General features: G+C 41.1%; 55 protein-coding genes and 1 other RNA gene (2 of these 56 only partly in view). 30 read left to right on the top strand and 26 right to left on the bottom strand.

The features are described from left to right. From gpsB to ACXAHI_RS03545, 3 genes are all read left to right on the top strand, one after another. Positions 1 to 48: the end of a cell division regulator GpsB gene (gpsB, locus tag ACXAHI_RS03555; RefSeq protein WP_270182372.1), read on the top strand. The gene continues 276 nt to the left of window position 1, outside the view; the window shows 48 of its 324 coding nt (coding positions 277-324); its start codon lies beyond the left edge, outside the window; the stop codon is at positions 46 to 48. A gap of 151 nt (positions 49 to 199) precedes the next feature. After that, positions 200 to 592, top strand: an RNA gene (gene rnpB, locus ACXAHI_RS03550) — RNase P RNA component class B. A 130-nt stretch (positions 593 to 722) separates the two neighbouring features. After that, positions 723 to 1,862 (top strand): THUMP domain-containing class I SAM-dependent RNA methyltransferase, encoded by a 1,140-nt coding sequence (locus ACXAHI_RS03545; protein ID WP_270182257.1) that lies wholly within the window; start codon positions 723 to 725, stop codon positions 1,860 to 1,862. Between the two features lie 34 nt (positions 1,863 to 1,896). On the opposite strand, the gene ACXAHI_RS03540 is transcribed toward ACXAHI_RS03545, so the two are convergent. After that, positions 1,897 to 2,136 carry a hypothetical protein gene (locus ACXAHI_RS03540; protein ID WP_224882825.1) on the bottom strand — a complete coding sequence of 80 codons (240 nt, stop codon included), beginning with the start codon at positions 2,134 to 2,136 and terminating at the stop codon, positions 1,897 to 1,899. A gap of 116 nt (positions 2,137 to 2,252) precedes the next feature. Between ACXAHI_RS03540 and ACXAHI_RS03535 the strand changes: the two genes are divergently transcribed. Both ACXAHI_RS03535 and ACXAHI_RS03530 read left to right on the top strand, forming a co-directional pair. Beyond that, on the top strand, positions 2,253 to 2,537 hold the full coding sequence (locus ACXAHI_RS03535) for a hypothetical protein (protein WP_270182256.1): 285 nt from the start codon (positions 2,253 to 2,255) through the stop codon (positions 2,535 to 2,537). A gap of 67 nt (positions 2,538 to 2,604) precedes the next feature. Beyond that, entirely contained in the window at positions 2,605 to 2,874 is a 270-nt protein-coding gene (locus tag ACXAHI_RS03530; RefSeq protein WP_270182255.1) for a hypothetical protein, read from the top strand. Between the two features lie 259 nt (positions 2,875 to 3,133). On the opposite strand, the gene yppF is transcribed toward ACXAHI_RS03530, so the two are convergent. Continuing rightward, positions 3,134 to 3,340 (bottom strand): YppF family protein, encoded by a 207-nt coding sequence (yppF, locus tag ACXAHI_RS03525; RefSeq protein WP_270182254.1) that lies wholly within the window; start codon positions 3,338 to 3,340, stop codon positions 3,134 to 3,136. A gap of 172 nt (positions 3,341 to 3,512) precedes the next feature. On the opposite strand from yppF, the gene ACXAHI_RS03520 reads away from it, so the two are divergent. Together ACXAHI_RS03520 and ACXAHI_RS03515 are read left to right on the top strand one after the other, a co-directional pair. Further along, entirely contained in the window at positions 3,513 to 5,030 is a 1,518-nt protein-coding gene (locus tag ACXAHI_RS03520) for a carboxypeptidase M32 (RefSeq protein WP_474845989.1), read from the top strand. Positions 5,031 to 5,230: 200 nt separating this feature from the next. Further along, the gene (locus ACXAHI_RS03515) at positions 5,231 to 6,220 is read left to right on the top strand and encodes a Gfo/Idh/MocA family protein (protein ID WP_270182252.1); all 990 of its coding nucleotides are present in this window, start codon (positions 5,231 to 5,233) and stop codon (positions 6,218 to 6,220) included. 84 nt (positions 6,221 to 6,304) lie between these two features. Here ACXAHI_RS03515 and ACXAHI_RS03510 read toward each other — a convergent pair whose 3' ends face one another. Next, positions 6,305 to 6,751 (bottom strand): hypothetical protein, encoded by a 447-nt coding sequence (locus ACXAHI_RS03510; protein ID WP_474845988.1) that lies wholly within the window; start codon positions 6,749 to 6,751, stop codon positions 6,305 to 6,307. A 160-nt stretch (positions 6,752 to 6,911) separates the two neighbouring features. Between ACXAHI_RS03510 and ACXAHI_RS03505 the strand changes: the two genes are divergently transcribed. The 4 genes from ACXAHI_RS03505 to ACXAHI_RS03490 all read left to right on the top strand — a co-directional run bounded on the left by ACXAHI_RS03505 (position 6,912) and on the right by ACXAHI_RS03490 (position 10,078). Beyond that, complete coding sequence (locus ACXAHI_RS03505; protein WP_474831494.1) at positions 6,912 to 7,688, top strand: enoyl-CoA hydratase; 777 nt, start codon at positions 6,912 to 6,914, stop codon at positions 7,686 to 7,688. 18 nt (positions 7,689 to 7,706) lie between these two features. Then, positions 7,707 to 8,111 carry an acyl-CoA thioesterase gene (locus ACXAHI_RS03500; RefSeq protein WP_270182249.1) on the top strand — a complete coding sequence of 135 codons (405 nt, stop codon included), beginning with the start codon at positions 7,707 to 7,709 and terminating at the stop codon, positions 8,109 to 8,111. 118 nt (positions 8,112 to 8,229) lie between these two features. Continuing rightward, positions 8,230 to 9,123: a hypothetical protein gene (locus ACXAHI_RS03495; RefSeq protein ID WP_474845986.1), complete on the top strand. Its 894-nt coding sequence runs from the start codon at positions 8,230 to 8,232 to the stop codon at positions 9,121 to 9,123. Between the two features lie 16 nt (positions 9,124 to 9,139). After that, on the top strand, positions 9,140 to 10,078 hold the full coding sequence (locus ACXAHI_RS03490) for an NADP-dependent oxidoreductase (RefSeq protein ID WP_474845984.1): 939 nt from the start codon (positions 9,140 to 9,142) through the stop codon (positions 10,076 to 10,078). A gap of 136 nt (positions 10,079 to 10,214) precedes the next feature. On the opposite strand, the gene ACXAHI_RS03485 is transcribed toward ACXAHI_RS03490, so the two are convergent. Then, positions 10,215 to 11,585 carry a YjiH family protein gene (locus ACXAHI_RS03485; protein ID WP_474845982.1) on the bottom strand — a complete coding sequence of 457 codons (1,371 nt, stop codon included), beginning with the start codon at positions 11,583 to 11,585 and terminating at the stop codon, positions 10,215 to 10,217. Positions 11,586 to 12,326: 741 nt separating this feature from the next. Between ACXAHI_RS03485 and ACXAHI_RS03480 the strand changes: the two genes are divergently transcribed. Both ACXAHI_RS03480 and ACXAHI_RS03475 read left to right on the top strand, forming a co-directional pair. Further along, positions 12,327 to 12,737, top strand: a complete 411-nt coding sequence (locus ACXAHI_RS03480; RefSeq protein ID WP_474845980.1) for a hypothetical protein — start codon at positions 12,327 to 12,329, stop codon at positions 12,735 to 12,737. Next, positions 12,730 to 13,749: a GNAT family N-acetyltransferase gene (locus ACXAHI_RS03475; RefSeq protein WP_474845978.1), complete on the top strand. Its 1,020-nt coding sequence runs from the start codon at positions 12,730 to 12,732 to the stop codon at positions 13,747 to 13,749. The genes ACXAHI_RS03480 and ACXAHI_RS03475 overlap by 8 nt, the downstream gene beginning before the upstream one ends. 46 nt (positions 13,750 to 13,795) lie before the next feature. Here ACXAHI_RS03475 and cspD read toward each other — a convergent pair whose 3' ends face one another. Both cspD and ACXAHI_RS03465 read right to left on the bottom strand, forming a co-directional pair. After that, positions 13,796 to 13,996 carry a cold-shock protein CspD gene (cspD, locus tag ACXAHI_RS03470; RefSeq protein WP_270182243.1) on the bottom strand — a complete coding sequence of 67 codons (201 nt, stop codon included), beginning with the start codon at positions 13,994 to 13,996 and terminating at the stop codon, positions 13,796 to 13,798. 213 nt (positions 13,997 to 14,209) lie between these two features. After that, entirely contained in the window at positions 14,210 to 15,421 is a 1,212-nt protein-coding gene (locus ACXAHI_RS03465) for an MFS transporter (protein WP_474845976.1), read from the bottom strand. 243 nt (positions 15,422 to 15,664) lie between these two features. Between ACXAHI_RS03465 and ACXAHI_RS03460 the strand changes: the two genes are divergently transcribed. From ACXAHI_RS03460 to ACXAHI_RS03450, 3 genes are all read left to right on the top strand, one after another. Beyond that, positions 15,665 to 16,009 carry a carboxymuconolactone decarboxylase family protein gene (locus ACXAHI_RS03460; protein ID WP_474845974.1) on the top strand — a complete coding sequence of 115 codons (345 nt, stop codon included), beginning with the start codon at positions 15,665 to 15,667 and terminating at the stop codon, positions 16,007 to 16,009. A 42-nt stretch (positions 16,010 to 16,051) separates the two neighbouring features. After that, positions 16,052 to 16,927 (top strand): alpha/beta fold hydrolase, encoded by an 876-nt coding sequence (locus ACXAHI_RS03455; RefSeq protein WP_474845972.1) that lies wholly within the window; start codon positions 16,052 to 16,054, stop codon positions 16,925 to 16,927. A 68-nt stretch (positions 16,928 to 16,995) separates the two neighbouring features. After that, positions 16,996 to 17,409 (top strand): CoA-binding protein, encoded by a 414-nt coding sequence (locus tag ACXAHI_RS03450; RefSeq protein ID WP_474845970.1) that lies wholly within the window; start codon positions 16,996 to 16,998, stop codon positions 17,407 to 17,409. Positions 17,410 to 17,435: 26 nt separating this feature from the next. On the opposite strand, the gene ACXAHI_RS03445 is transcribed toward ACXAHI_RS03450, so the two are convergent. Next, positions 17,436 to 18,083: an SIMPL domain-containing protein gene (locus ACXAHI_RS03445; protein ID WP_270182238.1), complete on the bottom strand. Its 648-nt coding sequence runs from the start codon at positions 18,081 to 18,083 to the stop codon at positions 17,436 to 17,438. 86 nt (positions 18,084 to 18,169) lie between these two features. On the opposite strand from ACXAHI_RS03445, the gene ACXAHI_RS03440 reads away from it, so the two are divergent. The 6 genes from ACXAHI_RS03440 to ACXAHI_RS03415 all read left to right on the top strand — a co-directional run bounded on the left by ACXAHI_RS03440 (position 18,170) and on the right by ACXAHI_RS03415 (position 25,279). After that, positions 18,170 to 19,408, top strand: coding sequence for an aminopeptidase (locus tag ACXAHI_RS03440; protein WP_474845968.1), 1,239 nt, complete (start codon positions 18,170 to 18,172; stop codon positions 19,406 to 19,408). Between the two features lie 91 nt (positions 19,409 to 19,499). Next, a complete protein-coding gene (locus ACXAHI_RS03435) occupies positions 19,500 to 21,797 on the top strand; it encodes an ATP-dependent DNA helicase (RefSeq protein WP_474845966.1) in 2,298 nt (765 codons plus the stop codon). A 132-nt stretch (positions 21,798 to 21,929) separates the two neighbouring features. Further along, positions 21,930 to 22,919, top strand: a complete 990-nt coding sequence (locus ACXAHI_RS03430) for a sodium:calcium antiporter (protein ID WP_270182235.1) — start codon at positions 21,930 to 21,932, stop codon at positions 22,917 to 22,919. A gap of 163 nt (positions 22,920 to 23,082) precedes the next feature. Further along, positions 23,083 to 24,258 (top strand): MFS transporter, encoded by a 1,176-nt coding sequence (locus ACXAHI_RS03425; RefSeq protein ID WP_270182234.1) that lies wholly within the window; start codon positions 23,083 to 23,085, stop codon positions 24,256 to 24,258. A 227-nt stretch (positions 24,259 to 24,485) separates the two neighbouring features. Then, positions 24,486 to 24,830: a MerR family transcriptional regulator gene (locus tag ACXAHI_RS03420; RefSeq protein ID WP_474845964.1), complete on the top strand. Its 345-nt coding sequence runs from the start codon at positions 24,486 to 24,488 to the stop codon at positions 24,828 to 24,830. Next, the gene (locus ACXAHI_RS03415; protein WP_474845962.1) at positions 24,827 to 25,279 is read left to right on the top strand and encodes an SRPBCC family protein; all 453 of its coding nucleotides are present in this window, start codon (positions 24,827 to 24,829) and stop codon (positions 25,277 to 25,279) included. Before ACXAHI_RS03420 ends, ACXAHI_RS03415 begins: the two co-directional genes overlap by 4 nt. Before the next feature lie 53 nt (positions 25,280 to 25,332). Here the strand turns inward: ACXAHI_RS03415 and ACXAHI_RS03410 are convergent, their stop codons facing one another. After that, positions 25,333 to 25,911: a biotin transporter BioY gene (locus ACXAHI_RS03410; RefSeq protein WP_474834539.1), complete on the bottom strand. Its 579-nt coding sequence runs from the start codon at positions 25,909 to 25,911 to the stop codon at positions 25,333 to 25,335. A 275-nt stretch (positions 25,912 to 26,186) separates the two neighbouring features. Between ACXAHI_RS03410 and ACXAHI_RS03405 the strand changes: the two genes are divergently transcribed. The 5 genes from ACXAHI_RS03405 (at position 26,187) to ACXAHI_RS03385 (ending at position 32,568) form a co-directional block, all read left to right on the top strand. Further along, on the top strand, positions 26,187 to 26,540 hold the full coding sequence (locus tag ACXAHI_RS03405) for a hypothetical protein (protein WP_270182231.1): 354 nt from the start codon (positions 26,187 to 26,189) through the stop codon (positions 26,538 to 26,540). A 222-nt stretch (positions 26,541 to 26,762) separates the two neighbouring features. Further along, positions 26,763 to 28,736, top strand: a complete 1,974-nt coding sequence (parE, locus tag ACXAHI_RS03400) for a DNA topoisomerase IV subunit B (protein ID WP_270182230.1) — start codon at positions 26,763 to 26,765, stop codon at positions 28,734 to 28,736. Between the two features lie 2 nt (positions 28,737 to 28,738). Next, positions 28,739 to 31,165, top strand: a complete 2,427-nt coding sequence (parC, locus tag ACXAHI_RS03395; RefSeq protein WP_270182229.1) for a DNA topoisomerase IV subunit A — start codon at positions 28,739 to 28,741, stop codon at positions 31,163 to 31,165. A 146-nt stretch (positions 31,166 to 31,311) separates the two neighbouring features. Further along, positions 31,312 to 31,809, top strand: a complete 498-nt coding sequence (locus tag ACXAHI_RS03390; protein WP_474845960.1) for a metal-dependent hydrolase — start codon at positions 31,312 to 31,314, stop codon at positions 31,807 to 31,809. A gap of 99 nt (positions 31,810 to 31,908) precedes the next feature. After that, positions 31,909 to 32,568, top strand: a complete 660-nt coding sequence (locus ACXAHI_RS03385; protein WP_474811678.1) for a TVP38/TMEM64 family protein — start codon at positions 31,909 to 31,911, stop codon at positions 32,566 to 32,568. A 35-nt stretch (positions 32,569 to 32,603) separates the two neighbouring features. Here ACXAHI_RS03385 and ACXAHI_RS03380 read toward each other — a convergent pair whose 3' ends face one another. Continuing rightward, positions 32,604 to 33,182 (bottom strand): hypothetical protein, encoded by a 579-nt coding sequence (locus ACXAHI_RS03380; protein ID WP_474845958.1) that lies wholly within the window; start codon positions 33,180 to 33,182, stop codon positions 32,604 to 32,606. 162 nt (positions 33,183 to 33,344) lie between these two features. Between ACXAHI_RS03380 and ACXAHI_RS03375 the strand changes: the two genes are divergently transcribed. Next, the gene (locus tag ACXAHI_RS03375) at positions 33,345 to 34,514 is read left to right on the top strand and encodes a MalY/PatB family protein (RefSeq protein WP_474845956.1); all 1,170 of its coding nucleotides are present in this window, start codon (positions 33,345 to 33,347) and stop codon (positions 34,512 to 34,514) included. A 189-nt stretch (positions 34,515 to 34,703) separates the two neighbouring features. Beyond that, the gene (locus ACXAHI_RS03370; RefSeq protein ID WP_270182224.1) at positions 34,704 to 35,195 is read left to right on the top strand and encodes a hypothetical protein; all 492 of its coding nucleotides are present in this window, start codon (positions 34,704 to 34,706) and stop codon (positions 35,193 to 35,195) included. 327 nt (positions 35,196 to 35,522) lie between these two features. Here ACXAHI_RS03370 and ACXAHI_RS03365 read toward each other — a convergent pair whose 3' ends face one another. The 16 genes from ACXAHI_RS03365 to ACXAHI_RS03290 all read right to left on the bottom strand — a co-directional run bounded on the left by ACXAHI_RS03365 (position 35,523) and on the right by ACXAHI_RS03290 (position 54,998). Then, positions 35,523 to 37,280, bottom strand: a complete 1,758-nt coding sequence (locus tag ACXAHI_RS03365) for an extracellular catalytic domain type 1 short-chain-length polyhydroxyalkanoate depolymerase (protein WP_474845954.1) — start codon at positions 37,278 to 37,280, stop codon at positions 35,523 to 35,525. A gap of 353 nt (positions 37,281 to 37,633) precedes the next feature. Next, positions 37,634 to 38,425 (bottom strand): enoyl-CoA hydratase/isomerase family protein, encoded by a 792-nt coding sequence (locus tag ACXAHI_RS03360; RefSeq protein WP_474845952.1) that lies wholly within the window; start codon positions 38,423 to 38,425, stop codon positions 37,634 to 37,636. Between the two features lie 105 nt (positions 38,426 to 38,530). Beyond that, positions 38,531 to 40,264: an acyl-CoA dehydrogenase family protein gene (locus tag ACXAHI_RS03355; protein ID WP_474845950.1), complete on the bottom strand. Its 1,734-nt coding sequence runs from the start codon at positions 40,262 to 40,264 to the stop codon at positions 38,531 to 38,533. 28 nt (positions 40,265 to 40,292) lie between these two features. Continuing rightward, positions 40,293 to 41,357, bottom strand: coding sequence for a phosphotransferase family protein (locus tag ACXAHI_RS03350; RefSeq protein WP_474845948.1), 1,065 nt, complete (start codon positions 41,355 to 41,357; stop codon positions 40,293 to 40,295). A 25-nt stretch (positions 41,358 to 41,382) separates the two neighbouring features. After that, positions 41,383 to 42,267, bottom strand: a complete 885-nt coding sequence (locus ACXAHI_RS03345) for a 3-hydroxyacyl-CoA dehydrogenase family protein (RefSeq protein ID WP_474845946.1) — start codon at positions 42,265 to 42,267, stop codon at positions 41,383 to 41,385. 29 nt (positions 42,268 to 42,296) lie between these two features. Beyond that, positions 42,297 to 42,866, bottom strand: a complete 570-nt coding sequence (locus ACXAHI_RS03340; protein ID WP_474845944.1) for a TetR/AcrR family transcriptional regulator — start codon at positions 42,864 to 42,866, stop codon at positions 42,297 to 42,299. A gap of 91 nt (positions 42,867 to 42,957) precedes the next feature. Then, positions 42,958 to 43,731 carry an SDR family oxidoreductase gene (locus tag ACXAHI_RS03335; protein ID WP_474845943.1) on the bottom strand — a complete coding sequence of 258 codons (774 nt, stop codon included), beginning with the start codon at positions 43,729 to 43,731 and terminating at the stop codon, positions 42,958 to 42,960. 17 nt (positions 43,732 to 43,748) lie between these two features. Further along, entirely contained in the window at positions 43,749 to 44,957 is a 1,209-nt protein-coding gene (locus tag ACXAHI_RS03330; protein WP_474845941.1) for an acyl-CoA dehydrogenase family protein, read from the bottom strand. Between the two features lie 142 nt (positions 44,958 to 45,099). Continuing rightward, positions 45,100 to 46,074 (bottom strand): alpha/beta hydrolase, encoded by a 975-nt coding sequence (locus tag ACXAHI_RS03325; protein WP_474845939.1) that lies wholly within the window; start codon positions 46,072 to 46,074, stop codon positions 45,100 to 45,102. After that, positions 46,061 to 46,708, bottom strand: a complete 648-nt coding sequence (locus ACXAHI_RS03320; protein WP_474845937.1) for a GNAT family N-acetyltransferase — start codon at positions 46,706 to 46,708, stop codon at positions 46,061 to 46,063. The genes ACXAHI_RS03325 and ACXAHI_RS03320 overlap by 14 nt, the downstream gene beginning before the upstream one ends. 40 nt (positions 46,709 to 46,748) lie before the next feature. After that, the gene (locus ACXAHI_RS03315; protein ID WP_474845935.1) at positions 46,749 to 48,557 is read right to left on the bottom strand and encodes an IucA/IucC family protein; all 1,809 of its coding nucleotides are present in this window, start codon (positions 48,555 to 48,557) and stop codon (positions 46,749 to 46,751) included. A gap of 15 nt (positions 48,558 to 48,572) precedes the next feature. Continuing rightward, positions 48,573 to 49,886: a lysine N(6)-hydroxylase/L-ornithine N(5)-oxygenase family protein gene (locus ACXAHI_RS03310; protein ID WP_474845934.1), complete on the bottom strand. Its 1,314-nt coding sequence runs from the start codon at positions 49,884 to 49,886 to the stop codon at positions 48,573 to 48,575. After that, the gene (locus ACXAHI_RS03305; RefSeq protein ID WP_474845932.1) at positions 49,879 to 50,424 is read right to left on the bottom strand and encodes a GNAT family N-acetyltransferase; all 546 of its coding nucleotides are present in this window, start codon (positions 50,422 to 50,424) and stop codon (positions 49,879 to 49,881) included. The genes ACXAHI_RS03310 and ACXAHI_RS03305 overlap by 8 nt, the downstream gene beginning before the upstream one ends. Beyond that, positions 50,414 to 52,165 (bottom strand): IucA/IucC family protein, encoded by a 1,752-nt coding sequence (locus ACXAHI_RS03300; RefSeq protein WP_474845930.1) that lies wholly within the window; start codon positions 52,163 to 52,165, stop codon positions 50,414 to 50,416. Before ACXAHI_RS03300 ends, ACXAHI_RS03305 begins: the two co-directional genes overlap by 11 nt. Then, the gene (locus ACXAHI_RS03295) at positions 52,162 to 53,649 is read right to left on the bottom strand and encodes a pyridoxal phosphate-dependent decarboxylase family protein (RefSeq protein WP_474845929.1); all 1,488 of its coding nucleotides are present in this window, start codon (positions 53,647 to 53,649) and stop codon (positions 52,162 to 52,164) included. Before ACXAHI_RS03295 ends, ACXAHI_RS03300 begins: the two co-directional genes overlap by 4 nt. Continuing rightward, positions 53,646 to 54,998, bottom strand: a complete 1,353-nt coding sequence (locus tag ACXAHI_RS03290; protein WP_474845927.1) for a diaminobutyrate--2-oxoglutarate transaminase — start codon at positions 54,996 to 54,998, stop codon at positions 53,646 to 53,648. Before ACXAHI_RS03290 ends, ACXAHI_RS03295 begins: the two co-directional genes overlap by 4 nt. 383 nt (positions 54,999 to 55,381) lie before the next feature. Between ACXAHI_RS03290 and ACXAHI_RS03285 the strand changes: the two genes are divergently transcribed. Further along, positions 55,382 to 57,550, top strand: a complete 2,169-nt coding sequence (locus tag ACXAHI_RS03285; protein ID WP_474845925.1) for a GDYXXLXY domain-containing protein — start codon at positions 55,382 to 55,384, stop codon at positions 57,548 to 57,550. 28 nt (positions 57,551 to 57,578) lie between these two features. Here the strand turns inward: ACXAHI_RS03285 and ACXAHI_RS03280 are convergent, their stop codons facing one another. Next, positions 57,579 to 57,671 carry the final stretch of a Ger(x)C family spore germination protein gene (locus ACXAHI_RS03280; RefSeq protein ID WP_474845923.1) on the bottom strand. The gene runs 1,011 nt beyond the window's last position, so only the last 93 of its 1,104 coding nucleotides appear in the window; the start codon falls outside the window, past its right edge; its stop codon occupies positions 57,579 to 57,581.

Raw genomic sequence — 57,671 nt, 5'->3', positions numbered from 1 at the left:
TTATCTAACTTGGAGAAGCACGTATTTGGAAGCAAACTATACGAATAAACCGCCAAAACAGGTGGTTTTTTTCTGAGAAGTAGATAAATTTCAATTACCGTACTTTACGTAATACATTAGTACAAAACAAGATAGTAAGGTATTCTTGCAAAATCCATCGAATTAAGCTATAATGAAGTTTGTTGTCCTAATAAAGATAACGTTCGGGTAATCGCTGCATAGGAGTCTTATCTCTTATGTAGAGGAAAGTCCATGCTCGCACGATCTGAGATGATCGTAGTGTTCGTGCCTGATGAAACAATAAGTCAGGGTAGTCCATTCGGGCTAACGGCGGGGAAAAGGCCTAAGTCTTTCGAGATACGGCCTGAATACTCTGAAAGTGCCACAGTGACGAAGTCTTAATGGAAACATTAAGAGTGGAACGAGGTAAACCCCACGAGCGAGAAACCCAAATTATGGTAGGGGAGCTTTCTTGAAGGAATTTAACGGATAGAAAGCCAGACGGAGGACGCGTCTGGAGATAGATGATTACCACCTGAGTGCGAGGGGAGACCCGTTTGCAGTACAATGGAACAGAACATGGCTTACAGAACGTTATCTACTTTGAAAAGCCCCGCAAAGGGCTTTTTTGCATGTTTAGAGGAATTCCTGTATGATTAAGTCGAAAAAATGTACGGGGTACATCTTAGAAAGATGCAGTCATACGATCGGAGTTGAATAGAATGGCAAAATATGAACTGATTGCAACGGCTACAATGGGTCTTGAATCTCTTGTAGGTCGAGAAGTAAAAGATTTAGGTTTTGAAAACGTACGTGTCGATAATGGAAAAGTTACATATGAAAGCGATGAGCTCGGTATTTGCAGATCAAACTATTGGCTAAGAACAGCCGATCGCGTCAAGTTGAAGGTCGGGGAATTTAAAGTAACAACCTTTGATGAATTATTTGAGGCAACAAAAGCTTTACCATGGGGCGATCTCTTGCCAGAAAATGCGGAGTTCCCTGTTTCGGGTAAATCGGTTAAATCAACGTTATATAGTGTGCCGGATTGTCAGGCTATCGTAAAAAAAGCGATCGTAGAGAGTATGAAAGAGAAATACAACGTTTCATGGTTTGATGAAGACGGTCCGCTCTTTAAGATAGAGGTTGCTATTCATAAAGATACTGCAACCCTTACAATCGATACGAGTGGTAAAGGTTTACATCGAAGGGGATACCGTTATCATCACAGTGCAGCTCCTTTGAAAGAGACGATGGCAGCAGCGATGATCATGCTCACAAACTGGAATGCTGACAAGCCCTTCATGGATCCTTTCTGTGGATCAGGTACGCTTCCAATCGAAGCGGCGATGATTGGGCAGAATATCGCCCCAGGATTTAACAGAGAGTTTGCTTCAGAAGATTGGGCATGGATTGGGAAAAAGCGATGGGAAGAAGCGATGATTGAAACAGAGGACCTTGCTAAATATGATCAGCCGCTTCATATCTTTGGAAGTGACCTTGATCCGAAGATGGTCGAACTCTCAAAGAACAATGCATTAGAAGCTGGTTTCGGTGATATGCTTCAGTTCAAGCAGATGCAGGTTTCTGACGTGAGTTCTAAGATGGAATACGGTTGTTTGATTGGTAACCCTCCATACGGTGAGAGACTTGGAGATCGAGAAGAAGTCGAACAAATGTACAAAGACATGGGACGAGCGTTCCGCGATCGTCTCGACACGTGGTCGATCTATATCTTAACATCTCATCCAAAATTTGAAGAGTTATACGGCAAGAAGTCTACAAAGAACCGTAAGCTTTATAACGGTGATATTAAAACCCACTATTATCAGTTCTTTGGACCTAGACCGCCAAAGAAGTAATGAAGAAACCCCCAGCATGCGCTGGGGGTTTTGTTTATACTTTTTCTACGATATATGCTCGTTTATCTCGGAAATACTTTTCCCCGTCATCAGAGGAATGTTCAAAAAAACCTTCCAATTCATTCACTACTTTATATTCCCTCTCAGGATCTGAAAAAAGTTGGGAAGCATTACTTGCTAGTAGTACAACGTCCGTCGTCGATACGAAGCTATCAAGTTCTTTTGCGGTATAATGTTCTCCAGGTTTAAGTGTGTTGATTCGGTGTTGTCTCATGATTAACTCCTCCTATCTAATTGCGTTATAGTATCCTCTACCCGGGAACAACCTGCATGTAAACAACCGAATATGTATAAATTTAGTATTGAGAAATTATTTGGGGGAGGGAAGGTATGAAGAAAACGGGGTTTTATCTTTTTGTTTTTATTGTGCTAGGGTTGTTCTTGGTGAATCCTCAGTCTGAAGATTATGTGCAGTGGGCGGCTGATGAATTGAAAAAGGATCAAAATAAATTAGTGGAGATCGGGGTAGATCTTGCGGTAGTTCCGTATCTTACTGCAAACACTGCTCGGACAGATTGGTTTGTTTTCTCGATTTACAAAACGAAACATATAGATGGAACTGTCATTACTACGGTGGGCGTGGTGAATAACTTTATCGTTATTTCTAAAAAATGATTGATGGACGTGTACGTTATTTTCATGTATCGTTTTTAGTGGACTCAATAGAAAGGGGGATATGGAAATGGAGTTAAGCATTTTTAGTTTTCTAGTTCCGATTATTGTTGCTGTGTATCTTGCTATCGATGCACCTAAACATGGCAAAAACCCATGGCTTTGGGGGATATTAGGATTTTTATTTACACTTCTACCATTAGGGATCTACTTGATTAAGACGGATCGCAAAGTAGCGGGTTGGATTTTCGTTGTACTATCGATTCTTTCGATCATCGGTACAATCGCACTCATAGGCATGGTGATCGCTATTTTCTCTAGCGGAAGCGCAGGTATGTAATCTAGCTGTTTTGAATTCCTAAAATAGGGAAGAAGAACCTCATTGGATATATGGAGGAATGGATATGAAGTATTGTATACAATGTTGTTCTTTGTTGAAGCGGTCAGAAAAGAAGTGCCCCGAGTGCTTGAATGACCGGTTTACTACTCTCGAAATTACATTACAGCATTAAAAAAAGACATAGGATTTATCCTATGTCTTTTTTCATATTCTTAGTTAATCGTATACCAGGTTATGGTAGGATAGTTACATAGAGGGATTAAGTTGTTCTCAGTTCTTTCTCAGAGAAATATTCGGGCTTTTTAGCACCTTGTGCATGTAATTCCTTAAAGCAGCATTGATACTCATGCAATGACATGTTGCCATTTAAGTAATTCACCTGAGCGAAATCGAGCAGCTCGTCCGCAGTAGATGGCTCTTTACCTTTAACTTGTTCGAATGTTTTGATCAGACTATTGATAGACAATCTAGACCCCTCCTTGAACTAGTTTTCCTTACAAAAAGGATAACATGAGATTTTTAAAATCCATTGTTTTTGAATTTTTTAACTTCCGACAAAACGTTACATGTTTTAAGAGGGTTGTCGAATGCGTCATGCCGTTACATAACAAACACTTATACGAAAGGGAGCGAGAAATATGCAAGTCGATTTGAATAAAATTGAACAAGATTTTTTGAACTATACGAAGAAGATGACAGGCTTTAATGAAGCGATCGGGCTGATGTACTGGGATTTAAGAACGGGTGCGCCGAAAAAAGGAGCTGAGCAACGTTCTGAGGTCATCGGTATGATGTCATCTGAGGTGTTTAATATGTCCGTCTCGGACGAAATGAAAAACTATCTCTCTAACCTATCAAATGCAAAAGACCATTTAGATGAGAAGACAGTTAAGGCTGTCGAAGAATGTCAAAAAGAATATGACCGAAACATTAAAATTCCTGCAGAGGAATATTCAGAGTACGTTATTTTAAGTTCTAAAGCTGAAAGCGTGTGGGAAGAAGCGAAGGATAAGAATGACTTTGAATTATTCCGACCATATCTTGAGAAGTTGGTAGCTTTTAATCAAAAGTTCGTGGAGTATTGGGGCTATGAAGACAATAAGTATAATACGCTGCTAGATTTATACGAACCTGGGGTTACGGTGGATATGATCGACCGCGTGTTTGGACAACTGCGTGACCATATCGTTCCACTCGTTAAAAAGGTAGTTGAATCGAGTGACAAACCTAATACTGATTTCTTATTCGAACATTTTCCTAAAGAGAAGCAGCAAGATTTCAGTTTAGAAATACTTAAGAAGATGGGGTATGACTTTGATGCCGGACGACTTGACACGACTGTACATCCATTTGCTACTGGCTTAAATCCTGGGGATGTTCGTGTTACAACGAAGTATGATGAAGGTGATTTCCGGACAGCTGTATTTGGAACCATCCATGAAGGTGGGCATGCGCTGTACGAGCAAAATATCTCTACAGATTTAATTGGGACACCACTATGTTCGGGCACTTCTATGGGAATCCATGAGTCTCAATCTTTATTCTGGGAAAACTTCGTCGGTCGTCATAAATCATTCTGGAAAAATAATTATGAGACGTTAAAAGCGTATTCTTCAGGACAGTTCGACGACGTGAGTTTAGACGATTACTACCGTGCGATCAACGTTGCAGGACCATCTCTCATTAGAATTGAAGCAGATGAAATGACGTATGCCCTTCATATCATGGTTCGATATGAAATTGAAAAAGGGTTGATCAACGGGGAGATCGAAGTAAAGGACCTTCCGTCTATTTGGAATGAAAAGATGGAAGAATACCTAGGAATCACTCCTGACAATGATGCGAATGGTGTCCTGCAAGATGTTCACTGGTCAGGCGGTGCGTTTGGGTACTTCCCTTCCTATGCACTAGGTTATATCTACGCAGCACAAATAAAGCATGCGATCTTGAAAGACCTTCCTAATTTTGATGAACTCTTAGAATCAGGCGATTTTCATCCGATAAAAGAGTGGCTCACTGAGCATATTCATCAATACGGAAAGATGAAAAAGCCTGTTGAGATTATTAAAGATATTACTGGTGAAGGACTAAACGCTGCTTATTTAATCGAGTACCTAGAAAATAAGTACAGTGAAGTCTATCACATAAATGCTTAATTGAAGCTTTTAGCTATCACAAGAGTCGTCTAATAAGACACCAAATACATCTCTGCCTGCACAGAGATGTATTTGTGTTTCATCGTGCATGGACGCCTGTGATTAGCTACCGCTCACGTTTCATATTGGTGTAACTACTCTTAAAGAAGGGTACATCCATTAGTGTTGAAAATGTAAACAGATTAGAGGAGGGACGTTTTATGGAAAAAATTCGTTGGGGTATCATCGGATGCGGTGATGTGACAGAAAAGAAAAGTGGCCCAGCTTTTCAAAAGATTGAACATAGTTCACTTGAAGCCGTGATGAGAAGAAATGGAGAAAAAGCAAGAGATTATGCAGAACGGCATGGCGTCCCTAAGTGGTATGATGATGCAGAAGATCTGATACATGACGAAGATGTGGATGCTGTATATATAGCCACTCCACCTTCTACACATAAACACTATACCTTGATGGTTGCTGAAGCTGGAAAGCCTGTATACGTGGAAAAACCGATGGCGAGTCGTTCGGAAGACTGCCTAGAAATGGTCCGTGCATGTGAAAAACACGAAGTACCATTGTTTGTTGCCTATTACAGAAGGTCGCTACCTAGATTTTTGAAAGTGAAAGAACTAATCGAACAAGGCGCAATTGGAGAAGTGCGATTCGTGTCGGTGCAGCAGATGCAACAACTCGTGAAAAGAGATGAAGAAGGGAATTGGCCGTGGAGAGTGAAGCCTGAAACGAGTGGTGCTGGATTGTTTTATGATGTTGGTTCCCATACATTAGACTTGTTGGATTATTTACTTGGTCCTATTTCAGATATCAAAGGTTCAGCTTATAACCTTGCTGGTTCCTATCCAGCAGAAGATACTGTGAATGGTGCCTGGAGGTTTGAGAGTGGTGCTGTTGGGACTGGCGTTTGGAATTTCTCTTCTTATAAAAACGAAGATGATAACCGTATTGTTGGGACACGTGGAGAAATACAATTTTCTACGTTTGATGATAAACCCATTCTGTTAAAAACGGATTCAGTTGAAGAATCTTTTCGTATTGAGCATCCTCATCATATTCAACAGCCACATATTCAATCGATTGTCGATGAATTACTCGGGAATGGGAAATGTCCAAGCACTGGGAACACAGCTTTACGGACAAACAAAGCAATGGATATGCTTGTGGAAGAGTATTATCTGGGCATCGAAAAATAAAGGTCACGGATACATTGAAAGAGCTTGGATCAGCAGCGTGCTTTCCCAAGCTCTTTTTTAATTTTCTAATGCCATAACCGTCAGTCAATCGGCCGACATCACATTCGTATGATGTTCTTTTACCCCTGCAAACCCTCTTATAATAATATCTGAAAATAACTTCGACCTCTCTTTCAAATCGTCAACCGAGTAAAGGCCAGAGAAATATTGGATGACTAAGCCGTCGATCATAGCAACGAAAGCACTGACCCCTTCTCTGTAATGAAGTGCCCAATACTCTTTTTGAGGATCTAGCTCTACGAATTTGTCTCTTAAGTAGAGGAGCATTTCATCAAAAGCACGTTTAAATTCTTTAGGTTCTTTGTTTTGTGCTTGTTTACTCATCTCAGCTTGTATCTTATCGAAGTTATCCTTGTTGTAGTCCATAGAACCATAAATGAAGTTTTCAATGAATTCTGGGACGGTTTCACCTTCACAGCAATCGATAGCATTTTCATAATCAAGCATTAGTCTAGATAAGTTTTCATTCATAAGATCGACTCCTTTTAAAAATGTAAACTCCTAATTCCCCGATAATAAAAAATAAAACCGTTGAAATATATTGAAAATTACAAACGTTTACATGTAAGATTAACATGTAGCTCTTTATTATCGTTGAAAAATGTTCTACATAAAAAAGGAGTGATCTAGGATGGAAAAGGTAACGTATGAAATTGTAGAAAGAACGGCAATCGTCACGATCAATAACCCGCCTCTTAATGTATTAAGTAAAGAAGTGATCAACCGCATTTATGACATCTTTCAAGAACTTGAAACGAATGACGAAGCTGTATCGGTCATCTTAACGGGTGCTGGAGACAAAGCTTTTGTGGCAGGTGCTGATATTAAGGAATTCCCTGAATGGATGGGACAAGCCAATTTCAAGGAAATCGTCATGGATACCCATCGAATGTTTAACTACATTGATGATTTTCCTAAACCGACGATCGCTCTCTTAAATGGACTAACATTCGGCGGAGGCTGTGAACTAGCCATGACTTGTGATATCCGTGTCGCTGAAGATCAGGCGCAGCTAGGTTTGCCAGAGATTAAACTAGGATTGTTTCCAGGTGGAGGAGGTACCCAGAGGTTACCTCGCTTGGTGGGAGAAGCGAGAGCGAAAGAAATCATGTTTACTGGTGAACCGATCACTGCGCACGAAGCTGAACAATACGGACTTGTGAATCACGTTGTGCCAACTGGACAAGGCATGACATACGCACAGAGTCTAGCGTCTAAAATATCTGATAAATCTCTTCAGTCTTTATCCAGAATAAAACAAGCGGTTAATAAAGGAACTGAACTGCAGTTGGAAAAAGGGATTGAACTTGAAGCAGATCTGTTCGACCAAGTCTTTCAGACTGAAGATATTAAAGAAGGTGTAAATGCCTTTTTTGAAAAAAGAAAACCACAGTTTACACACAGGTGATAGGGAAGAGGGAATGAGATGAGCCACGAAATGAACGTAAAGGTTAGATTTTGTGAAACAGATGCCCTTGGGCACGTGAATAATACGAGCTATTTCATTTACATGGAGGAAGCAAGGGTTGAGTTTTTGAATCAGCATAGAGGAAGTTCGGGTACTGATGACTGGAAATTCATCTTAGTATCTACAAATTGTGATTTCCATGCCCAACTGTACTTCGGTGAAACGCTTACGGTTGAAACGGATATCAAGAAGATTGGAACGAAGAGTTTCGTCATGCGTCACCGTATGACGAATGCAGAGAACGGTAAGCTTGTTGCTGAAGGTGAATCCGTGATTGTTTACTTTAATTTTAAAGAACAAAAAAGTGAGCCGATTCCTGAAGCGCTTCGAAAAGCGCTCGAGGAAAGTTTTCAAGTAAGTTAAAGGGCTGCAGAGCGAGCGTGGGTAAACCTCGCTCTTTCTTTTTTATGAGAAAAATGATTCGAAAAAGAGATTTATGGATATTGTGTAATGTATAGACCTAACGAAAGGACTGATTCTGATGAAAAAACTATCGAAGCAACAGTATGATAAAGCCTGCTCATACATAGAGAACGAGGCGAGAGGAATCGATCGAGCATATTTTCATTTTTGGAATGGATCAGGAAGTAAAGAGGAAGTTTTAGAACAGCTAGAACAGTACCGAAATGATGATGGCGGGTTTGGTCATAGTATAGAACCAGATTTCAGACTAAAAGAATCATCACCGATGGCTACCACTGTAGCTTTTCAATTTTTAATTAAGCTCGGATTATCTAAAGACCATCCGTTTATTCAAGAGGGAATACGTTACTTTCAATCTACATGTAAGGAGGAAGGCTGGAACGCTGTGCCAGAGGCAGTCAACCATGTTCCTCATGCACCATGGTGGAGTGTTCAGGAGGGAGAGCAGAAATACTCGGCAAACCCTGATGCCGAAATCGTCGGTTACCTGATGGCGTATAGTGATGATAAGGAACCTAAATCCTCAATGCTTATGAAAGTGATGGATCATTTAAGTGATTTGAACGAATATGAAATCCACGAAGTTCAATGTTACTTGAGGCTAGCTGATTTAGCTCAAGGAGATATTCAAAATGTCATACTAGAAAAAGTTCAAAAGCAACTTCCATATATCGTAGATCGTCCCGAGAAATGGGATTCGTATGGCGTTCAACCCGTTGTTCTCGTCGATTCAGAAGAGTCACCATTTGTAGATGAATTGAATCAGGAGGTTCATGTTAATCTTGACTACATAATAGAGAAACAGCAGGAAGATGGTAGCTGGGCACCTACATGGGAGTGGGGTCAGTACCAGGATGAGTGGGAAAAAGCGAAGAAAGAATGGAGTGGGCATCTTACAGTTCAGCAATTGATTACACTGAGCAAGTTTGATCGAATCGAACGTGAACAGTGATGAAGGAGGCTAATTAATGAAAGCTGTAGTGATCGAAGCCTATGGTGGACGAGAGCAATTGAAAGAAGTTGAACTTGAATCGCTAACGCCAAATGACGACCAGGTCGTTGTTGAAAGCTATGCAACTTCAGTAAACCCTATCGATTGGAAAGTAAGAGAGGGTTACTTGAAAGAGAAACTTCCTTTCAATTTTCCAATCACACTTGGCTGGGACATTGCGGGTATCGTAAAGGAAAAAGGTAGCAACGTAACAGACTTTCAAGTTGGAGACAGGGTTTTTGCAAGACCAGCAACGACAGCTCAAGGTACCTACGCTGAAGAAGTTGTCGTGGATGCTCATTTACTCACTCATATCCCAGATAATATAACATATGAAGAAGCCGCCTCGATCCCGTTAGTCGGTCTTACCGCATGGCAGTGCTTGATTGATTTTGCAGATGTTAGAAGAGACGATAAGGTTCTGATTCATGGCGGTTCTGGTGGAGTTGGGAGCTATGCGATCCAACTTGCTAAGGAGAATGGTGCTTATGTAGCAACAACGTGTAGTGGGAAAAACAAGGAGTACGTTGAAGCGTTAGGCGCAGATCGTGTTATCGATTATGTAGAAGAAGACTTTTCTAATGTTGTGGAAGAATACGATGTTGTAATCGATACGATCGGAGGAGAAGTATTGGATAAAAGCTTCCTCGTATTAAATGGTGGAGGAAGGCTTGTGTCGATCGTCGATATGCCAGATAAAGAAAAGGCGAAGGATAAAGGAGTTCGCTCAGGAACAGTATGGTTAGAACCAAATGGTGAACAACTGAAACAGATTGGTGAGCTATTAGCAGAGGGGCGTATCAAAGCCACTATTGGGCAACGGTTTCCGTTTAGTGAAGAAGGAATCAGAGAAGCGCATAGAGTGAGTGAATCTCACCATGCTAGAGGCAAGATCGTCATTCTTTTTGATAAATAAAGGCAGCTTCGGCTGTCTTATTTTTATTTCTATTAAAAATTTCACGCACCGTATTATAGAAGTAAGATTTAATAGCACTACATTAAAAACTCAATACCAAAATAAAAAGCCAGGATATACAATCCTGGCAAAAAAACTAGAAAATAATATGTGCCATAATCACGATCACTGGTAGTGAAATCAGTGTACGCTCTAAGAAAATGATAACAAGATCAAAGAAACGAACAGGTACTTTTGATCCAAGTAACAATCCACCTACTTCTGACATGTAGATCAGCTGGGAAACAGATAGACAAGCGATGACGAAGCGAGTTAATTCACTTTCAATGCTTGAACCTATGATAGCTGGTAGGAACATATCTGCAAATCCAATCACCATCGTTTGAGCAGCTTCAGCTGCTTCAGGCACTTGCATCAGATTGAGTAGCGGAACGAATGGTGCTCCCAAATAGCTGAATAGAGGAGTGTTCTCAGCAATAATCAATGCAATTGTTCCGATCGCCATAACGATTGGAATAACGGCCATCCACATATCTAGAACGTTTTGGACGCCGCCTTTTGCGATGGATGAAACTTTGTTTTTACTCGCTGTTTCAGTCGCTTTGACGATTCCGAATCGGAAAGGTGTATAGCCGGCTGGAATGGCATCACTCTTCTTGTCGGATACATTTTCGTATGTTTCATCAGGTTTTCTGGATAATGGCGGTATCCTCGGCATAATGATTGCTGCAATAACTCCAGCAAGTGCAATCGTTAAGTAGTAAGGTACAAAATATGCTTGAAGCCTCATTTCTGCTAATACTACGATACTGAACGTAATGGATACAACAGAGAAGGTCGTTCCGATTACCGCGGCTTCTCTTTTTGTATAATAGCCTTCTTCATACTGTTTACTTGTGAGTAGAACACCGATCGTGCCATCACCCATCCAAGATGCGAGACAATCGATTGATGAACGACCAGGAAGCGTAAAGAGCGGTCTCATGAACCTAGTAAGAAGCGCGCCACACAGTTCTAGTAAACCAAAGTTTAATAATAGCGGTAAGAAGAGACCCGCAAATAAAAATACAGAGAATAGTATAGGTATAAGGCTATTTAGCAGCAAACCACCTGTTGCATCTGACCGTATCCATTCTGGACCTATTTGGTATAAAGTCAGAATAGCAAAAATCATACCAAGTGTACGAGCGATGAGCCAGACCGGTGAAACTTGCAATAAGTTTACAAGGAATGGGGAATTTGTTACCCATTTTGGCTTTGCAACCACTGCAATGAAGCTCAGTATTACTGTGATCGAAATAATGAGTGTCATTACCTGGGGAAGCGATACTGGAACTGATTCGGCAAAAAATACTTGAAGCCAATCAGCTAGTTTCGCTATTGGTATCGTGATCCCTTCCTTTGCGGGTATGGGAATCATGAATAAGAATATCCCAATCAATGATGGTATAGCGAATTTCATGATACTGGAAGCTGTTACGTTTTCTTGATGATTACTACTTTGCATCGACGGTCACCTCTGTTATGTATAATAATTTTATGAATAACTGTATCTTTATAAAAACAATGTTATAAATATAACACAGAGCTGTTAAAGTAACAGCAATAAAACGAAGTTCAAGAATATAAACATTGTTCTGAAAACAGAAACTATTACTTATTATACCGATAAAAGACAGGTTATTAAAGGTTTTTGTGACAAAGTGTTCATCTAATGTGGAAGGTAACGTCATCGTGAAGAGAGGCTAACATACAAAAAAGGCAAGGATCTCATTTACGAGTCCTTGCCTATATAATGAAAGGCTATATATGTTTAGCATGTCTACTTTGCCGATTATATTCAAGATGATTTTCAAATGTAGAACCGAAAAAACAGGAAGAACATTTTTGGTATCCTTTTTGCTCCGTCAATACCTCAAGTTCTGTGTCAAGATTAACCTCAGACCGATCTTTAAGTGGTGTTTCAGGCAAGTGGCACTCATCACCAGCATAGGCTGTCCTATGGACAATTCGGTTTTGGTGGTCAATCATGTATTTTCCCATATTGTTATATCAATTCCCATCTATAAGAAGATTACTTTTAGTGTAACACATGGGTACTTATATTGATACAGCATAAATTATTTATTATACCCTATTTTGTTAAGAAATATTACTATTAATGCGTTATTTTCTAAAAAAATTCACAAACTTGAAACCTTAAGGGGTGTTTTACGTAATAAAAGTAAAACAAATGAGGAGGAATATCATGAGTGGAATCGGATTATTTTTTCTAATCGTAATGATTGGCATTATTTCCCTCGCCTTTTACTCTGATCATAACCGTAAAAAAAGAAGAGTAAGGTCAGTTGCAAAGCCTTCTTTCGAGTCCCGCTCAGCTGCAAGTATGTTTGTTATCACATCGATTGAAGATCGAGTAGACATTACTCCAGAAGAACGAAGTGAACTAGAACAACTTGACGTAGAAGGTATCCTTGCATTTGCACTTGCGAGAGAGTGGATATCTAGTGATGATGAATCGTCGATTAAAGACCAACTTCACTCACCAAAAAACGAGTCATCATTTGATTCAAGTTATGTTGAAACGGACCATACGTATGGTGGCTCAGGAGGGTACGATAGCGGCGGTGGATTCGACGGAGGCGGGGGAGGTGAATAACTTAATGAATGAGAATGTGTTTATCCAGTCTGGTTCGTTATCAATCAGGAGCCTTGCGCCTGGTGATGAAAACCTCTTATTAAAATGGCTAACCAATGAGCAAGTTTTGAAATATTACGAAGGAAGAGATCGTCATTATACGATAGATAAAATCAAGAATGATTATTTTGATCAAGAGGACGTTGTTGGTTGTATCGTGTCCTACGGTGGGGATCCAATCGGTTATATCCAGTTCTACCGTTCCTCATCTATCTCTTGGGTAACCCTTCCAGATGGGACATACGGTATGGACCAGTTTATCGGTGAGCCTTCATATTGGAATAAGGGCATCGGTACTGAACTTGTTAAAATGGTTGTTGAGTTTCTTATTAAAGAAAAAGAAGCAGCGTTGATCGTTATGGATCCGCAGGTGTGGAACGATCGAGCCATTGCTTGTTATGAAAAAGTTGGGTTTGAAAAGAAATGTATTCTAAAACAACACGAGTGGCATGAAGGCGCGATGAGAGATTGTCAGCTAATGATGTATGAACCTTATCTCCACCTGAATTCTATAAAAGATCAAGATAGATCATACATAAACAATATGTTCAAAAAGAGCTGGGGAAGTGACGTGATGGTGGTTTCTTCAGGTGTTTATCATAGCGATGAGTTAGACGGCTTTTATATGAAGCATAAGGATAAGGTCGAAGGATTAATCACATACGTTTTCCGTGGTGAAACGTGTGAAATTATTTCGCTCGATAGCTTTAATGAGGGGACTGGCATAGGGAGTAAGCTATTACTTGAAGTCGAGCTAGCAGCTTATCGAAGAGGTATCCATCAGATAAAACTTCTAACTACCAATGACAATGTGGACGCATTACGCTTTTATCAAAAAAGAGGCTATCGAATAACGAGCGTATTCAGTGGTGCAGTTGATGAGGCGCGAAAGGTGAAAAAGGAAATTCCGATAATTGGGTATTACAACATTCCAATCTATGATGAACTGCTCTTAATGAAGAATTTAACATAAAATAAGAGCCCGGTGAGTGATCACCGGGCTCTTATGAATTTACAATTTATGCTTTTGTTACGTTAGCAGCTTGAGGTCCGCGGTTACCTTCAACGATTTCGAAGCTAACTTCTTGGCCTTCGTCTAGAGTTTTGAAACCTTCGCCGTTGATTGCAGAGAAGTGTACGAATACGTCGTCTGCTCCTTCAACTTCGATGAAACCGAAACCTTTTTCAGCGTTGAACCATTTTACTTTACCGTTTTGCATAAAAAATTGCCTCCTAATGTACCACATCGTACATAATTTAAAATTCACCATTTCACTTAGTAATACGTTTACATTAAAAAACTGTAACTTCAGTAGCGAGGATTTAACTTTGTTACCCCCTCGAGAAGTTACAGCTAATTTAAATCCTAAATATATTAAAAGTAAAAATGGTTTAATTACATAATAGCACTCACATATTCGGAATGCAAACCTTTATTGGAATTCTTTTGGGATTTTAACAGTGAATCTTATTCGTCGTTTTTGAATCGGTATGATTGAGCCGACTAGTGCGATTAGAGAAGCGCCGATTAAGATCCCGGATACGCCTTCTACAGCAAACAGCAAGAGTGATAAAAAGACGATTAGATCAAATATTGAATCTAATATAGATAATAATGAAATCGTGGTAGCGCGCACATGCGAAGGAATCACTTCGTTACTAAGCTGAGAATAGATCGGATAACGAATTGCACCGATCCACCTTAAGAAAAGGATGACACCAAGAATCAACCAAAGCGTATCTTGAAACAGTGCTGCTACAAGAAGCCCACCTGCACTCAGAAAGCCTGAAGCATACATCAAGGTTATTCTTGAAACCCTTTTTGTGAAGAATGTAATACTTCTTGACGAAAAGAATGCGAGAAGTGCTCCAATTGCATAAACAGGGCCGATTAAAAATACAGGTAACCCCGCATCGGTCATCAAGGGTTGATCAAACTTCTCGAACACCGCCACTGTTGGGATGAAAACGAGTGTAAGGTTCAAAAACATCATTAAGAGCTGTGGGGCTCGTTTGATCACACGTAATCCTTCGACAACTTTATTCATCTTCGGGTCAGATACAGTCATCTCAACGGCCGGTTCATGAATAAAGAATAGTAGAATGAATTCAATCAGATAGACGCCAAGGCTTAATAGTATTAATAGCTGGAATTGCTGCTGATCTAAATCTTTTGCAAGAAAAGCCCCTGTCAATACCGCAAGAATCATCGAGATAAAACCTGCGGATTGAATTCTTCCCATCGCTTGATCCATCGTGTTCTGCTTTTTATCGATTTTTAAGGATTCGTAGATTAATGCTTCATCCGCTCCTGAGAAAAAGGTGACAGAAATTCCATTTAAAAAACTAAATAGCATAAACAACCACAGATCGTTTGAAAGCAATAGCACGATGATGCTCAGTAGTTTAATTAAGGAGCCGATCAAGAATGAGAGTTTCGGACCAAACCGGTCAGCAAAGACCCCAGCAGGTATTTCTCCAATTAATACGGCACCGCTCCAGCACATCAATATGATTAAAATCGTTGCTTCCGTTAAGCCATTACTTAAATAAAACAGTGTTAAAACAGGCTGCAAGAAGCTTATTGATCCAAAGAAATTCACCCAAAATAAAACAGAAATGTTCCGTTCAGATATCGAGTACATTGTCCTCCAACTTTCCTAATGTGTTCCGACAGATCGAAAGCAGGAGGGTTTATGATTAGTTCGTTTCACCTCTCCTGCTTGTAAAAGTTGAATGTAGAATTTTTGACATATGATTTCCTCCTCAATTGGTATGAGAAAATTATAGCAAATTTTTCAAATAAGATATATTGCACATTCAAGTGTTTCGTTCTTAATCAAAAGAAGGAAAGTGTATTACTAAGTTAACGAAAAGGAGAGATATTGATGAACCAAGCAGAAGAACGACTCGAATCATATCGAACAGGGATTGAGCAGCTTACCGAATCATTACCTGAAGCTATAAAACAGTACAATAGGTTTACCGGAGAATGTTTTGAAGAAGGCGACATCCAAAAGAGTACGAAGCATTTAATGGCTTTAGCGATCAGCACGAAGGATGGGGATAAAGAGAGTATGACCTATCATATGGATCAATGTGTTGAACTTGGATGTAGTGACAAAGAAATCTATGAAACGATGATGGTATCTGCAGCATACGGTGGTGGATCAGCCATGAGTCAAGGAGTAACGAAAGGTCTCGAGATCCTTAAAGAGATTAGACAAAGATAATAAAAACTGTGTTACCATGAATTGGATAATGGGAGGGATTAGATGGAAACGTCTCTTATTACCACATCACATGGTATCAAGGAGTATTACTATAGGAGAGGAACTGGAAAGACGATCGTTTTGTTAACCGGAATGGGCGGATCACTTTATGAGTGGAACGAGCTGATGGATGCTGACTTTTCATTTTTAGCTTATAACCGAGCTGGATATGGAAGGTCAGAGCCTGTATTGAATCACACGTTAGCAACCCCTCACGAGGAGCTTTGTTCTTTATTAGAAGCGCTCTCTATCGACGAAGCAGTTATTCTTGCTGGTTTTTCGTACGGTGGATTGATCGCTCAAGGATTTGCGATGCATTATCCAGAGAAAGTAGCAGGTGTGTTATTGATCGATTCAACATCAATTAACATGCACCGCTTAGATGAAGTGAGCTCTAGTGATGAAACCAATACTGATGAGTATTGGATCAAAATGTGCTCGAGGTTGTCTTCATTAACCCCTAAAGAGCTAGAGCTCGAACAACCACCTGAACTTCATCCAAAACAAAAAGAATGGAACAACACTATTCAACAGGCATTATATGATCACGATCTCACCCCAAGTTTATATCAAACAGTTGGGAGAGAACTCTCACTTTGGAAGGAATATGCTACATCGCTACATAATCGATCGTTTCCACAAGTTCCACTCGTAATCATAGCGAGAGATAAAAAATATAGTATCCGTGAGCAAATACATGCTGGAAGTGTAAAAGGTGAAGCGGAAGAGATGGAAACGGTTTGGAATGAGTTAATTCAAGAGCAAAGGCTCTTAGCTTCTAATAGTACTTACCGTGTTGCAAAAGGATCAGGCCATCATGTTCCTCTGAATCGCCCTGACCTTATTCTACACTCTCTTAAGGAATTACTTAATCGTTGAGCGTTTTAATAGGGCTTGATTGAGGAAAACTTTATAATAGTGGTAACTAAGAAAAAGGGGTGTATGAAATGGCGATTGAAAACCCATCTCCAGAAGAGATTAAGAAAATCTTAAAGGACAATAAACGGATTGCCGTTGTAGGACTTTCGAATAACCCTTCTCGTACGTCGTATATGGTATCACAGGCGATGCAAGATGCCGGTTATGAAATCATACCCGTTAATCCGACGATCGACGAGACGCTTGGCAAGAAAGCAGTTGACTCATTAAAAGATATCGAAGGACACGTTGATATCGTAAACGTATTTAGACGGAGTGAGTTTCTACCTGACATTATGAAAGATGCTGTGGACATTGGTGCTGATGTGTTTTGGTCACAGCTTGGAGTCGCCAATGAGGAAGCCTATCGATATGGCAAAGAGCACAACATGACGATGGTTATGGATCGCTGCATCAAAGTTGAGCATGCGATGACGAAATAAGTAAAGACGTCCAACAGTGGACGTCTTTATTTGTTTAGAAGATAAATGAGCGTGATATCTGCCGTAATTGCAATTTGGCCAGGTTGGATAGGGGTTGCAGATGAGTAAGCGATATTTCTAGGAGTAATCGTCTCTGGAACGCCTGCTTCAATCACTTTGTGTGGTGATGAGGGGAGTGAAAGTCCAAGCGCTTCTGAGATGTTTTCTGCTTTTGCTTTTGCCTGGCGTATGGCGAGTCTTTGAGCTTTTTCGTAATACGGCTCTTTATTACGCACATCGAACGTAATGCTAGAGATGGTCGTGGCACCAGCCGACACTGCTGTATCGACCACTCTCCCGGTTAATGCAACGTCATCGATCACCACTTTTAATAAATGTGTGACCTTGTAACCGAGGAAAATCTTTTTATTATCCTCATACTTATATTCTTCTTCTATTTTGTAGACAGCCGTTCCGATGTTATGTGGCGGTATTCCCATTCCTCTTAACGAAGCAACGATATTAGTTGTTGTAGAGGCATTTTCTTGTTGTGCTTCGGTGATTGAAGCAGACAGCGTTTCGACCCCAAGAACAGCGATTCCACGGTCTGGTGTGACGTCGATCGTGCCCGTCCCCATCACCGTTATCGTATGATCGCATTGGCACTCTTCATGGCCTTTTCTTTCTTCCGTCATAGTAGCACCTCTTTCTGGTTATTACTCAGCAGGACAATTCCGATTACTTTTGTTAAACTTAAATTGTCAAACAAGGAGGAATGTACATGTCAAAACAAGAAACGCTCCAAAAATATGCAGAGCTTGCGCTAAAACGAGGAGTTAACCTACAAGAAAATCAAATGTTAGTTGTGAATGCGCCAGTTGAAAGCGCTGACTTCGCAAGGATGGTAGCAAAGAACGCTTATGAAATCGGAGCGAAAACCGTACATATTAATTGGACAGATGATACTCTTGATCGTTTATGGTATGAAAATGCAGCCCAGGATGTGCTAGAAAACGTCCCTGAATGGCGTGTGAAGATGTTCGAACATTTTGCTGAAGAGAGCGCTGCACTACTCTCGATTCGTTCTACAAACCCGGATCTACTTAAAGGAATCGACTCATCCCGCATCTCAGCTTCTAACAAAGCAGCTGGAGAAGCGATGAAGAACTTCCGTAAATATACGATGAACGACAAGATCACATGGTCAATCGTCGCTGTTCCCAATGAACAATGGGCGAAAAAAGTGTTTCCTGAGTCAGGCGGTGAGGAAGCGGTTGAAAAGCTATGGGAGCAAATCTTTAAGATTACTCGTGTAGATAAGGATAATCCGATCGAAGCGTGGAATGACCATAACGCTACCCTTGCTAAAGCAAGAGATGTATTAAACGATCGCCAGTTTAAAAAGCTCATATACAAAGCACCGGGTACAGATCTTGAGATCGAATTGCCAAAAGGACACATCTGGAAAGGCGGTTCATCTCTTTCTGAGAAAGGGATCGAATTCAATGCGAATATGCCTACGGAAGAAGTGTTCACACTTCCAGACAAATATGGCGTGAACGGTACGGTTTCGAGTACAAAACCTCTTAGTTACGGTGGTAACTTAATCAATAACTTCTCTCTCACGTTTAAGGATGGTGAAGTGGTTGATTATTCAGCAGAAGAAGGAATCGAGACGCTTAAGAGCTTGTTGAACATGGATGAGGGTGCGAGAAGACTAGGGGAGATTGCAATCGTTCCACACGAATCGCCTATTTCTCAATCAGGTCTCATTTTCTTTAACACCCTGTACGATGAGAATGCTTCTTGTCACCTCGCGCTTGGTAAAGCATACCCAAGCAGCATTAAAGGCGGAGCAGATATGGATGATGAAGCACTAGATCAGAATGGCGTGAACAATAGTATCACGCACGTTGATTTTATGATGGGATCTGGTGAACTTGATATCGATGGCGTTCTAGAAGATGGGACGACAGAAGCCATTTTCCGAAATGGAAACTGGGCGATCGATGTAAACTAATATTTAGAGCTCTGGCTAATAGCCAGAGCTCTTTTTGTTTTGCAGCACCTGTTATAATGAAAGGTAGTAAATACACAGATCAGGTGATGATATGCACGAATCAATAAAGGTTTCCGTTCGACCGCTCGTTGAATATGCATTTCGAAGTGGAAGCATAGACGCACGCTTTCGAACGGCTACTACGATGCATGAAGGGACAAAGCTACATCAATACGTTCAAAAACAGTATGTTGAACAGGATCAAAAAGAAGTTCCATTTGAAATGGAGTTTGAATACGACGACCTCTTTTTTTATATTGAAGGCCGATGTGATGGTCTATTAAAGAGAAATGATTCGTACGTTGTCGATGAAATCAAATCAACTTCACTTCCACTTGAGGAAATAAACGAAAACTCTTATCCCGTTCATTGGGCTCAAGCCAAGTGCTATGCCTACATGGCGATGATGAAGTATGACCAGGCTACTATTTCCGTTCAGTTGACATACATCCAATCGGAAACGAAGGAAGTCCGAACGTTTACCAATTCATACTCACTTGAAGACCTTTCGCACTTTATAAGTGAAGTCATACAGCGCTATACGCCTTTCGCAAGATGGAAAGTTGACCATCATTATCGGTTAAAAGACAGTAGTCGTGCATTGGCGTTTCCGTTTGAAACCTATCGAGAAGGACAACGAAAGTTTGCTGCATCTGTTTATAAAACCGTCCAAGAAGGTGCGACACTCTTTGCTTCCGCTCCTACAGGAATCGGAAAAACGATGAGCACGCTTTTTCCGACGATAAAAGCAATCGGTGAAGGACATGGACAGAAGATCTTCTACTTAACCGCTAAGACAATCACGCGCGAAACTGCACAAGAAGCGTTTAAAATGATGGAAGATAAAGGTCTGAGTGCTACATCCGTTACCATTACCGCGAAGGATAAAGTTTGTTTTAAAGAGAAAACGATTTGCCAAAAGGATTATTGTGAATATGCAGATGGGTATTATGATCGTATTAATGAGGGGCTATTAGACCTCTTGAGGAACGAAACGAGAATTACGAGAGAGGTTCTTGAAGACTATGCACATAAGCATCGACTCTGTCCTTTTGAACTTTCCCTAGATGCCGCCTACGTTGCAGATGCCGTGATATGTGATTATAACTACATATTCGATCCGCGCGTATCGTTGAAACGGTTGATTGAAGAGCAAAAGAAACAAACAACGGTGCTGATCGATGAAGCGCATAACCTTGTTGATCGAGCAAGGGGGATGTTCTCTGCAGAATTGCATAAATCTGCGTTCTTACAACTAAAACGATCCTATCGATCGACTAATCAAGAAATTTCGAATGCCGCTTCCTCTATCAACAAATTATTTATCGATTATAAAAAATCCGCTCAGAGCGGTTATGTTGTTCAAACTGATGTCGATGAAGAATTACTCGTTCACCTCGATACGTTTGTTTCAGTGTGCGAGAAGGAGTTGTTACTTCAGGGGAATGATGAAGAACTGTTAGATGTGTATTTTACATGTCAAAATTTCATACGGATTGCGAAACTATACGACCATCATTTTTTCACTCTCGTTCAAGCGGGGAAATCTGAAGCTAGCATGAAATTATTCTGTTTTGACCCTTCAAATCAACTTTCTAGAATGCGAAACGGTTTCAGGTCGACCGTCTTCTTTTCAGCTACCTTCTCACCACTGTCCTACTATCAAAACATGCTTGGTTGGGAGGATGATGACTATCAAGTAACGATCCCTTCTCCCTTTCCGGAAGAGAATATGAGTGTTTATATCGCACCGTTGTCTACGAAATACCGAGAACGCGAGGAAACTTTGGAGCCACTCATCGATCTACTTGAAAATGTTGTGACAAAAAGAAAAGGCAACTACTTGTTTTTCTTTTCTTCCTACGGGTATATGGAACGCGTTTATGAAGCGTATACAGATAGAGAAATTGACACCGACACGATTCTTCAGCATCAAAACATGACTGAAGAAGAGCGGGAACAGTATTTAGAAACATTCACATCTGGACGTTCAAAAAGCCTCGCTGGTTTTGCTGTACTCGGGGGGATCTTTTCTGAAGGAATCGACCTTAAAGGAGATCGACTGACTGGCGTAGTCGTTGTAGGAGTTGGATTACCAAACTTTGATACTGAGCGCAAATTGATGAAAGAACGGTTTGACCTTGACGGGAAGAATGGATTTGAATACACGTACGTGTATCCTGGAATGAATCGGGTTCAGCAAGCAGGCGGACGATTGATTCGTTCTGAAACGGATAAAGGAATTCTAGTGCTGATCGACAGCCGTTACGTAGAAAAGAGATATCAACAGTTATTACCTTTTGAATGGAGAAACTTTGATCTGCTTACTCCTGAAAAAAAGATACAGTGAACAAAACCCGCTACGATGCGGGTTTTGTTGTGTCTCTCCTTCTCCTTCATAATATCCTCCATTCTAAGTTTAACTCCTAACGGAACAGGTAATAGATTAAGATGAATGAAACTTGAAGGAGACCCACACACAATGAACTTATTCCTTGTCTTTGTCTTATTTATCATTGCAGCAATCGCGACATACTTTGTGGCGACTCGGCTCGCTATGTACGGCGATGCCCTTAGTGAGAAAACAAAAACCTCATCAGCGTTTATGGGGATCATCATAGGTGCTGCTATATCTTTACCAGAACTGACTTCAAGTGTGACGGCTATTGCGATCGATAGCCCTGACCTTGCTATCGGAAATCTGTTAGGAAGCAATTTATTTAACCTTTTAGCGCTTGCAGTACTTGATATTGTGTACCGGAAAGAGCAGATCATGGGTAAAACGGATATTGGTAGTAAACTCTATATCTACTTAGTGATCGTGATGACATTGATTGTAGTAGCTGGTCTATCTCTTACGCTACCTGCATCAGTGTTCCATATTGGATATAGCTCTGTCATCCTTGTTTTCGTGTATCTTGTAGGAATCAAGTTGATCAACAAAAAAACGGAAGAAAAAGTGAAGCGAAAGAGCAGGAAAAATGAACAGTACAATGATTTTACGTACAAAAAGGTCCTGACGAGATTTATCCTTTCAGCAGTAGGGATCATGATCGTGGGAACAGTCCTGACGTTAACGGCTGATCGAATTGCAACCGAAACGGGTCTTGGGGCTTCGTTTGTCGGCTCATTCTTAGTAGGTGCTAGCACGTCGCTTCCTGATGCTGTGAGTGTTGCGACCGCGCTGAAATTGAGAAACTATAACATGGGAGTAAGCTCATTACTAGGAAGCAACGCGTTCAATATCATGCTGCTTTCTTTTACGGATGTGTTGTATCTCGAGACGAATATTTTTAGACACGCTAGTATGTCGAACATTATTACGACTGTCTCGTCAGTCGTTGTCATCCTTGTGATTTTATATAGCATTACGAGAAGGAATCACAGAACGACGTTTTACTACGTGCTCCCACCACTCACCATCGTCATCATCTACTTCATCGCTACGTTTACAGTCTACCAAATGAGATAAATGATAGAGGCGGAATGCCTCTATCATTTTTTTTTTCGATTCGAAAATTTGGGCATGGCAGGAATGAGAGCGTTTTACAAGAATGTAATAAATTTTCAAACACGTTTACGCGTGTGTAGACGGTGGAATCCCCCGGTTAGAATACATCTTGGAGGTTACACACATGTCAAAAGGAAATAGCATTCACGCTCTCATCATCCTATTATTTACACAGTTTATTTCAGGAGGAGTAACGAATACAAAAGGAATTGTTCTGAACCAGGTAGAAACCGACATAGGGCTCGATATGAGTCAATTTGGACTGGTGGTCTTTATCTTCCAGCTAGGTTTTACCTTTGCGAGTTTACTCTTTGGTTATTTAACGGATAAAAAAGGACTTCGCATAATGGTGATCTTTGCAACAGCTTTAATGGGGCTTGGATTCCTTGGTACGGGGTTCGCACCAAACATCACGTTCTTTCTAGGATTCTATATGCTGATCGGCTTTGGGCTTGGAGCTCTAGGTGTTGCATCGAATGCGATCGTTCCTGCTGCATACCCGAATAAACAAAATCAGATGTTTAACCTTGCTATGGGGATCTATGGACTCGGAATGGTCTTATTCCCTCAAGTCTTAAATTTCTTATTCCAGTTTGGGTCATGGCGATACTTTTATGTAGGAATCGCCGCTCTTAACGTAATCGTGATCTTCTATGTCACATCCGTTGCGTTTCCAGAAGGGAAGCCACAAAAAGTTAACTTAAAAGCATTTATCCCAATGATAAAAGACGCTCAGATGGTCTTTCTCATGTTCTTTCTTATCTTTGAAGTCTCTGCAGAGGTTTCGTTTACGAATTTCTTTCCAACGTATTTGAAGTCGTTAGATCTCGGTGGTCTCTCGCAAGAAGCGAAGTCTGATATGGTCGCAACGATTCTATCGCTCTTCTCAGTGTTCTTTATGATTGGAAGACTAGGGGTCGCGTATCTCGCGAACAAAATAAATGAAAGATTGATCATGATCACATTTTCACTCGGTTCAGTGCTGATCGTTGGCATTAGCTTTCTGTTCGCAAACCAAATGCCTTATCTATTTGCAGGGGCAGGTTTGTTTTTCTCAGCGCTATTTCCAACCGCAACAGCATTCGGAACGAGCATTTCGAAAAACCCAGGCTCTGCGCTTGGCCTAATCTATGTAGCAGCTGGAATCGGTGGAGGACTTGCAGGGTATTTGATCGGAATTGTGTCAGAGATATTCGGCAACAAAGGAGGATTTAGCTTAATCATCGTGTTCCTAGGACTTATGTTTGTTTCTTCTTTACTACTGAACACGAAAAAATCGAGCCAGACACAGAGTGGGTAAGCATGAAAGGATATCCGAAATCACACCTATCTACTGGTGTGATTTTTTTGCTTCTAATGACCGCATACTAGTTCTTGAGAAGGTTTTCTACCTATCAGTTGAACGATCGTGTAGATTGAGAGATATGGAACGTTCTTCGTATATTGGCTTCTAATTCGATAAAATAATAAAATAACGTTGACCTTGTGGTGTACCCCACAGTTTATGATATAGGTGGGAGTGAGAGAATGTACAAGATTAGTGATTTTTCCGAGATGACGGGATTAAGTAAAGAAACATTACGGTACTACGCAGAAGTAAAGTTACTCGAACCCGCTTATATTGATCCAGTTAACAAGTATCGGTACTACGATGACGGTAGCTACTTCTTAGCAATCCTCCTAGTGAAGTTAAGAAGGCTAGGTTTTTCGATACAAGAAATGATCGGTGTGATGGAGGACGAGTCTTTTGCTAACTTAGAACAATTATTAATTCAAAAAAGAAACAAGATTACTATGCAGATAGAAGATCTTTATCTTCAGCTTGAGGAGATTGATGAGTTTCTTGCATCTGGAAAGGAGAACGATGAATGATTCAATGGAAAGAAGAAATGATTATTGAGAAGAACATAGAGAACGTATGGAGATTGTTTTTAGATGAAAACATCAAGCGGATCATGCCGAAAGTAGAGGAACATATTTTGATCGAAAAGAAGGAGGATGAGGCAGGGGCAAAGCATAAGCAAACGTATCGTGAAGGAAAGCGGCTTGAAACCTACATTGTCGAAACACTAGCATATGAAGACCTACCGGACAAAAAACACAAAGAACAAAGTTTCGTTTTGGGGAAAGCGTTTGAGATCACACTTTCGTTTACGTTACTTAAACTTGATGAGACTACCACTAAATTTATATATGAAGGTCAAAACAAAGGTGTTAACTTTGTTGGAAGGGCTATGTTGAAGTTAGGTAGTGAGAAAAGTAACAATAAAGTGGTACACGAGTTTATGGAAAGAGTTAAGGCCGAAGCGTTAAAAGGGTAATACAGCATGAAAAAGAGAGCTTATCAGCGGGATAAGCTCTCTTTTTCATTATACTATGCCACTCTACGCTCAGAACGCTGAGAAGATTTATTCACTGCTTTGTAGATGCGTGGCGCCATAACAGCTGCGACGATCGACATAATGATATCTTTTGGAAGCGGAGCGAGCATCCACATCCAAGCCATGCCATACGTGAACCCTTCCGGCGCCATCGCCCAGAATTTATAAGCAAAATACATATAGTTTGTTCCTAGAACGTAGTTAAGAATAAATGCTGTGAAACTAGCGATCATAAATGTTCGTAAAGTAGGCTTTGCTTTTGATTCAATGATCTTTCCTGCGATATAAGCGACTAAAATATACGATAAGATAAATCCAAATGTCGGTTTGAACAGAATACCAGGACCTCCTGTAAACTGAGCGAAGACCGGTGCACCTACGAAACCAACTAACGCGTAGACAGTCATTGAAATTGCGCCTAGTCGGCTACCTAGTAATAGCCCTGCTAATATAGCAAAGAATGTTTGTAGCGTAATCGGCACGCCACCTACGACTAAAAATTGTGCGATATTTGCTCCGACTGCCATCAAGGCAGCAAACATTCCAGCGAATACTAAATCAATCGTTCTCATTTTTTTCATAGTTAGCCCTCTCTTTCGGTTTCTATAAAGAATCGTAAAAGATTTCCGTCATAGTGTCAACTTAATTTTTGTGTAAGTTAACAAATAAAAAAAGAGGTTAACAGCACTTCGATGTCAGGAACATTTATTAAAATTGTATATGATTTATGTTAGCGTGAAACCCAATAGGCGTAGAAGGAATTGTAGGACGTTGCCTTGAAAACTACTACTTAAATCCACAATGTATGGTAAACTTATTACGAAAGTACGTTGAGAGGAGCCTCTGTATGAACTTACTGAGGGGAACCATTCTAGTCGTTTTATCCCTTTGCATCGTCCTTGCAATAGGAACTGCCTTTGCAAATGAGCAAAAGGATGAACTTGTTTTTGTTACTGGTGAAGTACAAAAGAAAATGGTGCGATATGAAGAACCCCAACTAACTGAAAAGACAAATGACAAGAGCGGGAACGATGAAGAGACGATCGATGCGGTCGAAAAACCTTATTTTTATCTTATTGTAAACAAAACTCCCTATTTAGCCGATGAATCAAAATGGAACAAGGTCGATGAAGGAGATCACGTCACGATCGGGTATGAACCTGGAAATGTACATAGATTAAAAACAATTGATGAAGAATAGACAATAAGGTACAATACGGTTCGATGTTTTTCTCTCCTGCCACTGTGCAGGATTTTTTATATACAGCAACCTTATTGAAACGGTAATCCGTCGATAATCGGTCGACAACTTATAAAAACAGCCTCTATCTGGCAATGCTGAACAAAATGAGAGAAAAAGAGATAGAAACACATGTTCTCATATGGTAGGCTATTCTATACAGAGTTTTGAAAGGGGAAAAACATGGCAACGAAACAAAAACAAGCAAACGAATATAGTGATGATTCGATTCAGGTGCTTGAAGGTCTTGAAGCGGTTAGGAAACGTCCTGGTATGTATATTGGGAGCACGGATTCAAGAGGTCTTCATCACCTTGTATATGAAATTGTAGATAACTCAGTAGATGAAGTCCTTGCTGGACATGGTGATGAAATCAAAGTAACGATCTATGAAGATAACAGTGTGAGCATTCAGGATAACGGCCGTGGGATGCCCGTTGGAATGCATAAGCTCGGTAAACCAACTCCTGAAATCATCTTAACGGTCCTTCATGCAGGTGGTAAGTTCGGTCAGGGCGGATACAAAACGAGTGGCGGCTTGCATGGTGTTGGTGCTTCTGTCGTAAATGCCTTATCTGAATGGCTCGAAGTGACGATCCACCGTGACGGCTTTACGTTCGTGCAGCGTTTTGAAAACGGCGGTAAACCGGTAACGACCCTTGAAAACAAAGGAAAAACACGTAAGACGGGTACATTGATTCATTTTAAGCCAGACACAACGATGTTTAGCACATTGAATTATAACTACGACACGTTGAGTGAGAGACTTCGCGAAGCCGCTTTTCTTCTTAAAGGATTGAAGATTACGCTAGAAGACCAACGTCATGATCGTAGCGAGCAATTTTACTTTGAAACAGGGATCGAAGCGTTCATCGATTATTTAAACGAAGATAAAGAAACGCTACATCCCGTCGTAACATTCGAAGGTGAGAACAACGGAATCGAGCTCGACTTCTCGTTTCAATATAACGACGGTTTTTCTGAAAACGTTCTTTCGTTCGTTAACAACGTTCGAACAAAAGATGGCGGTACGCATGAATCAGGTATGAAGACTGCAATCACGCGTGTGATCAATGATTATGCTAGAAAAGTGAACTTATTAAAAGAAAAAGACAAAAACCTCGAAGGAAACGATATTCGAGAAGGGTTTACTGCGATCGTATCGGTCCGTATTCCAGAGCACTTACTTCAATTCGAAGGACAAACTAAAAGCAAACTCGGTACAAGTGAAGCGCGTTCCGCAGTTGATGCTGTTGTTTCTGGACAATTTTCTTACTTCTTAGAAGAAAATCCATCGACGAGTGAGATGCTTATTAAGAAATCGATAAAAGCGGCTCAAGCAAGAGAAGCAGCTAGAAAAGCACGTGAAGATGCGCGATCTGGGAAAAAAGGAAAACGTAAAGAAACGATCTTGAGCGGGAAGCTAACCCCAGCGACCTCTCGTAACCCTAAGAAGAATGAACTGTATCTTGTTGAGGGTGACTCAGCCGGAGGTTCGGCTAAACAAGGGCGAGACCGTCGTTTTCAGGCTGTTCTACCGTTACGAGGAAAAGTCATCAATACGGAGAAAGCCAAGCTTCAAGACATTTTTAAAAATGAAGAGATCAATACGATCATTCATGCCATTGGTGCAGGGGTTGGTCCTGACTTTGACATCGAAGATACGAACTATGACAAAGTCGTAATCATGACAGACGCTGACACGGACGGTGCTCACATTCAAGTTCTTCTACTAACGTTTTTCTACCGCTATATGAAGCAGCTTGTCGAACATGGCAAAGTCTTTATTGCTCTTCCTCCACTTTATAAAGTAAGTAAAGGAAAAGGGAAGAAAGAAGTCGTAGAATATGCCTGGGACGAAGAAGGCATGAAAGAAGCGATGAAAAAAGTAGGGAAAGGCTATACGATCCAACGTTACAAAGGTCTAGGTGAAATGAACGCCGATCAATTATGGGAAACAACGATGAACCCAGAAAGCCGCACGTTGATCCGTGTGAAGATCGAAGACATTGCAAGAGCTGAACGACGCGTTTCGGTTCTCATGGGGGACAAAGTTGAACCCCGAAGACAATGGATCGAATCAAATGTGGCCTTTGGATTAAATGAAGATACCAACATCATCGAAAACGAGAATATTTCCATCATTGAGGAGGCGTAACATTGGCTAACGCAGAGAAGTTCTTAGATTTACCACTAGAAGACGTCCTTGGTGATGCATTTGGTAAGTATAGTAAATACATTATTCAAGATCGAGCACTTCCTGATGCTAGAGACGGACTTAAACCCGTGCAGCGACGTATTCTTTACGCGATGCATCATGAAGGAAACATCGCAGATAAACCGTTCCGTAAATCTGCTAAAACAGTCGGTAACGTCATAGGTAACTACCACCCGCACGGTGATACATCCGTTTATGACGCGATGGTACGTATGAGTCAAGATTGGAAAGTGCGAAACGTTTTAGTTGAAATGCACGGAAACAACGGTAGTGTGGATGGAGATCCACCTGCCGCGATGCGTTATACGGAAGCACGTCTTGCAGCGATCTCTTCAGAATTGTTACGAGATATCGAAAAAGATACAGTTGAATTTGCACCAAACTTTGATGATACGCAGGAGGAACCGATTGTTCTTCCTGCTCGTTTTCCGAATCTACTCGTAAATGGCTCAACGGGAATCTCTTCTGGTTATGCGACGGATATTCCACCACATAATCTTGGAGAAGTCGTTGATGCTGCTGTTATGCAGATGGAAAACCCAGATGTCACTGTAGAAGAATTGATGTCTGTCATTAAAGGTCCAGATTTCCCTACTGGCGGAATAGCGCAAGGAACGGAAGGAATTAAGAAAGCTTTTGAAACTGGTAAAGGGAAATTCATCCTTAGAGGAAAAGCCGAAATAGAAGATTTACGAGGTGGCCGCCAGCAAATCGTCGTAACAGAGATTCCATACGAAGTAAACAAAGCGAATCTTGTAAAGAAAATCGACGAACTACGGGTCGACCGTAAAGTTGAAGGCATTTCTGAAGTACGTGACGAAACGGATCGGACGGGACTTCGCTTCGTTATTGAACTGAAGAAAGAGGCAGATGCGTCAGGCATCCTTAAATTCTTGTATAAAGCGACTGACCTACAGATCACGTATAACTACAATATGGTCGCCATTTATAATAAAACACCGAAGCAAATGGGATTGAAACGAATCCTTAAAGCATACATCGAACACCAAAAAGAAGTCGTAACCCGCCGTTCTGAACACGACCTTCGAAAAGCAAAGGCTCGTCAACATGTTGTGGAAGGGTTAATACGCGCCGTTTCGATTTTAGATGAAGTGATCGCTACGATCCGCTCTTCAAAAGATAAGCGTGACGCTAAAAACAACTTGATTAGTGAATATGATTTTACAGAGGCTCAAGCGGAAGCCATCGTAACGTTGCAGCTTTATCGTTTAACGAATACAGATATCACGACGCTTGAAAAAGAGTCCAATGACCTGGATAAGTTGATTAAAAAACTCGAGTCGATTCTCGGGAGTGAGAAGAAACTCGTTTCGGTTATTAAGAAAGAACTTCTTGAAATCCGTAAGAAATATGCTGATGCGCGTATGACTCGAATCGAAGAAGAAATCGAAGAAATCAAAGTGAACCTTGAAGTGATGGTCCCTTCAGAGGATGTGATCGTTACTGTCACAGAAGATGGATACGTTAAGCGTACGAGTCCAAGGTCTTATGCTGCTTCGAACGGAAAAGACTTCGGAATGAAGGAAACAGACTTCTTACTGCGCCAATTTGATAGCAATACAACCAATACCATTCTGCTCTTTACGAATAAAGGAAGCTACATCTATTTACCTGTTCACGCACTACCAGATATCAGGTGGAAAGATCTAGGTCAGCATGTTGCGAATCTATGTCCGATCGATTCAGACGAGCGGATCATTGAAGCGATGGAGATCAATGAATTTGAAGATGAACGGTTCCTCGTATTCGTAACGAAGCAAGGGATGATTAAGAAAACGGAACTATCTCAATACAAAGCTCAGCGGTATTCTAAACCGTTGATGGCACTCAAGCTTAAAAAAGATGATGAACTAGTAGATGTGTACGTGACGAATGGTAAGAACGAAGTGTTTATTGCAACTCATTTTGGTTATGGATTACGATTTAAAGAAGAAGAAGTAAATGTTGTTGGTCAGCGTGCAAGTGGTGTGAAAGGAATTAACTTAAAAGATGATGACTTTGTCGTGAGCGGAATCTTGTTTGATGCAACAACGAAGTTTGACTTATTCCTCTTGACTCATCGGGGAGCGGTTAAGAAAATGCCGTTAAGTGAATTCGATCTAGCCTCACGTGCCAAACGAGGCGTCGTCATGCTAAGAGAGTTGAAATCGAACCCGCATCGAGTGATAGGCGTTAAAACCGTGACAAAAGGTGATACTGTTATTGTTCGGACTGAAAAAGGAGAACCAGTACAAATTGACCCTTCAAGCTACCGACCGAATGACAGGTATAGCAACGGATCGTTTATCGTTGATGTTGCTGACACCGGCAATGCATGTGAATTAAAGAAAGAATCAAATACTGATTAAAACGAATGTGAACCTGTTCAGTTAGTGAACAGGTTCTTTTTATGGAAAAAAGTATGCTATACTAAAGGATGCGAACGTATGATTGCCCCTCCGGAAAAATCGCACCATAATCATCTAAGAATAAAACAACTAGGGAGTTGAGAAGAATGGAAGGAAAAACCCACTTGATGGGTGGTCTTTGTATGGGGGCAGCGGCTCACAGCTATTACATAACGGAAGTCTTACCGGTTCCAGAGCTCATCGTATTTTACGGTAGCTGCTTGTTCGGAGCTTTGTTACCCGATATCTGTCACCCGGGCTCGTGGACAGGTAGAAAAGCGAAAGTATTATCTAAAAACATAAGTCGGTTCTTTGGTCATCGAACGATCACACATAGTCTATTGTTTCTAATCTTAGTCTATTGGCTCACATCTACGTTTACATTTATGTACTACGAGACTGTTCAAATCGGCTTGCTCGTCGGTATTGTCAGTCACTTAGTTCTAGATGCTCTAACGGTGAGAGGAATACAGTTATTTTATCCAATTCCGCTCAGAGTTCGCTTTCCACTCTACTTAAAAACCGCTTCTAAAGGGGAATCAGTCATATCGAGTAGCTTGATGCTCCTAACATTATTTTTTGTATACAAACAAATGTTCTCGTAGCGTAAAATCGGCACTTCTTTTCTTGTAAGCCTAATTACATTCAATCAACGTTACAGTATAGTAAGGTAGAGTAGAGGCTAAAGTAGAAAGGATGGAACTATGAAAAAACCAAGTAACTGGTTAAAGTGGGGCGGCATCATCTTAGTAGTAATTGGACTCATCTGGTTTAGCCGTACCTACTTAGATTTCCGAGTGAACGATATACGAGATTGGATTTTATCATTCGGAGTGTTAGCTCCCATTGTATATATCGTGATCTATACGATTCGTCCGCTTATTTTTTTCCCAGCATCGGTATTATCGATCGCTGGAGGACTCGCTTTCGGGTCTTTATTTGGAACAATTTATACGGTCTTAGGTGCAACCTCAGGTGCCGTCTTATCATTCGTCGTGGCGAGAACGCTAGGAAAATCGATCGCAAATAAAGACTGGCAAGGGAAAGGACGTAAATTACAAGAGCAGCTTGAGAAGAATGGCTTTTTCTATGTTCTATTTTTCCGTTTTGTACCCTTGTTTAATTTTGATCTGATCAGCTATTCAGCTGGTTTGTCAAAAGTTAAGTTTTCATCATTCCTATTCGGTACCTTGATCGGAATAATCCCTGGAACGTTTGCGTATAACTTTCTAGGTAGTAGTCTTGTATCAGGAGATCCGCTTGTGATTGCTAGCGCAGTGATCGTCTTCTTGATCTTGTCTGTTATCCCAATATTGATACGAAATAAATATGCTAAGAAAGACCCAACTCTACAGAAGAAATAAACAAAAAGGATCCTACCGCGATGGCAGGATCTTTTTTATAGTTCAAGTTTTTCATTGGTTAAACGCTTTTTAGCTTTCTTCGTATTGCGCCTCTCAATCACGAGATAGATAATGGTGGAGACTAGTAAGATAGAGTGCGTCACACCAAATTCACTTCCGTAGTAATCCGAATGCCAATAGGACACAATACCAGGAATAACACGATCACTAATTGGATAAAAAATTGGAACAGCGTCATTCATATGTGTTAAAAAGTCGACGAACACATGGAGGAACCATCCCCAAATAAAGCCAGAGAGTGGCGTTAGTTTAAACCCTTTATGCAATAACATAAGGACAATAAACGCAATGAACCAAACTACGAAGGAATGTCCGAGTTTCCTCAAGACATCTACGACTGGGTGGTCAAATAAGACATGAACGAAACCGTGCATTGAAAACGCTTCTTGTGAACCGAACAGTTTTTGTACTCCGTATTCAGCTAATAAGTATAAGAACATGACATAATAGATGATATCAGGAGCGATTCCACCGATCACGATCGACTTGACCGTTTTCCGTTGTTTCTTACGAAAGAAGAAGTAGCTCCAAAATGCATGATGCAATGTATTCATGTTAATTACCTCGCTTAATCCTAACATTGACTCCTATTTTATCATTACATTGTAATGTTTTGCTCATAAATACGCCTATCTACTTTTCATAAGCGTTATTTCAGACACGTTCAGCTCGTTTTGATAAAGTTAGTGATGACGACTACCTTATGGAGGGATCTTATGAATTCATTTAATGAAGAAATAGATAGACACAATACTCATTCAGTAAAATGGGATCATACAGATGACATTTTTCAGAAAGAAGCTCTGCTTCCTATGTGGGTGGCGGATATGGATTTTAAAGCTCCTGAGAAAGTGATAGAAGTGCTTATGGAGCGGGTGAAGCATGGGATTTTTGGCTATTCGATGCCGACACAGAATACGAGAAACGTGGTGAAAGACTGGTTAGAGCGAAGGCATGATTGGTCGATCGATAACGATTGGATCGTTTTTACGTCTGGTGTTGTCCCTGCGATCGCTGCAGCAATCAATACGTATACCTCAAAAGATGATAAAGTTCTAATCCAATCACCGGTTTATTATCCATTTCGGGATATGATTGAGAAGAATGATCGAATCGTAGTGGACAATCCGCTTGTTCTAGAGTCAGGTACATATAAGATGGACTTTGAGGACTTAGAACAAAAGGTAAAAGACCCAGCGGTTAAAATGCTACTACTTTGTAATCCTCATAATCCGGTAGGTCGCGTGTGGACGCGTGATGAATTAACAACTCTAGCGAATTTATGTGTTCAGCATGACGTGTTGATCGTATCGGATGATATACACTTTGATTTAATCTTAAAAGGGAATCAGCACACCCTAATTTCAACGCTTTCATCAGAAATAGAAGCGAATACTATCACGTGTATTTCTCCAAGTAAGACGTTTAACATTGCAGGTTTACAAGCATCTGCGATCGTTATACCGGACGAAAAGAAGCGGGAGCAGTACGAAGATTATATGAAGAAGATGGGATTGTTTGCTCCAAACGCGCTTGGAATTCTAGGAATAGAAGCGGCTTACACGCATGGTGAAAAGTGGTTAGATGAACTCCTTATTTATCTAGAAGATAACTTATCCTATCTAACGTCATTCATTAAAGAAAACTTACCTGAAATTCGTGTGATTCAGCCTGAAGGAACGTACCTGGTCTGGTTGGACTTTCGATCTCTTCAACTAAATCATGAAGAATTAGAGGCGTTTATACAAAACGAGGCAAAGTTAGCACTTGATGAAGGATATATATTTGGAGAAGGAGGGAAGGGGTTTGAGCGAATTAACATCGCCTGTCCTCGCTCCACGCTTGAAAAAGGTCTTAAACAATTAGAAAACGCGTTTATAAAATAGAAATTGGAGGCAGGGCGCTATACAACTGGCGCCTTTTTCTGCGATTAGCGTAGTACCTAATGAGGAAATTTTGTAACAAAACAATGTCATTTATAGAAGTTCTTACATAATCACGCGAAGAATCAGAATTTTTGTTATGATAGAAGAGGTTGGATTTATACAGTAGTCGCTAGATAAGGAAAGCGGGTGATGATTGTGAAAAAAGCCACAAAAGGACTCTTAACCATCCTACTTTTCTCTGTTCTTGCATTTAGTTATCTAAAACTTGCTGAAATTTATGTAGACTATAAGAACGATAAATATAAAAACACTGCGAGTGCAATTAGTCTCGATATCAGTTTGCACCAGAAAATCGAAGAACAGAACATTTATGAAATCCACTTACATAGTAAAACAACGAATGCTAACGAAGTGGTCACATCGAAAGAAAATGAAGAAACGTTAATCAAGTGGATCAACAGCTTCGGCAAAAGCAAAATAACAGAAGTTCCAACACACCGAGTAAGCGTTGATAAAGCTGATCTGATTGTTTACTTTAAAACTGGAAAAGAAATGCGTATCAACTTAGATGATGATTCAATTGTCATTTCGAGAAATGACAATGAAAACAAGAAGTTTAAAAACTATTTGATAAGTGATAATAAATTAACAGAAGACGTCAGAAGCTTATTAGGTAAATAATTTTTAATTCCGTCTCACTATCTTAAGTTTACTTAACGATTGAGACGGAATTTCATTATTTGTAGTGACTTCCTATAATATATATTATGTTAACTAAGATAAAATTAGAAAGACATGTAGATCTTCTTAAGCTCTCTCACTTCTGCTTCATCGTCATACTTTACGGTTACGATCGTTCATTCATTGTCATGTTCGTAGCAACCAAATAAATTCTAGATTGCTCTTCGTAAATCTCGCTAAAAAACTATAGACTACTCGTGTTTACACGAATAGTCTATTAGCTTTATATAATCAGTTTAATTGTATTATATGGAATCACTCATCGTTTTAATTTAGAATCAACGTCGGTTCATGTCCAACACTTTCTCCACCGTAAAATTCAATTACGTTAGCATTGAATCCTGCTGTTGTCGTCGCTTTTAACCTGAACTGTGTAAGTCCATTCGAGTTAATACTAGATAAGCTGCTAGCTGGCAGTTCTATATCGATATAATCACCACTCGGAGGTGCAAAACTTGTTATTGTGGATTGAGTTGGTGCACTTCCGTAATCTGCTTGTTCAATTGAAGAATTGCTACCAAACGTTCCTTTTTTTACATCTAGCTGCAGGTTTGCTATGTTCCCTTGTTTTGATTTTACGTATAATCGGATTTTTGCAGATTGGATAGTCTCTGTAGTCCCACTTGTATCGAACGAAAGCAGTCCACGATACGTATCAGTGTTATACATCCCTTTGTCGCCGATCTTTACTGACCCAGTTCCTTTTCCATCAGCTGTATATTGGCCAACAAACCCATCTTCATTCCCAATCGATACAATTGTAGTTGGATCATTAGGAATACCGGTTTCAATGAGATAATTTTCTGTTTTCACCTTTTCAGCGTTTCCATTCGAATCAACACTAAAGAATTTCAGTGTCGTATCTTTCGTAATCTTAATCGGACTGCTATAGACTTGTGATGATTGGGTTGGAATCGTTCCATCAGTTGTGTAATATGTCGTTACTGGTTCATTAGAGCTTAGTTCAACGCTCACTGAATCCTGATAAGTTCCTCCACTTGGAGAAGCAGTTGTAACAGGCGCATTTGGATCAGGTGGATCAGTCGGTTCGTTAGCATTAAAGAACTCCCACATCATCCTGCTCGCATTTGGTCCTTGAGGGTCTGTGTAGCTTCCCTGTGAGCTCCCACCAGACCATGCATGCCCCATGCTTTCCACGATAACTTTTTTCATCCACACTTTACCGTCTTGCCCATGATAATCATTTAAGGTGTAACTCCTTCCGCCTGGAACCTGCAAGGTTTCCGTGTTTTCAGGAAGATCATCAATCCATTCGTCTTCCGTACCTGTAGCTGATAAATCATTTGTTACTGCCCATTGTGAAATTACTTGATCACCGTTCACAGGTCTAACCGTGTAGTCAGACGTCCCATGAAAGACTATGACAGGTAACAGTTTTGCATGACTACCCATGGCGCTATATGCTGCACGACCTTGTAACGTTGGGTCAGGTCCTCCACTAGACATTGCACTAAAAGCAGAAGATGAAGTTGTAGCTGCTTTGTATTCTAGGCCAGCACCAACCCCAATTCCTGAGAATATATCGGGATAAGTAGCGCCCATGATCACACTCATCGCCGCACCAGCTGATAGCCCTGCTACGTAAACTTGATTTTGTTGGATCGTATAATTTGTTTGGATTTCCTGAACCATGCCAGCGATGACTCTCGGTTCTCCACTACCTCGAGACTGATGACTTGGCTCAAACCAGTTCCAGCATTTACTTGAGTTTGCACTCGAGTTTTGCTCAGGATATAAAATAAGAAATCCCTTTTCGTCAGCGAGCGCATTCATTTGTGTACCAGTAGCAAATTGATTCGCATCTTGCGTGCATCCGTGAAGCATAACGTACAATGGGTAAGATTGATTTTGGTCATATTGTTCAGGAATATACAGCTTATATGTTTTTCCTCCGTAGGATCCTGAAGTGAACTGTCCTGCTGCTAATGTGGAAGAAGGTGACAAGACTGAAGAGCATACTAACAAAAGAATTACACCAATAACCCAACTCATTTTCAATCGCATATAACAACATCCCCTTTCCATTGTGTGTGCTTCGCTATGATAAGGGGCTCGAGTTACACCGTGGTTACAGAAGGATTATTAAATGAATCAAATCTCCTATTATGATTAGGAAACTTACTTCGAGCACAGGTTATCTTTCAGTACAAAAGGATTAACTTTGGATGTTTCAAAACGTTACTCCTAATCATTCTGTTTAATCTTATCTTATGGTTCAAAGACATTGAAACCATCTCAAAGGTTCAAAATTCCGAAACAGAACAAACGTTCTCTACTCGATAAAACCTTGACTCATAAAGAAAAATGGGAGATGCAAAGCAACTCCCATAAATGTGAACTATAGTTGATTCTTTAGATTACTTCCCTTTAAATTGTGGAGCTCGCTTTTCCTTAAAAGCAGCTGCTCCCTCTTTATGATCTTCCGTTGTTACCATCATCGCCTGTGTGATTCGTTCCTGTTCTAAAACATCCGGTAGGGATGCGGTTAGGGATGCATCTGCAATTTTCTTAATAAAACCAAACGCTTTACTAGGCCCTTTAGCAAGCTTCTCAGCAAAAGCGATCGCTTCATCTTGTAACTGAGATAATGGGTACGTTTGGTTGACGATCCTTAATTCTTTTGCCTCTTTTGCTGATATCGGCTGTGCTGAGAAGAACAATTCTTTTGCTTTGTATGGACCGATTAATCGCGGAAGGAATGAAAGTCCTCCACCATCTGAGATCAATCCTACTTGAGTGAAGCTTAAGACGAAGCTGCTGTCTTCTGCTGCTAGGATGATATCACTTGCGAGCGCTAGGTTGAAACCAGCTCCTGCTGCAAATCCGTGGACGACGGAAACAATCGGCTTCTCAAGATCTTTCATCGCAAGTACAAGTTCATTCAATTTCCCAATATGCTCATAAACTTCGGTTGAGGAAGTGTCGCCCATTGTCTTCACATCTCCACCAGCACTGAAGGATCTACCCGCACCAGAAAGAATCACAACACGAATCTCATCGTTCTCCTTTGCATCCTGAATGGCCTTCGTAAGACCTAAAATCATCTCTTTGCTAAATGCGTTCAAGGCTTCAGGACGGTTTAACGTAAGGTGAAGTACTGCTCCCTCTAGATTTACGTTTAAATGATCTGTTTTTACTGTAGTTTCCATTCTAATCTCTCCTTTTATTGTTCGATGATCGAATCATCGTGAATTTTTATAATAAGAAAGCGATTGCATTTTTTGATAGGGCTAACATCGAATCCTTCCCGCTTTTCACACCTCGTACTTCTGTTTCTTGTAGCTATGTTTAGCAACTTTTCTGTTCCGTTCAATCGAACTTCCAAAATCGTAAGGTGAAAGTTCATTGAAAACGAGTTGAACAGCTTGATGTTTTTCTTCTTTCGGTAAAAGACTCATAAGTAGCTTCCGAGCAGTTGACTCAGTAGTTTGAAGAGCTTCTTCTAAATACGTTCTCGCAAGCATGAGTTTTATATCACTCTGGTGTTTCACCGCTCGAAGAACAGCGGACTCTGCAGCATATAACGTAATCGCGATATTTGAAAGCTTCATCACAGTTTCTTGATGTTCCATCAACCGCTCACCGTGTTTCTCATATGCGCTTCCTACACAGTACAGAAAAACGTTTCGGATGCTCTGGATAGCTGATTCTTCATTTAGAGATTCATGACGATTGTCTTCTAAATCTCGTCTTGCTTTCTCGACTAGCTCTTCAATCGGTATGTCACCCTTCATTGCTTTCTTAAACAGCGTTCCGATGATCAATAATCGATTTACCTCGTTTGTACCTTCGAAGATTCGGTTAATCCTTGAATCACGGTACATCTGCTCGATCTGATACTCTTGTATGAAACCGGCTCCTCCATGTAATTGAAGCGATTCATCGACGACTTCATCTAGCGTTTCTGAACCGAAAACTTTACAAATCGCACACTCGACTGCATACTGCATCATTTGTTTGCCGATAATCGTATGATCCGTTTCGTCATAAAGTCTTTTCATGGCTCCCTCTAACAAAGATGCCGTTCGATATTGAAGAGACTCGGAAGCGTAGATTGTAGCCATCATACGCGCTACTTTATCTTGAGTAGCCGTAAATTCAGCGATGGTTCGTCCAAACTGTTTCCGTTCATTCGTATGTTGAAGCGCTAACTTCATGGCATGCTTTGCACCACCAGTACATGCTGAACCGAGGTTGAAACGACCTAAGTTCAGTACGTTTAGGGCAATCACGTGCCCTTTCCCTGTCTCTCCGAGAAGGTTCTCCACTGGTACCATGCAATCTTCAATGATCACTGATCGAGTCGATGAGCCTTTAATCCCCATCTTCTTTTCCTCAGGTCCGAGTGATAGACCCGGGAAATCTTTCTCTACAATAAATGCTGAAAACTGTTCGCCATTGATCTTGGCATACACGATAAACGTATCTGAAAATGCCGCATTCGTAATATATAGTTTTGTTCCATTCAAGAGGAAATGCGTTCCTTCTTTATTCAGTACAGCCGTCGTTTGGGATGCTAGCGCATCGGATCCAGCATTCGGCTCTGTTAAACAATACGCACCGATAAATTCACCTGAAGCAAGCTTGGGTAAATACTTCTTCTTTTGCTCCTCGGAACCAAAGTGAGTGATCGGTAACGTAGCGATGCATGTATGGTTGGAGTGAGCAACACCATAACCGCTCGTTTCTCCAATCACCTCTCCAACGATCCCTTTAGCGATTTTATCGAGCCCAAGTCCTCCGTATTTTTCTGGAATGCTGTGAGCAAGTAATCCAAGCTGTCCCGCTTTCCTCAATAGCGAAACAACTCGATCGAAATCCTGCTGTTCAATCGCCTCTCTATGTAGATTCACATCCCTCTCTACAAACTGACGAGCTGTCTTTGAGATCATACGGTGTTCTTCTGTAAATTCTTCAGGAGTAAAAACGTCGTCTGCTCTTTGAAAAAGGAACGCAGAGCCCGCGGGATTTGCCTTTGTGTCTGCCATGTGAGACCTCCTTAAAGGTGAAGCTTTTTTACCGTTTTACACTCACATTGTTCCTCGCGTGAGCGATTAGGCTTGCAACGAAGTGATTGAGGTGACGAAAACGTTCATCTGACGTTTGTCCCTTTTTAAAGCGATAGTAGATTTGCTGACAAATAACAGCGAGTTTGAAATAAGCAAATGTTAAATAGAAGTTCATCTGAGAAACGTCTCTACCGGATTTACGCGCATAAGACTCGATAAATTCATCTCTCGTCATAAACCCTTTCATCACTGTGACGGGTGGTTTTCCCATTCCTTGTTTAAGCGGTTCTGGGTCATCTTCTTGCAGCCAGTACGCCATTGCCGCTCCAAGATCTGCGAGAGGATCACCAATGGTTGTCATCTCCCAATCAAACAAACCAACTAGTTTGCTTAGGTCATCATGAGCAAACATTGCGTTATTCAGTTTGAAATCATAATGAATAATAGTAGGTTGTTGTGAGTGTGGAATATTATCTGCTAACCAATGCGTTAGCTCTTCAACACCTTTAATGTCATCTGTCTTCGAACGGTTATAACGTTTGATCCAACCGTGAACTTGTCGTTCCATAAATCCGTCTGGACGACTAATTTCTTTCAATCTAGTTGTTTCATAGTTAATGCTATGAAGCGCTACGAGTGTGTCTACCATCGACTCAGACATGCTTCTGCATAGCCCTTCCGATGGTTGAAACCCATCAGGAAATGATGTGTCGACCACTACACCTCTCTTTCTTTCCATTAAAAAGAATGGAGCTCCTAGCAAATTTTCATGATAGAGATACGGCTTAGGAGCTAAAGGGAAGATCGGGTGTAGTTCCTTCAAGATCGTAAATTCCCGCTCCATATCATGAGCCTTCGGTGCTACAGGTCCTAGGGGAGGTCTTCTGAGAACGGCTTCCCACTCACCTATCGATAGCTCATACGTTAAATTGGAACTACCGGTACCAAATTGACGAATTGTAAGCGAATCATCAGGCAAATCCTCGATGTTTTCTCTTAAAAAGTTTTCAAGCTTTCGTTGATCGAGCTCTTCTCCTTCTCGAACAGAAATCGTATCATCTGAATAAGACATCGTTCACCTCCAGATTAGTAGCTTGCTAGTTCTTCACTTGTTTTTTTGTATAGTCATAAAAGCCTCTACCGGTTTTACGTCCAAGTGTCCCTGCTTTTACCTTTTCCTCAATGAACTTAGGAGGTTTATCCTCAGGATTACCAGTTTCACTGTAACGCTGCTGCATCACATAGTAGCCGACATCGATTCCTGATAGATCCATCAATTCAAATGGACCGATCGGGTGCTTGAGTGCTTTTCTACAGATTAGATCGATATCTTCAAAGTCTGCGATTCCTTCTTCGTATAAGTTCATCGCTTCTTTTTGTAATGCGCCTAGGATACGGTTTGCAACGAATCCTGAAATTTCTTTTCTTAGTAAGACGCCTGTGCGATTGATTCGTTCACAGAGTTCCATTGTGACACGAGCGGTCTCTTCTGAGGTCTCCTCACTCATAACAACTTCGACACAGTCCATTACAAGCGGCGGGAAGAAGAAATGCATGTTCACTACTTTATCCTTACGATTCGTAACAGATGCGAGGAGAGAATTAACAATCGTTGAACTGTTTGTTGCAAGGATGACTTCAGGAGATGCGTATTCATCGATCTTTTGAAAGACGTCACGTTTAGCATCTAGTTTCTCGACGATGGCTTCGATGATAAAATCTGCTCGAACAGCCGCTTCTTCTAAACTTGTAGTAAAGTGCAATCTACTCATTGCTGCTTGTACATTTTCTTCTGTGATCTTTCCCTTTTTAACCCACTTTGTCATGATGTCTTCAAGTTTCTCACGTGCCCCTTTTAGTGCCTCTTCATTAATATCTTGAATGGTTGTGTTATATCCTCCGAGTGCACAGAGCATGCCGATTTGATGCCCCATCGATCCTGCTCCAAGAACTGTGATGTTCCTAATTTCTGAATGGTTCATTTTCGTTCCTCCTTAAGAATACTGAAGATTTAATTGCTTTCCTCAATGCCATTTAACACCATGTCAACGAATATTCTAGCTACTTCTTTATCAGGCAAAGGTCCATCTGGCTGGTACCATTGGTAAGTCCAATTTGACATGCCAAGAATACCAAAAGTGACGATTCCGATATTAAGGTCGTTTCGGAATTCTCCATTTTCAACGCCTTGCTTTAACAGGTCTTCAAAGTGAAAACGGATTTGGTCCCGCTTCGGTAAAATCTCTGATAAATTACCTTCATTCAAATTCTTTATTTCACGAAAGAAGACGCGCGCACTTTTTCCTTCGAGCTCAATGTTATGAATGAGCATGTAGACCATGTCATAGAGCTTTGTTCGACAATTCTTTGAGCCGTCTTCTAAAATCTCTTTTTGCTGCTGAATCATGCTGTCGATGTAAGAAGAATGAATGTCCATCAACAGTGCTTCTTTACTTTTAAAATAGTAGTAGAAGGTACCTTTCGTCACACCGACGGCGTCTACGATATCTTGTATCGATGTTTCACTGAATCCTTTTTTCTCAAATAGCTCGATGCTTTTCAATGTTAGTTTGTGTTTCATAGTAGGTTCCTCTCTATCTATCGCGTATTATCGTTTTCTAGTCTTATGAAGCTTAATCTGAAATCCCCTTAGTGACTGACGTAACTCCTAATCACATGGCGTGCTGTCCACCATCTACGACGAGAATATCTCCTGTTACATAGTTGGATGCATTTGAAGCCAAAAACAATGCTGCACCCTTTAGATCGTCGTCAGAACCAAATCGATTTAAAGGCGTCGAATCTAGTATTTTGTCACCACCAGCTTCAATAAGTCCCTTTGACATTTTTGTTGGAAAGAAACCAGGAGCGATCGCATTAACGTTGATGTTGTGTTCTCCCCACTTTACGGCTAAATCTTTTGTAAATGTGATGACTGCTCCTTTACTCGTGTTGTAGCCGATCGCATTCATGAAACGAGGATCAGCACCACCGAGTCCTGCAACAGATGCGATGTTGATGATTTTACCGCTTTTTTGCTTGATCATTTCTTTACCTACTGTCTGTGAAAAAAGGAATGTGCCGGTTACGTTCACCTCCATCACTTTATGCCACGCTTGAAGAGGCATCTCGATAACAGACTCTCCCCACGTTGCGCCACTGTTATTAACGAGAATATCGATTCTCCCAAACTGTTTCATCGTTTCATCGACGACTCTTTGGATGTGTTCCTGATTCGTTACGTCACACTCGAATGCAAGGGATTTAACGCCGATTTTTTCTAATTCATCTCGAACTTCTTCACATGCTTCCAATTTCCTTGAACAAACAACGACGTTTGCACCAGCTTCTGCGAATCCTTCTGCGATTTGTTTTCCAAGTCCTCTTCCGCCACCAGTCACGATGGCTGTTTTTCCTGATAAGCTAAATAACTCCATCACATTCATGCTGTGTTCCTCCCTTTTTAGCGATACTTATTCAGTTCATGTTTCGCGACAGCATTTCGATGAACTTCATCCGGCCCATCAGCAAGTCGTAATGTCCTAGCATTCGCCCAATGTGCTGCAAGCGTATAATCATCGCTTACTCCAGCGCCACCGCATGCTTGAATCGCTCTGTCGATCACATTTAGAGCCATATTCGGAGCAACGACTTTAATCATCGCAATTTCTGCTTTTGCTTCTTTATTTCCTACGGTATCCATCATGTGGGCAGCCTTCAATGTGAGAAGTCTCGCTTGCTCGATTTCAATTCTAGAGTCAGCGATCCATTCCCTTACAACCCCTTGTTCTGAAAGTTTCTTGCCGAATGCTTCACGGTTATGTACACGCTTACATAAATCCTCAAGCGCACGCTCAGCTGTTCCGATTAACCGCATGCAGTGATGGATTCGACCAGGTCCAAGTCTCCCTTGTGCGATCGCAAATCCTTTTCCTTCATCCCAAACGATGTTAGATGCGGGTACCCGAACATCTCGAAACTCAATTTCTGCATGACCATGCGGAGCATGATCATAACCGAAGACGGGAAGCATTCGTTTGATGGTGACACCTTTTGTATCAAGAGGTACTAAGATCATCGATTGCTGTTCATGTTTCGCAGCAGTAGGGTCACTTTTTCCCATCACGATTGCGATTTTACATCGTGGATCTCCTGCACCAGATGACCACCATTTCGTCCCATTGATGACGTATTCATCACCATCTCGCTCAATATGAGCTTGGATGTTCGTTGCATCTGAAGAAGCGACATCAGGCTCCGTCATCGAGAAACACGAACGAATGTCACCCGAAAGTAACGGTTCGAGCCACTGTTTTTTCTGTTCATCAGTGCCGTACCTGACGAGAACTTCCATGTTCCCGGTGTCCGGTGCTGCACAGTTGAACACCTCAGGTCCAATCATGGAGCGTCCCATCACTTCGCATATCGGAGCATAATCAGTGTTAGATAGCCCTTTTCCATATTCGCTGTCGGGTAAGAAGAGGTTCCACAGTCCTTCTTCCTTCGCCTTCTTCTTTAACTCTTCCATAATTGGAGGAACATCTGACCAGCGTGATTCTTGTTTTGAAAGCTGGTCTTCATAGACGCTTTCGTTCGGATAAACGTATGTATCCATAAATGCTGATACTCGTTCGAGGTAAGATTGACACACCTCGGAATAGGTAAAGTTCATCGTTATTCATCTCCTCATAATACTAACTAACCGGTTGGTATGTTTATGATATTAGTATAAAATGTAATTTCAGAATATTCAACATAATAATAAAAAAGCGGGTGATTCACCCGCTTCCTTATCTTCCTTCTTAAAAATGACTCTAGACATATTCGTAAAAAGTAGAGTTCGATTCCTTAGTCGATCCTTTTCCGTGAAGAACCTCACGATAAGCATCAAACAAATCGTCGACAGCTTTCTTTGCTGCTTGGCTATTCCCGATCATATTGATAAAGCTATGTAGAAGTGACGTATAGTGAACGTGCTTAATAAGTGTACCTGCGTGATGTAATCGACTCGCGAACGCTTCTCCTTCACTACGGAGTGGATCTTTTTCAACTGTCACGATGAATGCAGGAGCAACGTCATCCAACTTTTCTGCGCGTAAAGGTGAAACAAGCGGATCACTCGCGCTGTCCTTGTCTTTTAAATAGTGATTCCAAAACCAGTCCATTTTTTCACTCGTTAAGTTATACGTGTGATTTTCAAGATATGATGCTGTTGAAAGGTTGTAATCCAATACTGGTGTGATCAACAGTTGAGAGCTCAGCTCACGCTTCCAAACGAGACTCGCAGCTGCTGCGAGGTTTGCTCCTGAAGATTCTCCTGAAATGGAAATGTTTGATGAATCACCGCCAAATTGTTCGCCGTTTTCTTTCAACCACTTAAGTGTGTCGAGTACATCAATAAGTGCAGCAGGGTATGGGTGCTCTGGTGATAACCGGTAGCCAACGGATACAATCATGCATCCAAGTGATTGACACATATATCTGCAAAAGCTATCACTGCTTTCAATCGAGCCGAATACCCATCCACCTCCATGGCAATACATGACGATTGGTAAGGGGTTTGAGTGTTGAGGCGTATAAATTTTAACTGGTATGTTGTGTTCACCAATCTCAGTATGATAAACCGTAAGCTCATCTACTTTAATAGGAGTAAAGTATGCTCTTGCTTCCTCATAGTAATATCGGGATTGTTCAGGAGAAAGAACGCTTAAATCCGGATGCTCAAGTTCCTTCATTCGCTCTCCAATGCGAGAAATGAGGGTTAATGTTGCTGCATCAATGTGAGTCATTCGTTATGGTCCCCTCACACAACTTCTTTGCATCCCCAATGTTCAACGTTGCGCTAGTGTTAAATTCGGAACAGTAGTTTAGTAACGTTTTTTGCTCCATTGCAACTAACTTTGCTTTCTTGTTCGGAAGTTCGATTTCCTTTAGAATGTTTGCACCGAATCGTTTGATGATTGGAAGGATGATACGGTTCCTTACATCAGGTTCACCGATGATCCGTTTGGCACCATATTTATTAAAGAGGTAGTATCCCATCGCAAGAATGATCGCTTCTCCATCAGTTGGATTTAAGTATTCACGAGGACCAATCAATAAGTGCATGCCGAGGTCGCCTGGCTCTGCATCGTAATAGTTCTTGATCGCATCTTCTTTAATGTCGTACGCGATCAAATAACACACTGGTTCGTCATCGACGTACCCCATATAGACATCTTTATGACTTGCTTGAGTTGAATTCGTTAACCAAGTGTGAAGGTCTTCCATTGAAAGATTGAGCTTCCAAAATGGTTTGATATGCTTTTGGTGCATCCAGTTGTGTAGAGTTGGTAAATCGCTTTCAACTTCGATAGGACGGAACGAAATGGTTCGTCCTAAGTGAGTAAATTGACATTCTGTTTTCATCATCTCTCTTTTCATCTTATCCCCCTTATAAAAAGGCGGGGAGATCCCCGCCATGTTAAGCCTGATTGGTTGTAGCGAACTGATGCAAAGCGTTTTTTACCTTACCAAATTCAGATGCGTGTGGACGGTCATCACCGTCACCATAGCCGTAGTCCACCATACGGTTTCGGTTCAGTGTAAGCTTTGTAAGTTCTGGTTTGAAGAAATCAAACAGCTTGAATCGTTCTGACAGTTCCGGGAACCTGTTCTGATAGGATTCAATGCTTTCAGCTAACTTACTCCAGAATGACGTTTCATCCATAAGATCTGAACGTTCTAAAACAGACGACATGTAGCGCATGTGACAGATAAATAGACCTGTGAAGATGAACTGCGTGAGACCTTCAGGTGGCTCACTTCTGAGGACTTTCTTCAAGTCATCTGTTAGCACACTTAACTCCTCGAACGGCTGATCACTAATATTCACGTCATCCACGAAATCTTTAACCGCTAATCGATGAGGCTTGTAATCTTTCAGAACAAGAATCGTATTTTGGCCGTGTGGTGAAAATACAACGCCATATCGGTATAAGTAATGAAGAAGTGGCTTCAAGGTCACATCCATGAATGCCGTAATCCACTCGTCTGTACTTAGACCTGACTTCTCGATCAAGCTTTTCACAAATGGCTTCCCATCATGGTCTTCATAATGAAGTGCTGCAAGCGTGATCGCTTCTTCTCCATCTTCAAGGTACGTGTAGATGCTCTCACGGTATATAACCCCTAGCATTTCAAGGTATTGATAAGGCGCGTTCGGTAGATCGAGATAATGCTTTTGATCAATGTTTAAACTTGCGATCTCACCCGGTAGGATCACACGGCATTCGTTTTTTAGGAAGGTATCATTTTCATAGATTCCTTTAATAAAGCTTGTGATCGTCGGAGCAATCAACGTTCGCTCTGCTGGCAGCCCTCGATACACGAGCGTGTTTAAAATACTCATTGGTAGCTTCACATGATGCTTTTTTTTATCTGTCATATTAACAAACGTTCGAATCGATTGTTGGGGTAAATAGCGATCAGACGATTCTCCGAGCGGAATGATCACTTTGTTCGCGATCTCACCAGGGAAGTTTTGAATAATCGTGTTTTTCCACTGCCATTCATGAATCGGCATGAAGTAGTAATCTTCGACCGTCACATTTTTGTCTATCATCTCTTGAGAAAAACGCTTGCGATCTTCCTCTGATAATACGTTGTTGATCAGGTGGTCGTATGACTCCCCTTCAACCGCTTGAAAGGAACTGCTGTCTTTATGAACAGCAATCCATGATAATGAAAGTTCGTTTTGCTGTTCAGGAGCAAAGGAAAGGTAATCGTCATACCCGAATCCGATTCGTCCTTTGTTGTATGTAATCCAAGGGTGACCAGTCATATACCCTTCAAGGAGAGCATAATCCATGTCGACGAGATCATCTGAAGAAACATGATTCGTTAAAAGGTGAAGGTCTGCTAAAAGGGTCTGATTCAATTCCTTAATGAGATGCCCCGCCGTTTCACTGGACATGCCGATGATCGGTTGAATATCAAGGAGAAAATCGATAGCGCTCGCTGCTTCTACCGTGTTTTCTGATTGTTGAATGATGATGGATTCAGGATCAACATAGAAGCTATCGAATAAACGACGCTTTGAACGATATATGTATCGCTTTGTATCATTGATGATCAACTGACATGTTAACCACCCGTTCCCATCCTCTGAAACTTCAGGTTTAATCATGCCTTCATACATATACTCAGACATCATCTTAGCGAGAAGCGCTTTATTTACAGTAATCCAGTTATCTTCTGTTAAAACGTTCATGAGTTCGTTTTTGTGTAGCATATTATTCCGCCTCCTTTATGTAGTAGCAAGTACTTTTGATCCGAATGATTGAAACACGTTTTCATTTTGAAGGTGATACACGTCATAGCCCATAATTTTATTTAAGATAACAGCATTACGGTGTGCGCCTAAACCGAGGTCTGGAGCACCGACACCGTGGGTATGCAGCTCGCCATTCTGTACGAACAGGCTACCGTGGTTCCCACCTATTGTTTTGATTCGATAGTCTTCTGAAATTTGCAGTCGTCCTTGTTCATCTTTCATTACAACCGCATCTGGCAAGAATGAGGGTGTTGATTGTTGATAGCCCGTACAAAAGATCACATGGTCTGCATCGATGAGTATGTCTTCATCCGTGATGGTTTGTTTACCAGAGAGCTTCCAACGTCTACCGTCACGAACAAGTTTGTTGACGCTTGTCATCGCTTGGAGATGAATATCAGGTTCAACACCACCAACAGACTTTTCATAGAGAAGATTATAAATGTCTGAGATTGTGTCAGCACTGATGCCTTTATAGAGCAGCCCTTGATCTTTTAGCAGTTCATCCTTCTTTTCCTGATCGAGTTGATAGAAGAACTTTGTGTAATCAGGTGAGAAATACTCTAAGCCAAGCTTTGAATACTCCATTGGGAAGAAGCCGTTAGAGCGTGTATACCAGCTTAGTGAATAGTCCTTTTCTTCTTGTTCTGACGCTAAGTCATAAAAGATTTCTGCAGCACTTTGTCCACTTCCGATCACAGCGATCGATTGGTTCGGTTTGATGAATTTTTTATGATCCAAATACTGTGATGAATGAAAGACAGAGTCACCAAGTGCATGTTGAAACGGTTCGGGTATGCTAGGGACAGAGCCGATGCCAAGTACCACGTTCTTTGCATACACTACTTTTGTTTCGGAAGTTTGGACGTGTTGAACAATGACCTCATAACACGTCTCTTCGTGTGACAGGTTAATGGGTTCTACCGATTGGACGCGATGCCCGAAATGGCACGATGACAGTTCTTCACTCACCCATTTGCAGTAATGGTTGTATTCTTTTCTTGGAATATGAAATTTTTCTAAGAAATAAAAATGGTACATTCTGTTATGTTGTTCAAGGTAATGCAAGAAACTGTACTTGCTTCTGACGTCAGCCATCGTAACGAGATCAGCAAAGAACGGAACTTGAAGTGTTGTACCATCGATCATCATTCCGGGATGCCAATCGAACGATTCTTTCTGATCGAATAGCGCGACCTCAAGATCAAGCGGTTCCGCTAACGCAGCTAGTCCTAAGTTGAATGGCCCGATCCCGACTCCTACGACATCGTAAAACTCATTAGGCATTTCCCCACATCCTTTCAAATCGTTCCCGCTCACAAAACATCAATAGTCCAGTTTTGTCTGGAAGGTTGATTGGATAAGCAGGTTCAAACCCACATTGTTTAAATACATGGATCATTTTTTCGTTTCGAATATCAGGCTCAGCGATGACCCGTTTTGTTTGTTTTTCTTTAAATTGCTTCTTAACCATTTCACGGAGAAGTGGAAGAGCAAGTCCTCTCCCAAGGTGATCTTTTTCACCTATAAGGAGATGAACGCCCTGGTCGAATGGTTCGTTTTCATAGGTCCCTTCTGTTACATCTCCTTTAACCCAATAAACCTCCCAATAGCTGATCGGTTTTCCTCCGTACAACCCTAGATAAAGAGAATGGTGGGAGTCGGCTAGCGCTTTTTTGAGATGGTCTTTGTAGGATTCGAATGAGACGTTCAGATTCCAAAATGGATGAACATGGTCCTCATTCATCCATTTATGGAGTAATTCCACATCTCGATCAAACTCCACCCGTTGAAAGGAGATCGTTTCTAATGAATTAGTTTTCATGAGTCACCTTTACTTCCTTTGCGATAGGGTTCTGGACCATCGTGTAAACAGATTGCGTTGCAAGCGAACCAACTAGTTCGTCCATGTCATATAAACGAGTGAGTAGATTCGCTTTGCATGAAATGACAGGGTCGTTAAGTAAACTCTTGATTAATGGTGAAGAATCACTGTGTTCATTGCTTGCTAGTCTTGAACGAACCATATCGATCAAGTCAGTTTCTCGAATTAATCCACTACTTCCGAAGCCGTTGATCAGGCCGAAAAGGTGGTTGAAAAAGAGATAGTATGTGAAGCGCTCTACTGCTACTTCATCTGAACAAATCGTATCACTTCGGTCATTTAATGAAGGAAGATGGGCTTTTAACGCATGTGCCTTTGACTCACTGAAATAGTACCCTTGATTATCGCGATAGTAGAAATGCTTCGGATAGCCATCTTCTAACACTACGACAGAGTTTTGCTGGTGTGCTTCTAGAGACAGTCCATACTCATGATGGAGCCAAAGCATCGGTTCAAGTGAAAGATCAAGATACTTCTTAAACCAATCACTGCTCACAGAATCGAGTGAGCGCTTTTCCCTACGCGCAATCCCATGAATGATAGCAGAAAGTCTTGATTTTTCGCCAAAAGCGTTATCTTGGCATAGTGCAGCGATGCATGTCGCCTGCCTACTCACTTCTTTGAAAGGATTCTCTCTTATGACTGTCTCGAACCCTTTTACACCTTCAATGTTGATGTAGGCGGGGTCTTGCATAATATGGAAGGCGGGAAAATGAGTGTTTAATTCTTTTCCAAACGCAGTCGAGAGCAAACGAGACACTTCGACACCACGATCTAGCTCTTTTTGTTGATTGATGCGAAGAGAGTTTGTGATCTTAACCGGTACTGAAAACTTGTACATAAACTCGGAATCTTTGTTGTACACCGTTCGGAACGAAGATGTTGCTGAAAATGGTTTTCCAGCAGGGCCGATATACTGAAGGTCTCCACGTAACAGAAGGTTTTGGACATCTTCTTGTTCGAGTAGCTTCATCGCTTGTAGCGGGTGAACTGGAATCAATACCAGGTGGTCAAATTGCTCCAACCATTCTTGATCAGCGCTAAGTTCCTCTTTAATCAATTTACTTGCGCCACGATCTAGAGCAGAATCCTCTATGACGATTGACGGATGAGCGCTAAAGTAATGAAGTTGAAAGCTTCCTTTCCATTCAGGCGAGTAGGTTTCGTTGTCTCGCTCGCTTAGCCCCTGTTTACTTTTCGGCGTAGGATGTAAGAGATGACCAAGTAACAACGATTGTTCCGTCTCAATAAATTCAAATTCTTCTTCACTTAATTCTTCTCGTTCCTCATAGCGCTCGTTTAACGTTGATTCGATGGACTGTTTGCTTAACAATACGCGCATAACAAGTTCATCTTCTGAGCCAGATTTGTTTTGGTCGAGAAGAATTTCTTTTATGATCAGACTCGTTAACGTCACATAATCAAGCGGTAGTAACGGACTATCTGCGACTTTGTAATACATCGGAAAATGGAACAAATGCCTTCCTGTCAAAGACCAGTAGTTAATTGGGATTAAAAGCTCGATCCCTTGACTTGAAAGTGGGCACGAGATGACATGATCGTATGTGCTCAATGCGTCATAAAACTCGTTCACTTTATAGTAATGCGACGTTTCTCTTAGATAGCAATTTAAAAAACTCTGCATTGTTGCGCGTTCAGCGAAATCTTTTGCGTGCTTCAAACGTGTTTCCTCCAATTCTCACCAAGAACTCGAATGCGATTTAGTATTTCTACTACATCAGGAAGTGTCGTCCTCGGGTTTAGCATCGTGAATTTCAAATATTGTTTTTCATCAATCGTCGTTTTAGCAATCGCTGCATACGAATGATAAAGTTCCTGTTGTATTTTACGGTTGAGCGGATTAAGTTTTTTTTCTTCTCCCCTCACATACCGGAATACAACCGTGTTTAATTCAGGTTCCGTATTTAGGAGCTCGAAGTCCTCTTGCTCACGAAGATAGTCTGCTACATCTATTGCGAGCTCGAATGTAGAATCGATCATGTCTGCAAAGAGGTCCAACCCGATTGTTTTGAGAGAAAGATACAGCTTTAATGAGTCAAAGCGCCTCGTTGTTTGGGTGGATTTTGCAACAAGATTCAGGATTCCTTCTTCATCATCTTCTTCTGGATTAAGGTAATCTGCTACATGATTCATGAGATTGAAGTGTTCGCCATTCTTTAATAGAAAAGCCCCGCATGAGATAGGTTGGTAAAACTGTTTGTGAAAATCAACGGTAATCGAATCGGCTTGTTCAATCCCATTAAGTTTCCATCGGTAAGTATCCGAAAGAATAAGAGCACCACCAAACGCTGCGTCAACGTGAAGCCATATCTTCTCTTCTGTTGCAATGGCAGCAAGGTCTTCTAACGGATCGATGCTTCCAAAATCCGTCGTTCCACACGTTCCTACGATGAGGAACGGAAACAACCCTTGCATCTTCATCTCTTCGATCAACGAACGGAGATGATCCGTACACATGCGGTGGGACTCATCGGTTCTGACCGATATGACTGCATTTTCACCAAGGCCTAGCTGCCCTGCTGATTTTTTCACTGTAAAATGAGCACTCTCCGAACAAAGAATTCTCATGCGATTGAATTGTTGTGGTAAACCATCTCGTTTTACATCGTGATTCCATTTCTTTTTGCAATAGTTGTCTCGTGCTAACAGCACCGCCATATAGTTGGACTGGGTACCACCACTTGTAAAGACACCATCGGAACCTTCGTCGTACTCGAATTGACTCGTTAGCCAATGGATCATTTCTTGATCCATGAACGTAGCAGCAGGACTTTGATCCCATGAGTCTAACGATTGATTCATCGCTCCGATAATGAGCTCACCCACAACGGCTGGGATGACCGGTGGGCAGTGTAAGTGAGCAATGCTCTTCTCATGCGAGACAAACAAACTGTTAGAGAGTACGGTTTTATGTAGGTCCGTTACGATGTCTGTAAACGATTGGTTATCTTGAAAAGAAATGAGCTCACGAATCTCATTCTTTACATCTTCAGGTGCTTTTCCTTGATAAGGATGTTCAGCTTGTTGCAGGGAATGCAAAAGTGTTTCCGTCGCTTGTTGAACCTGGTGCTGAAGTTCTTTTGCACCAGGTCCCTTGTTTAATATCGCCGTATCAAACGGATGCGTTCCTAAAAGAGTATTCATCCTAGTTTTCCAACTGCAGATCGAACGGCATCTTGTAGGATTGTAATAACTTCCTCTACTTGTTCTTCCGTGATAATAAGCGGAGGAAGAATACGGATTACGCTACCGTGGCGTCCGCCAACTTCCAAGATCAATCCTCTATCGAAGCATTCTCGCTGGACGAGACTTGCCAAAGCTGGATTGGCAGGTAGACCGCCAGTTTTTGTTGCTGGTTTGGATGGGTCGACCATTTCAACGCCAAGCATTAAGCCTCTTCCTCTTACATCCCCGATTTCAGGGACGTTTTCTTTGAAAGTGGATAGTGAGGATAGGAATTTTTCACCCATTCTATTCGCATGCTCATGAAGACGGTTTTCTTTGATGTATTTAAGTGAAGCTGTTCCAGCTGCCATCGCCATTTGATTTCCACGGAATGTTCCAATATGCGCGCCAGGGTTCCACTTATCGAGTTCTTTATCATAAATTACGACTGAAAGAGGGAGACTCCCACCAATCGCTTTTGATAGAACGACAACATCAGGTGTAATGCCCGCATGTTCAAATGCAAACAGTTTACCAGTTCGACCGATCCCTGTTTGAATCTCGTCAACGATCAACGGAATGCCTCGTTCTTTTGTGATACGGCGCATCTCTTGAAGCCATTCGATCGGTGCTGGTACTGAGCCGCCTTCACCCTGTACAACTTCTAGAATCATTGCTGCAGGAGGAAGAATGCCGCTTTCTGGGTCATCTAATAGATTTTCAATATAGGTGCTTGAAAGTTTATGTCCTTCTTCACCTACACCATAAGGGCAACGGTATGCGTAAGGATAAGGTAGAAAATGCGTATCCGGCATAAGACCAGGAACGCGTTCTTTCGGTGCAAGGTTCCCGCTGATCGACATCGTTCCGTGTGTGGAGCCGTGATACCCTCCCTGGAATGTTAAGATCGTGCTTCTACCTGTAGCGGTTTTTACTAGTTTGAGAGCGGCTTCAATTCCATCTCCACCAGTAGGTCCACAGAATTGAATCTTGGCATTGTCAGCCATCTTTTCAGGTAAGCTTGAGAATACTTCGCTTACAAACTCTTCTTTTACTGGAGTTGTAATATCTAATGTATGTAAAGGTCGTTTATCGTGTATAACCTGTTTCATCGCTTCAACTGAAACAGGGTGATTATGTCCGAGCGCGAGTGTACCTGCACCTGCCAGGCAATCCAAATAGCGCTTCCCATCCATGTCTGTTACGAAGATTCCTTCTGCATGATCGATAGCGATAGGAATACGTCTCGGATAAGATCTCGCGTTAGACTCTCGATTCTCCTGTTGTTGTAACAGCGTATTGTTGGTGGTTTTTTCCTGGGTAATCATAATCAAAACTCCTTTTTCAATTGATAATCATTTTCAATAACTTCTACAGCACTAAGCATAAATGATAATGATTATCATAGTCAACAGTACTTGAGAACTATTATCAATTATATTTTTTTAGTTCCACATGGGTACATATAACCTGAATTATTGCTATTATTTTACAAATCGATAGTGTATGTTCAGTTGTTGACGGAAGTATATCCATAAAACGGTGAAGATTGAAGGAATCTTTATGGTGGATAAGCTCTTTTCTTTTGTTGTGAAAGAAGGGTTTTTAACGAATAATCTGTAATAATTTATTTATGAATCAGCTCAACAAGTTTATGAAGTTCAGGACATATCATTATAGAAGCTGAAGACGACATGAAAGGTGGGTTATCATGCATTCTAAATTAATCCCAACAGGCTATCTTGTCGCACTATCGTTACTGATCAGTAGTATCATCTATTTCTTCGCTTCTAACTGGCAGCTATTTGAGCGAACGGAAAAAGTTCTTCTAGCAGGTATCCTTATGTTGTTTTTCTTTCTCCTTTCGTTTGTTTTATCGAATTTTCAACCTGCATACTCGTTCTTAGAAAAATGGATATGGCTAGCGGGAGCAATTGCGTTCGGGGTGAGTGTGGCAGTGATTGGTCAAACATACAATTCACACGCTGACTCTTACATGCTCTATCTCGTTTGGTTCATCCCTGTCCTTGCCTTCTCGTTTTTGACTAGGTATCAACCGCTGTTTGTGCTGAGTTTTCTGTTATCAGTTGCAATCTATTTCTTTTACATCTTCCCTACTTCTTATGACCCTGGTTGGACAGACGGTCAGGAGTTCTTTTTTCTGCTGCTGTTCCTCTTGTTTTGCCATGCGTGGTTCTTTCTTTCACGCTCATCCTATCTATCTTCGAGATGGATTGAATATGGAAGTTTTGGGATCATGCATGTAATATTTTTAACTCAGAGCTTTGGATCCGGTTTTTACACTGGAATCACTGCCTGGCTTTACGTTGGGTATATGCTCGTTAGCTTGTACTTATGGAAAAATAGAGAAAATCGAGTATGGTTCATTGTAAGTGGACTAGGTATTTCACTATTTCTATTCTTTAAAGGCGTGTCTGTCGTATATGATGTGATCGGAATCGGAGTATACTTCATTTTTCTTGCCTTAATTATTGTGCTCATCGTGTTCACGCTCATCTATTTAAACCGCTTAGAACTTTCTAGCAAAGTGTCTGATCCGTGGAAACAACGAATGAAGTCCTCTTTATCTGTTATTGTTACGGTCTTCTGTACTCTTATGCTGATCAGTTCCTTTACTGGGTTACTAACACTTTGGACATCTTCCTTTCTCACTGTGTTTCTAGCTTCCATCGGACTACTCATACTTCCATCGATGTTGGTTAAAAAGGGCGTCCCACTCCTTTCTCACGTCCTGCTTTTGGCTGGAATCACCATAATGTTTGGAAGTACAATGATTCATTATTTCACTTATGTATTTAGTAGTGATGGTACACAACTTCCTTATTACGCAATCGTCACGATAGGTGCTATTATGCTTTTCATAAAAGTATTCAATCATCGATGGATTGACCTGTATCTCTATTTATTATTGAATGCGTCTCTCCTTCTCTCCCTCTTTGTATTTAGTGAGAATCGTGGATTATTCGATCGTATTGAAATCGATCATTATTTCCTGTTGATGGCACTGATCAATATAGGTCTCTTTTTTCTCATTAAAAGAAATTGGCTTCGCTCTAATGCAATTGTTTATACGATATCCCTGCTGTTTGCACTTACATTTATGAATAAAGGCGAATGGGAATATTGGTTTTACAACTGTTTGTTTCTTGTCATCGTGTTTACAATGATTTTCTATAGAACGAAGCGTCACCTTTTTTCCTATTGGGTAGGGATCATCTTTCTATTTGCGTTTCTAGTCTACAAATACTATGACTTTGCATGGGCACTTTTTCATAAATCGATTACCTTATTGATCGCTTCGTTCATCATGTTTGGGGTTACGTGGTACTTATCGAAAAAGGATAAACAGGAGGTTAAAGTCTCTCCTTCATTCGTTAAGACGAAATGGAAATCCCTTCTTCTCATCGTGATCGTCATGACAGCATTCATCTTTTATCAAGGGTTTCACAATGAAATGATCGTACGGAATGGTACTGAAATGAAGCTTAAGTTAGCCCCAATCGATCCAAGGTCGATGCTTCAAGGTGATTATGTCCGTCTTAACTATGAGATTTCTACTTTAAACAATGCCAAAACCGATACGCAGAAAAAAATAACAGTTGTATTGCAGAAGAATGATGAAGGATATCACGAGTATTCAGGGATCTATGGAGTCGGAGGAAACTGGAACGACGCGTATACACCATCTAGTTCTGATGTGATCATCAATGGCGTGTTAAATGGAAACGGCTCTGTTCACTATGGAATCGAAAGCTTTTTTATACAAGAAGGGACAGGAGCAAAATACGAAGAGATGGAATATGCAATCGTAAAGGTTGGCTCTAACGGAAATGCGATTCTGACGGAGCTGGGTAAATAAACAAAAAAGCGCCTTATCGGCGCTTTTTTCATTGTACGACTCCATGTTCAATGATCTCAACGGTTGTTTTCACATTGAAATCAGCTTCAGAAAATTCTTCAGGCCACTTATCCTCAAATGT

The organism is Anaerobacillus sp. ABD4_527 (genome assembly GCF_056160805.1).
The sequence above is the reverse complement of the archived record's forward strand: the minus strand, read 5'-3'. Positions and strand labels throughout refer to the sequence as shown.

What these genes read in the sequence shown, in the direction of transcription:
- ACXAHI_RS03480 (WP_474845980.1), top strand. Translation starts at nt 12,327, where the DNA reads ATGAGTGGAATCGGATTATTTTTTCTAATCGTAATGATTGGCATTATT.
- ACXAHI_RS03425 (WP_270182234.1), top strand. Translation starts at nt 23,083, where the DNA reads ATGTCAAAAGGAAATAGCATTCACGCTCTCATCATCCTATTATTTACA.
- ACXAHI_RS03420 (WP_474845964.1), top strand. Translation starts at nt 24,486, where the DNA reads ATGTACAAGATTAGTGATTTTTCCGAGATGACGGGATTAAGTAAAGAA.
- ACXAHI_RS03540 (WP_224882825.1), bottom strand. Translation starts at nt 2,136, where the DNA reads ATGAGACAACACCGAATCAACACACTTAAACCTGGAGAACATTATACC.
- ACXAHI_RS03510 (WP_474845988.1), bottom strand. Translation starts at nt 6,751, where the DNA reads ATGAATGAAAACTTATCTAGACTAATGCTTGATTATGAAAATGCTATC.
- ACXAHI_RS03535 (WP_270182256.1), top strand. Translation starts at nt 2,253, where the DNA reads ATGAAGAAAACGGGGTTTTATCTTTTTGTTTTTATTGTGCTAGGGTTG.
- ACXAHI_RS03515 (WP_270182252.1), top strand. Translation starts at nt 5,231, where the DNA reads ATGGAAAAAATTCGTTGGGGTATCATCGGATGCGGTGATGTGACAGAA.
- ACXAHI_RS03435 (WP_474845966.1), top strand. Translation starts at nt 19,500, where the DNA reads ATGCACGAATCAATAAAGGTTTCCGTTCGACCGCTCGTTGAATATGCA.
- ACXAHI_RS03375 (WP_474845956.1), top strand. Translation starts at nt 33,345, where the DNA reads ATGAATTCATTTAATGAAGAAATAGATAGACACAATACTCATTCAGTA.
- ACXAHI_RS03295 (WP_474845929.1), bottom strand. Translation starts at nt 53,649, where the DNA reads ATGAATACTCTTTTAGGAACGCATCCGTTTGATACGGCGATATTAAAC.
- ACXAHI_RS03520 (WP_474845989.1), top strand. Translation starts at nt 3,513, where the DNA reads ATGCAAGTCGATTTGAATAAAATTGAACAAGATTTTTTGAACTATACG.
- ACXAHI_RS03410 (WP_474834539.1), bottom strand. Translation starts at nt 25,911, where the DNA reads ATGAGAACGATTGATTTAGTATTCGCTGGAATGTTTGCTGCCTTGATG.
- ACXAHI_RS03365 (WP_474845954.1), bottom strand. Translation starts at nt 37,280, where the DNA reads ATGCGATTGAAAATGAGTTGGGTTATTGGTGTAATTCTTTTGTTAGTA.
- ACXAHI_RS03385 (WP_474811678.1), top strand. Translation starts at nt 31,909, where the DNA reads ATGAAAAAACCAAGTAACTGGTTAAAGTGGGGCGGCATCATCTTAGTA.
- ACXAHI_RS03445 (WP_270182238.1), bottom strand. Translation starts at nt 18,083, where the DNA reads ATGACGGAAGAAAGAAAAGGCCATGAAGAGTGCCAATGCGATCATACG.
- parE (WP_270182230.1), top strand. Translation starts at nt 26,763, where the DNA reads ATGGCAACGAAACAAAAACAAGCAAACGAATATAGTGATGATTCGATT.
- ACXAHI_RS03440 (WP_474845968.1), top strand. Translation starts at nt 18,170, where the DNA reads ATGTCAAAACAAGAAACGCTCCAAAAATATGCAGAGCTTGCGCTAAAA.
- ACXAHI_RS03285 (WP_474845925.1), top strand. Translation starts at nt 55,382, where the DNA reads ATGCATTCTAAATTAATCCCAACAGGCTATCTTGTCGCACTATCGTTA.
- ACXAHI_RS03370 (WP_270182224.1), top strand. Translation starts at nt 34,704, where the DNA reads ATGATTGTGAAAAAAGCCACAAAAGGACTCTTAACCATCCTACTTTTC.
- ACXAHI_RS03505 (WP_474831494.1), top strand. Translation starts at nt 6,912, where the DNA reads ATGGAAAAGGTAACGTATGAAATTGTAGAAAGAACGGCAATCGTCACG.
- ACXAHI_RS03405 (WP_270182231.1), top strand. Translation starts at nt 26,187, where the DNA reads ATGAACTTACTGAGGGGAACCATTCTAGTCGTTTTATCCCTTTGCATC.
- ACXAHI_RS03335 (WP_474845943.1), bottom strand. Translation starts at nt 43,731, where the DNA reads ATGAATGTGATGGAGTTATTTAGCTTATCAGGAAAAACAGCCATCGTG.
- ACXAHI_RS03350 (WP_474845948.1), bottom strand. Translation starts at nt 41,357, where the DNA reads ATGTCTTATTCAGATGATACGATTTCTGTTCGAGAAGGAGAAGAGCTC.
- ACXAHI_RS03545 (WP_270182257.1), top strand. Translation starts at nt 723, where the DNA reads ATGGCAAAATATGAACTGATTGCAACGGCTACAATGGGTCTTGAATCT.
- ACXAHI_RS03355 (WP_474845950.1), bottom strand. Translation starts at nt 40,264, where the DNA reads ATGGCAGACACAAAGGCAAATCCCGCGGGCTCTGCGTTCCTTTTTCAA.
- ACXAHI_RS03500 (WP_270182249.1), top strand. Translation starts at nt 7,707, where the DNA reads ATGAGCCACGAAATGAACGTAAAGGTTAGATTTTGTGAAACAGATGCC.
- ACXAHI_RS03430 (WP_270182235.1), top strand. Translation starts at nt 21,930, where the DNA reads ATGAACTTATTCCTTGTCTTTGTCTTATTTATCATTGCAGCAATCGCG.
- ACXAHI_RS03345 (WP_474845946.1), bottom strand. Translation starts at nt 42,267, where the DNA reads ATGAACCATTCAGAAATTAGGAACATCACAGTTCTTGGAGCAGGATCG.
- ACXAHI_RS03485 (WP_474845982.1), bottom strand. Translation starts at nt 11,585, where the DNA reads ATGCAAAGTAGTAATCATCAAGAAAACGTAACAGCTTCCAGTATCATG.
- ACXAHI_RS03290 (WP_474845927.1), bottom strand. Translation starts at nt 54,998, where the DNA reads ATGATTACCCAGGAAAAAACCACCAACAATACGCTGTTACAACAACAG.
- cspD (WP_270182243.1), bottom strand. Translation starts at nt 13,996, where the DNA reads ATGCAAAACGGTAAAGTAAAATGGTTCAACGCTGAAAAAGGTTTCGGT.
- ACXAHI_RS03380 (WP_474845958.1), bottom strand. Translation starts at nt 33,182, where the DNA reads ATGAATACATTGCATCATGCATTTTGGAGCTACTTCTTCTTTCGTAAG.
- ACXAHI_RS03340 (WP_474845944.1), bottom strand. Translation starts at nt 42,866, where the DNA reads ATGAAACACAAACTAACATTGAAAAGCATCGAGCTATTTGAGAAAAAA.
- ACXAHI_RS03315 (WP_474845935.1), bottom strand. Translation starts at nt 48,557, where the DNA reads ATGCTACACAAAAACGAACTCATGAACGTTTTAACAGAAGATAACTGG.
- ACXAHI_RS03305 (WP_474845932.1), bottom strand. Translation starts at nt 50,424, where the DNA reads ATGAAAACTAATTCATTAGAAACGATCTCCTTTCAACGGGTGGAGTTT.
- ACXAHI_RS03320 (WP_474845937.1), bottom strand. Translation starts at nt 46,708, where the DNA reads ATGAAAAGAGAGATGATGAAAACAGAATGTCAATTTACTCACTTAGGA.
- ACXAHI_RS03495 (WP_474845986.1), top strand. Translation starts at nt 8,230, where the DNA reads ATGAAAAAACTATCGAAGCAACAGTATGATAAAGCCTGCTCATACATA.
- ACXAHI_RS03325 (WP_474845939.1), bottom strand. Translation starts at nt 46,074, where the DNA reads ATGACTCACATTGATGCAGCAACATTAACCCTCATTTCTCGCATTGGA.
- ACXAHI_RS03530 (WP_270182255.1), top strand. Translation starts at nt 2,605, where the DNA reads ATGGAGTTAAGCATTTTTAGTTTTCTAGTTCCGATTATTGTTGCTGTG.
- ACXAHI_RS03360 (WP_474845952.1), bottom strand. Translation starts at nt 38,425, where the DNA reads ATGGAAACTACAGTAAAAACAGATCATTTAAACGTAAATCTAGAGGGA.
- ACXAHI_RS03415 (WP_474845962.1), top strand. Translation starts at nt 24,827, where the DNA reads ATGATTCAATGGAAAGAAGAAATGATTATTGAGAAGAACATAGAGAAC.
- ACXAHI_RS03450 (WP_474845970.1), top strand. Translation starts at nt 16,996, where the DNA reads ATGGCGATTGAAAACCCATCTCCAGAAGAGATTAAGAAAATCTTAAAG.
- ACXAHI_RS03390 (WP_474845960.1), top strand. Translation starts at nt 31,312, where the DNA reads ATGGAAGGAAAAACCCACTTGATGGGTGGTCTTTGTATGGGGGCAGCG.
- ACXAHI_RS03465 (WP_474845976.1), bottom strand. Translation starts at nt 15,421, where the DNA reads ATGTACTCGATATCTGAACGGAACATTTCTGTTTTATTTTGGGTGAAT.
- ACXAHI_RS03490 (WP_474845984.1), top strand. Translation starts at nt 9,140, where the DNA reads ATGAAAGCTGTAGTGATCGAAGCCTATGGTGGACGAGAGCAATTGAAA.
- ACXAHI_RS03330 (WP_474845941.1), bottom strand. Translation starts at nt 44,957, where the DNA reads ATGAACTTTACCTATTCCGAGGTGTGTCAATCTTACCTCGAACGAGTA.
- ACXAHI_RS03455 (WP_474845972.1), top strand. Translation starts at nt 16,052, where the DNA reads ATGGAAACGTCTCTTATTACCACATCACATGGTATCAAGGAGTATTAC.
- ACXAHI_RS03310 (WP_474845934.1), bottom strand. Translation starts at nt 49,886, where the DNA reads ATGCCTAATGAGTTTTACGATGTCGTAGGAGTCGGGATCGGGCCATTC.
- ACXAHI_RS03460 (WP_474845974.1), top strand. Translation starts at nt 15,665, where the DNA reads ATGAACCAAGCAGAAGAACGACTCGAATCATATCGAACAGGGATTGAG.